Below are 57,671 nucleotides of genomic sequence, written 5' to 3'. Positions count from 1 at the left end.
ACGTGAACCATCTTGGTACCCGTATCAGCTTGCTGCATATGATTCGTCAGCGCTACCGAGTAAAACTCACCCACAGAGTTATCACCCACCAGCACGCAGCTAGGATACTTCCAGGTGATAGCCGAACCAGTTTCTACCTGTGTCCAAGAAATCTTAGAATTCACACCTTGACACAAACCGCGCTTGGTGACGAAGTTATAGATACCGCCTTTACCGTTTGCGTCTCCAGCGTACCAGTTCTGCACGGTGGAGTATTTAATTTCGGCGTTGTCGAGGGCGACGAGTTCTACGACAGCAGCATGTAGCTGGTTACTGTCGTACATTGGTGCAGTACAGCCTTCCAGGTAGGAGACATAGCTGTCGTCTTCAGCAACAATCAGTGTTCGCTCAAATTGTCCAGTTTCGCCATTGTTGATCCGGAAGTAAGTGGACAGTTCCATCGGGCATTTCACACCCTTGGGAATGTAAACGAAGGAACCATCGCTGAACACGGCGGAATTAAGCGCTGCAAAATAATTATCTGCTATTGGGACAACGCTACCCAAGTACTTGCGCACCAATTCTGGATATTCTTGTAAGGCTTCAGAAATGGAACAGAATATGACACCTTCTTTGAGGAGTTTTTCTTTGAAGGTGGTTCCGATAGAAACGCTATCGAAAATCGCATCCACGGCGACGTTTGACAGTCGCTTCTGTTCTGACAGGGGAAGTCCCAGCTTTTCAAAGGTTTCCAACAAAGCGGGATCAACTTCATCTAAGCTCTTAAGCTTTTCTTTCTTTTGTTTCGGCGCGGAGTAATAAATGATATTTTGGTAATCAATCACCGGATACTTAACGCTTGGCCAAGTTGGTTCTGCCATTTTTTGCCACTGGCGAAAAGCTCTCAAGCGAAAATCCAGCATGAACTCTGGCTCGTTTTTCTTGAGCGAGATAAGGCGGATGGTGTCCTCGTTTAGTCCACGCGCTATTGTGTCGGCTTCGATCTCCGTGATAAAGCCGTACTTGTATGGCTGGTTGACTAATGTTTTGACAGTGGAACTCATTGGTAGTTTTCTCTTGCGTTCACTATGTAGAATCTCTTTAAGGAAGGGAGACGGGCTTTTTTAACCGATTCCCATGTTTCGTCACCGAGTGGTTACGAGACTGCTAAAATAACTATATAGACTAAAACAACAACATTGTTGTTTAATGTATATTCATTTTAAGCTAGATTAACAACAACATTGTTGTCAAACTTATATTTTTCTGCAAATCAAATGAACTTTTGGGACGACGATGGAGACTACCCACCAGTCCTCAACAAAGCAAGATATTCTAGAATATCTTTTGAAACACTCACAGGCTACAGCTTTTGAGTTAGCGGAATCTCTCGATATTAGCCCCCAAGCAATTCGTCGCCATCTTAAAGATTTAGAGGGCGAGGAGTTGATTTCTTTCTCTGTGTCAGTGCAGGGGGGAATGGGGCGTCCACAGCATGTTTATCAATTGACTCGTAGTGGACGCGATCGCCTGCGTCCAGATGGTGCTGATGGTTATGGTCAATTTGCGGTTTCTCTATTGGACACATTAGCAGAAACGGTCGGACACGACCAAGTTAGTTCAATTTTACGCAAGCAATGGGAACGCAAAGCAGAAGAATATCGCGATCGCGTGGGAAACACTTCCCTCTCAGAAAGGGTGGCAATTTTGGTAAAACTGAGAAAAGCTGAGGGCTTTATGGCTGAGTGTCATCCTGTAGAATCGAGTGAGTCATCACAAGGCGACGGATTTATTTTAACCGAACACAATTGCGCTATTTCTAACGTTGCAGAATCTTTCCCCAGCATTTGCGGTCATGAATTAGAAATGTTTGCTACAGTTTTACCTGATTGTACAGTAGAACGTACTCACTGGATTATTAACGGCGAACATCGCTGCGGCTATTTAGTACAAGAGCGAAAAAACAAACTTTAAGTTTTTCCATTAAGTGAGTAGCCGCAACAAGTGAGCATTTTTATTAAGTCTAAACTAAAGATTATAGGTAGTTAGTTATCGGATTTACGAACCAGTGATTCCTAACCCGTTACAACCGCAACATTTGAGTAAAATTTAGGCAAATCTTAAACAAAAGTTATGGAGTTACCATCACCACAGTCAGCACCACAATTTATAACTCCAGAAGAGTTAACAAAAGTCGATGCTGCTTTGCTCTCCTCACCAGAGAAATTTTTAACTCGATTGACAATCTCATCTCTGAGGCTTTTGAAGCAAATCGCCCAAGAAAACGAAGTGAACATTGAAGATTTAACAGCCCAGCAGGTGATTGATTGGTTTGAAAAAGATGGAAAGATTCGGCGAGAGCAAGGAATTGAGGCAGCTTATTTAAAGTGGTAAGCTTAGAGCAGTTTTCAATTGGGTAGAATACAGCTTGGTTGTAGGGGCACAGCATGCTCATTGGTGTTAACTTAAGCTGAAACTCTTGTTATTACGTTACCGGGATGCTTTATTCTACTCATCCACAATTGTCGCTCTACCTCACCCCGGTTTTGTCTTGCGCCAAAACCGCCCCTCTCCTTACTAAGGAGAGGGGATGTGAAGCGTAGCTTTACGGGGGTGAGGTCAAACCAACGTGGAATTAAGGCTTAAACGTTAAGTTGACACGTATGAGCATGCTGTGCCCCTACCATCGCCCTTTGTAGTCTATGCAAATGAAAAGCGCTGTTAAGCGTTCCCTGCCAAAACTTGTTAACTTTATTTTAACGAGCTACTTATTTCTTCTTTAACACAGGAGTTAAATATTCTGGAATACCCTCTAGCTGAATAACGTTGCACCCAAGCTTATAAGCAAATTCAACGGATTCTCCAGCACCCAATACATTATAAAAAGCTGTTGCAAATTTAATTGCAGCTTGATCACCAATCTGCTTGTTCATTCCAATCACGTAGGGAATATGCTTAACAATCGCTTGGGCTTGAACTTCTGAGTAACAAGCGTTGAGAACAACGCACTCAATGTCAGAAGCAAATAACTCGAATAGTCTAGCCAAAGCTTGTGTATCTACTAATCGCACATTCCCGGTTTCATCCTCCAGCGCCAAACCATCATCACCTGTACCATGACCGCTAAAATGAACAATTTGTGGCTTAAAGTCCAATAACGATTGGTAAACTTCTTGAACACGCACAGCCGAACGCTGTTTTAGGTCAAATAATTCTCGTTTTTTTGCTCGTTGCAATGCAGCGTCAATTTCTCGCACCTCTTCACCTAATCGCAGGGGCAAACTGTTTTTTGGATTTGCTGCCAAAATTAAAATTGTTTTGACTGCAGAATTGTTGGCTTCTGTTTGTCCAACTTGGTTGTAGTTGGTAATATCACCACCGATTTGATGGGCATTCACTGAATCAGCGTTTACAAGACCTCCAGCGAATTGAGCGCCTTGTAAGTTGAATTTAGATTGTCTATTAGGAGTTTCTGGCATAGATTTACAAAAACTAGGGGGGTAAGGGGAGCCAGTGCCGTGGGCGGGTTCCCCGACTTGAGGCACCTGGCGTTGTAAGGGTGTAGGGGAAGGAAAATCCGCCTAACTAGTGCATAAGTTGATTTTGCTAGCAGCTAATTAAAGAAGGAAGGGCAGCAAATAAGTCTGATTCACATAATCAGATTTTTGTCAATGTGTAAGTCCTAATATAATACAGACAACCAACAACATTCAAACAAGCCATGCCGGAGTCAGAAAACCCCAAAGACCCTAAAAAAGTCTCTAATAATGACTTACGCAATTCCCAGTTTGCAGGTGGGTTTATCGATGCCCAGAACGTTAATGCTGGGCGTATAGGCGGCGATATTCGCAATAATTGGAATTTTTCCTTTGGACAAAGAGCTAGTAATGAATTACTGAATCCCAAAACCAGAAATCATATACGGCAAATACTGTTAAGACAAGTCAGCACTGAAGTTGAAAGCCGGATAAAAACCTCTCTCCATAATCGGATTTATATTGTCCAAGATACAGACCAAAATCCCTCTGAGATTGAATTACCTTGGGCAAGTCAAATAAAGGTGGGTTCCACACCAAAAATTCATTTAACAAATACCGAAATAATCGCAATCTATGATCAACCTGATATTGCAGGTAGATTATTGATTTTGGGGAATCCTGGTGTCGGAAAAACTACCATGCTTCTTAAGTTAGCTCAGGAACTAGTCAAGCGTACTAAAAATGACTCAGCACATCCGATTCCAGTGTTATTTAGTTTATCTTCCTGGAAAAATGATATCAACAGTATTAAAGATTGGTTAGTAGACCAGCTTAAACATAAATATGGGGTACGGAAAGATATTGGTAAACAGTTAGTAGAAAATCAAGAAATTCTACCACTTCTAGATGGGTTGGATGAATTAGCGGCAGAACGTCAAGAAAAGTGTGTTGACAAAATTAATGATTTTATAAACGCTGGATGGAGCAATCCTTTAGTTATTTCCAGTCGAATACAAGAGTATCAACGTTATAAAGCTTTGCTTCAACTAAATAATTCTTTGGAACTATGCCCTTTTACTCAAGAGCAAGTCAACCAATATTTACAAAACACAGATAATTTACAATTGTGTGACAGTATTAATCAGGATGAAGAGTTAAGCAAATTAGTTAAAACACCACTTTTATTAAATATTATTGTACTTTCTGCTCAAGAACTATCAATAGAAAAATGGCAGCAGTTAAAGTCTTCTCAGGAACGCCTAAGTTATCTATTTGAGGCTTACGTCAGCGGGATGCTGAAACGTAAATATAGAGGGACACAACCTGATCCAGAAAAGACTAAACGCTGGTTAAGCTGGTTGGCACAAAGGTTAAACGATGAAAGTGCAACTGAGTTTTTGATTGAAAGAATTCAACCGAGTTGGTTGAAAAAGAAAATTCAAAAATTTGTTTATAATTTGATTGCATGGGGACTTATAGGAGCGCTGATTACAGGGCTGATTAATGTGCTGATTAATGGGGTGATTACAGGGCTGATTGATGGGCTGATTTCCGGGCTGATTTTTGGGCTGATTTTTGGGCTGATTTATGGGCTGATTTCCGGGCTGATTTTTGGGCTGATTGGAGATCTAATAGAAAAGAAAATAGAAAAGATTAAATTAATTAATCATCTGATAATTTTTAGGTTAACAACTATAAAATTCATGATTTCCGGGCTGATTTATGGGCTGATTTATGGGCTGATTTATGGGCTGATTTCCGGGCTGATTTATGGGCTGATTTCCGGGCTGGTTTATGGGCTGATTTATGGGCTGATTTATAGGCTGATTGGAGATGAAATTCAAACAGTTGAGATTATAAAAATTTCTCTAAAAAAGTCTTCAATCGGGCTGATCTCCGGGCTGGTCTCCGGGCTGATTTTAGGGTTAATTTTAGGGCTGATACAAAGCATTCAGCAGTTGAGAGAAGGACTGATTTATGGGCTGATTTTAGGGCTGATTTTAGGGCTGATTTTAGGGCTGATTTTAGGGATTGATGGGCAACCAATTGAATACAAAACTATTCCTAATCAAGGAATTCGCCAATCAGTTATTAACACTGTTATTATATCAACCATCACTTTTTTATTGGCTACATTAATACTTATTCTAGGAATAAAAATATTCGGATGGAAGCTAGACTTAAGTTCTAGTTTAGTGTATGGATTAATTATTGGACTGCTTATTGCAATACCTAGAAGTGGAACACCAGCTATCAAACATTTTGTTTTACGCGTAATTCTCTGGGCTAATGGTTACGCTCCTTGGAATTATGCCAAGTTTCTTGACTACTGCACCAATCGCCTATTTCTACAACGAGTAGGGGGCGGCTATCGGTTTATGCATGATTTATTACGCCAGCACTTTGCCAATTACTCTGTTCCAAGGAATTTAGCACCTATTCAAGAAACTACAGTAGCAACTTCTGTTTTGATTCCAGATTATATTTCATGTACCAGTTGCGGTCATCATAATTCTACTAATTGCAAGTTTTGTACGCAGTGCGGAATGGGATTGAAGAAACTAGATATTTGAATTTTTAAGATGCGCAGGGGTGTAGGCAATACGGTTTGGTTAGCTTGTTCATGTCAGGAGATCCCCCCAACCCACGCCAGACGCTTCAAGTCGGCAGAGCCGCCCAACGCGCTGGCTCCCCTTAAAAAGGGGGGCTTTTAACTCAGATCTTGCACCAGTCGCATTACCCGCCTAGGGTTTAAACCCCAGGCTAATAGCTAAAGTCTTCGCGCATAAGACTGAGTAAGAATTTCAGTCCATTTCAATGGACTTGGGCTACTCGCTGTAGAAATTTATTTCTTGGCGGACGAGAATTATGGTGCAAGATCTGAGTTAACCCTCTTTTACCCCCTTTTGAAGGCGATCGCCGCAGGCGGGGGGATCTTATGCGCGTATTGGTTGCACTCGCTGCGGACATTTTACATTTAACTAAGTTGAACTACTTAACAAAAAAAAGCACCTAAATAAAGGTACTGTGTAAAGAAGGTTGAGACATTAATTTGTCTAAACAGGTTTTTAAAACAAGCTATGCAACGTAATGATTAGTACGTGGACTGCGAGTTCCAGTAGCAGCTCCAATCATTGAAGCGAGTAAACCTAACAAGGAACCAAAGACAAACCACCATAAACCGGAACGTACATTTGCTGCAATTTCTCTTGCCTGTTGAGCACTTACGTTAGGTGTGTTTTGCGGTATATTCGCACCACCTTGTTGCACCTGGTTAACCACAGCACCAGCATTAGAAGCAGCAACACCAAAAGCGCCGGATACTCCGCTTGCTAGTAACCAAGAGCCAACTGCTAATGTTGTTGCCCAAAGTATTGCACCGTTGAGAAGAGCTGTGTTGCGGTTCATCGGACCACAAGCACGAGCCATTACCCAACCACCAGTAAATAGCGAAATCAACAAACCAATAGTAGACCAAATACCAATATTACCTGTGACATCTGAAGCAATTGTTCTCGGTCTACCTGAACCTTCAACGGTACCTGCTCCGATCGCAGCAAAAATAGAACTTAAAACCAATTGAGTTGCTAGGGCAATCAACAAACCAGAAATGATAGGACCCCAACGAACACGGTCGTGATAATCAGCTCCTCTATCTACTACTGTATGCTCGGTAATGACTTGATCACCGGCTCGATTTGTATATGACATAGACTATTTATCCCTTACTACTCCAGTAAACTTTTTTTTAGCTATTTATGCTGATGGTTCAAATTAGACTACTTCTAAAAATCTTTTATCTCTATCACAAGAAATAATTAACAACTATATCTTTAGTCACATAACTATCATGATTTTCAATGATGTTTTTTTAAGTGCTCATACTTTGACAAAACGAAAAACTATAGAAAATCATTAACAGAAGTTTACAATCGTAATCAACATAACTTCATTATGTTTTCATTCTATCTCTAGTCATTTAATGGGAATGATAAATTAATGTCTTTCATCAAGTGGCAAATAGTTATGAGTGAACAGTTAACAGCCATCAGTTATCAGTGAACAGATTATAAGCAATAACTGATGACTGATAACAGCTAACGCAGCTTCACCGCAGTACCTGTAGCAGTAATAAGCATGAGAACACCTGATTGGTCAACATTGATTGTGCCAGTATCGACTTCAATACCAACAACAGCATCTGCCCCTAGACGTAATGCCCGTTGCTCTAATTCTTGTATAGCCTTGCGTTGACCTTCCTCAAAGAGGCGTTCGTAGCTACCTGTGCGCCCGCCAACAACATCCCGGATGCTAGCAAAAAAATCTCGTAAGAAATTACTACCGTAGACAACTTCCGCCGTCACGATGCCTAAATATGACTGAATGACGGCTCCTTGAATGACATCAGTGGTGGTTACAATCATAGATTTCCCTCAAAAAGGTAACTATCGGCTCAAATTCCTGCTTGGATTTTTAAACGTCGAAGCAGATACTTGGAAAGCAGATTTTATGAAAAAAACTGTTAATTTATTGTAATCTCAAAAAAAAAAGAAAATTATCGTAAAAATTTTGTAAATATAAACTTAGAGATCTTGTAAAATCAAAAAAATCTGTTTTAATAGACAATCAGCCACGGAGATTGTGGAAAAAAAGTTGCAGGAACTTTTAGGTAATTTACTGTGTACAAACGAACATCATTTATAGTAAGTGTTCTTTTAGTTGGGAGCTTTCTGGCAACAATCCCTTTGGTTGCTCAAGCTCAGGATGCATTACCACAACAACAAAGTAGCGAAGAGATAAAAGGACTTTTACAAGAAGGACGCAAGCTAGTAGATAGTGGTGATTATAATGGGGCGATCGCTCTTTATCAAAGAGCATCCACTCTGGAGCCAAAAAACGCTACGATTTATTCTGGCATTGGCTACCTCTACGCCCAACTAGGAAACTTTCCCTCATCACTACAAGCTTACCGTCGTGCTGTTGCCTTAAATCCAAACAATAGCGATTATCAGTATGCTTTGGGTTATGTCAGTGGTAATTTAGGAGACAATAAAGCAGCAAAGGACGCCTACCGGCGTGCAATTCAAAGTAATCGGAGTAACGTCAACGCTTACATAGGGTTAGCGACAGTTCTATTGCGTTTGGGAGAGAAAGACAATGTAAAATGGGCATACGAACAAGCTGTTAGCCTTGATCCCAAAAATCCCCAAGTTTATGAGTTGCGAGGTAACATCTTAATGAAGCAGGGTAAATCAAAAGATGCGATCGCAGCATTTCAACAAGCGAGGAGTTTATACCAAAAGCAAGGTAAACAGGACAGCGTAGTCAGGATAGAAGCCGTGCTACGAACTTTGAAAGGATAAAATTAGTCCAACTTGCGTCCGGTTAATTCAACAAAAATATCTTCCAAGTTAGAGGGACGAACCATCATGCCAGTTTTGTTTTCTTGTTGATTAAGATATGAGTTAGCATCTTCCAAAGTTGGGAAAAAAACATATTCCCAACGTTCTCCTACTTGCTTGACGACTAAGCCCTCACCATGAGTAGAGCGTAACTCTTGTAGAGTGCCAAGAGATATTAATTTTCCGCCATCCATAATGCCAATGCGGTCACATAAATACTCGACTTCATCCATATAATGAGTCGTAAGCAACATCGTCATCCCTTGCTTATTCAAATCCCGAATAATTTCCCAAAGACGTCGCCTTGTTTGAGGATCTAGTCCCACTGTTGGTTCATCTAGAAACAGAATTTGCGGTTGATGCAACAAAGCCCTTGCTATCTGTAGCCGCCGCTTCATACCTCCAGACAGAGTTTTTACTAAGCTATTACGTCTAGGTGCGAGTTCAACATACTCCAGCCATTGATCAATTAGGCGCTGTCGCCCAGGATTGGCAATGTGATGTAGCCTTGCGTGCAGCTCCATATTTTCCCATACTGTTAAATCTCCATCTACACTAATTGCTTGCAACACAACACCAAGACACTGTTTTGCTAGTATGGGTTGGCTGACGACATCATATCCAAAAACCTCTATCTGCCCCTGGGTTGGTTTTGTCAATGTGGTTAACATCCGAATTGTGGTAGATTTCCCTGCACCATTGGGACCTAGTAAACCAAACATATCTCCCGCATTGATAGTGAATGAGAGGTCATTCACCACAGGAATGTTATTGTAAGTTTTGTGGACGTTTTCTAAGTGAACAGCAACAGTCATGGGTAGCAACGCATCCGAAAATTTCATCACATATTGTGCCCATTGTGCCAGATGAAAACGCTTAAATTTGAAATTTACACTAAATATTTTTGCAACACAAAATAATCCCTTGCCTTTTATAGTATGATGGCAAGGGGATAACGAATCACCAGGATTTGACCAAACCACGTCAAACGAACCTGTAATCTATTTGTTACTTTTGCAAAAATTAGTTACAATTGTTTCAATTAGGAGTCTCATCCTCACCACAAGAACGACTCGTTTTTGGCAATATCTGTACAGGCTGAGAAGGTTCAAGTAACTTAAGATGGTTCGCATCGGATCTAGCCTCTACTTGAGCTATGATCTCTCTAAGTCGTTCATTCACGACAGCTGGTCGGCGCTCTCTTTTCATACGTTCCAATCCTAATACAGTAGCTGACCCAGATAACAATAAATAGTGGAAACCATCATTATATAGCAATTCAAAGTTGACTATATAATGTTGAACTTCTTTTTTAATATAAAAGCGCAGATGGAGACAGATAAACACAGGTAAACTATCTATGTCCATCTACTCCGGCATCCATCTGCGGTTAGAAATAACTTTAAAACTCCGCTAAAATCTTTTCGGCTTCCCGACACAGCACCTCGTGATACTGCCCGTTGCTTGCAAGCAAACCACCCCACTGATTCACATCACCAGTGTTATATTGCAACGGGGTGCCATCAAAATGAGTGAACTCACCACCAGCTTCTGTTAAGATGAGTTCTGGAGCAGCTATATCCCAATCTTTGGGAGCAGACTTACCAGAAAGAGAAATATAAATATCTGCTCGTTGTTCCACAATTGCAGCAATTTTGCCGCCCACACTGCCAACTGCTTTGTGATTTTGACATGGTAGGTGTTGCAGTAGGTAATTTAATCTTTCGTTACGGTGGCTACGACTGACAACTAAAGTTAAATCCTCAATGCGTTCTCGTGAGGATACTTGTAGTGGTAAAGTTTTGCGTTCGCGGGTTTCTACAAAAGCACCGCCTCCCTTTATGGCATAGTACAACTTTTCTGCTTCAGGTACTGCTACCACGGCGAGCACTGGGCGTGTTCCCTGCACTAATGCGATGTGGATAGCATATTCCCCAGTTTTTTCGATGAAGTCTCGTGTACCATCCAAAGGGTCAATTATCCATACCCATTCTTGCTGAACTTGTTCCCCTTGGTAAGTTTCTTCGCTAATGTAAGCAAAATTCTCTTTGCCTAAAGCAGCTTGTAGATTCTCCAGGATGTAATTATTGACATTGACATCTGCAATAGTGACAGGCTCATTCTGCTTGTATTGTACTTCTAGCTTGTCGTCAGTCTGGTGGTAATAAGAACTCAGTATATCTGTTGCTCCCCAACCCACGGAACGAGCTAGTTCTAAAATGTTTTCTAAGTCTTTCATTTATCGCCTTGTCCCCTTATCAAATAGAATGAGAAGCGCAAAACTCCCGTGCTTATAGCCGTAAAGATGTAGCGCTAACGGCAATTTTTCTTGCCCTCCGGGTTCAGCAGTTGCTACAAGTCGGCACTGTCCTCCCCAACGCACTGCTTCACCGCGACATCAAGTAATATTGTGATGCCTTTGCTCCTCAATATACTTTGGTATTGTATGGCTAGAAACATTGTGAATCTCCCGGTTTGTAGCTGGGTAGGGCGTTAAAGTTTGATTACTTTGTAACTGAATAAGTTGCACATCGCCTAAAAGTGACGCGAAGATGGAAAGGGGACACTACAAAGTGCAAGGATTTACTCTATGCAATACAAGACAGTCCAGCAGCACCAACGACTTGGTATCGAAGTGCTGCAAGGTTGCAATCTCATGCAACTTACAGATCAACAGGTACAGGAATTCAAAAAATCTCTTTGGGAACACGGTGTTATCGTCGTCAGACAGCAACATCTTACTGCATCACAGTTGAAGGAATTTGCCCAACAGACTTTTGGTTATTCAAGGCTTGGGCGTCAGCAGCCTAAACCCAATGATCCCGAAATCGATCCAAACTTACTTTCTCCAGGTGTACATATCTTAGGAAATCCCAAAGGACATACTCAGGAAATTGTGGGCAAGTTTGCTTGGCAATGGCATCATGACAAAGACCACCTTCCAAAAACGGAAGGACTGGATATGAATGCTCTGTATGTGGTGATGCTTTATGGAGTGGAAATACCTCAAGGAGTCGATGGACAACCTCACACGACTGAATTTCTCGACATGATAGAAGCATACAACAACTTTGAACCAGAACATCAGCGGCAATTAGAGTCAATGAATATGTATCATTTGTCGCCCGTCTTTAGTGAGTCTGAGAGTGATGTTCCTATGAAAGTGCATCCAATCGTATCAACCCACAAAGTGACTGGGCACAAAGGATTATATCTTGGCTCAGACACATCGATTCCTGTTGGTATGGAAGAGAAACGAGAGTCGGCAAAACAGTTTTGGCAAGAACTATTTGAGACTGTTCTGGATCGCACACCAGTTTTCGCTCATGTTTGGCAACCGGGCGATATTGTTTTTTGGGACAACTCGCAAGTTATGCACACAGGCACTCCCTACGATGCCACGCAGTATAAACGCGTCGCTTTACGCTTAGGAGTTGTGGACAACACTTATGTCTAGATACTGTCAATTGGCTTGTTATGCTCTAATCTCCGATTCGGTTTCCTAGAGTACTCTCGCTTTTTCAGCGATTGTAAAATCAGCACAGCAATCGACTACTAAGAATGCATCCAGCGGCGCGTGCCAAAAAATTGACAGGAAAATGAAGTCATATGAGCTGCTTGCTGCAACGCAGTGGTAAAACTTTCCTGTAAAATGTGATGACAAAAAGCACCGTGGAAAATATCTCCAGCCCCTAGTGTATCAACAGCTTGAACAGCAGGTACATCTATAACGCCAGCTTTTCCATCTTCGAGATATCGAATCGGTTTTTCTCCATGAGTGATGGCAATGTGACAAATACCAAATCCACTCAGATAAGCAAAAACCTCATCTTCAGTCTCGCAGTTGGGCGGATGAAAATTAGCAGAACAAATAGCGTAGTCTACAAAAGGTAAGACTTTCTCAAAGCCGTTTTTCCAACTACCACCATCGATAACAACTGGGATATTCCTCGCTTTAGCTATTTGGGCAATTTCACTTCCAACAGCCATTTGATGTCCATCTATTAAAACAATGTCAACGTGTTGTAAAATTTCTGGCCAAATAGATTCACGGTTTGCTTGAGTTTTGACAGCGTTTATGGAAACGACTGCGCGTTCACCAGTTGCTTGGGTGACAATAATAGAAGAAACTGGTGGCGCGTTTTGTGTGTTGGGATCAAGGTCAATTATTTCAACTTTATAATTTGCTAAATCTCCTTTTATCAACTGCGTCATTGGGTGACAACCTACTACGCCCAAGACTGTCGCTTGATTACCCAAATGACTGAAAGTAACAGCCGCGTTTGTTGCTGGACCACCTGCAGCAACAGTGTAGTCAGCAGCGACTATTTTCTGATTACTCTGAGGAGGAGATTGGGCAAGGTAAATCAAATCTAAAGTGACTAAACCGACAAATAACCCACTTTTTTTCATATAGTTCAACGAATCACAGGCAAGCCTGACAGCGCCATCGCTATTTCTTCAGCACTATATTCAGTATCGCGTAACAATCCTGCCTGATAATCCATGTACGCTTGCATATCGAAGTGACCGTGACCACACAAATTGAATAGGATGGTCTTACTCACTCCTTCTTCCTTGCAGCGTAGTGCTTCATCAATCGCACCCTTGACTGCATGATTAGCTTCAGGGGCAGGTAAAATACCTTCACTACGGGCAAAAGTTAAACCAGATGCAAAACAATCAAGTTGTGTGAAAGCTCTTGTTTCAATCAAACCCAAATCTACAACGTGACTGAGCAAAGGTGCCATACCATGATACCGCAACCCACCTGCATGAATGCCTTGGGGAACAAAGGTGCTGCCCAAAGTGTACATCTTGACAAGGGGAGTGAGATGTGCTGTATCGCCAAAGTCATATGTATATTTGCCCTTAGTTAAGGTTGGGCAAGCAGCCGGTTCAACTGCCACAAATTTGATATCACTTTGCTCACCGCGCAGCTTTGCACCCATGAAAGGAAAGGCAATACCAGCAAAATTACTACCGCCACCTGTACAACCCACGATAATATCAGGATAGTCACCTGCTTGCTCCAGTTGTGTCAGCGCTTCTTGACCGATGACAGTCTGATGATGTAGCACATGATTCAACACGCTACCTAATGAATATTTTGTCTGCTCATCTTGAACTGCCACTTCTACCGCTTCACTAATGGCGATCCCCAAACTGCCTGTGCTATCAGGATTTTCTTGGAGAATCTTTCGCCCTGCTTGTGTTTCATCACTGGGGCTAGCTATAACACGCGCACCAAAAGATTCCATAAAAGCGCGACGATATGGCTTTTGTCGATAGCTTACTTTTACCATGTAAACCACGACTTCTAAGCCAAAAAAAGCACCAGCAACTGCCAGCGAAGAACCCCATTGTCCTGCACCAGTTTCTGTTATCAGGCGCTTTACCCCTGCTTGCTTGTTGTAATAAGCCTGTGGAATCGCTGTATTGGGTTTGTGGCTACCAGCTGGACTGACACCTTCGTACTTATAGTAAATTTTAGCAGGGGTATCAAGAGCTTCCTCTAGGCGTCGGGCGCGGTAAAGTGGAGTTGGTCGCCACTGACGGTAAATTGATTGTACTTCCTCAGGAATTTCAATCCAGCGTTCAGTGGTAACCTCTTGGGAAATCAGCGCCGCTGGAAAAAGGGGTTCTAAGTCTTTTGCTGTTATTGGCTGATATGTACCAGGGTGTAACACTGGTGCCATCGGCGTGGGTAAATCAGCCTGGATATTGTACCAGGACTGTGGTATTTGGTTTTCGCTAAGCGTGTATTTGATCGTGTCCATTGCTCAAAAGTGACTACAATAAATTTTTCTTTCTATCGTACGCTTTTCGCTGGATAGAATACACACAATTAAAAATTGTCAGAAGCTCCACTCAACACACAAGATAATATTTATTCATGGATATAAAACCAGGAACACTTTACGTTGTCGGCACACCTATTGGTAACCTGGAAGATATGACATTCCGGGCAGTGAAAGTTTTGCAGACAGTGGATATCATTGCGGCGGAAGATACACGCCACACTGGTAGATTGTTACAACATTTTCAAGTGAGAACGCCACAGGTAAGTTACCATGAACACAACCGTAGTAGTCGGATTCCAGAGTTATTAGAGGAACTCAGTAACGGGAAAGCGATCGCTCTGGTGACTGATGCAGGTATACCAGGAATTTCTGATCCTGGATATGAACTCATTAAAGTTTCTGTTGAGGCTGGGATAACAGTTGTGCCAATTCCTGGTGCAAATGCAGCAATGACTGCATTAAGTGCAGCTGGATTACCAACGGATAAATTTGTTTTTGAAGGATTTTTACCAGTTAAAAGTCAACAGAGGCGATCGCACTTAGAATTCCTAGCAACAGAACCTCGCACACTCATTTTCTACGAGTCTCCCCACCGCCTACGCGAAACTTTGGAAGATTTAGCAGAAGTCTTTGGAAACACTCGCCAAATTGTCATCGCGCGGGAGTTAACTAAATTGTATGAGGAATTTTTGCGGGGAAGTATTGAATCAGCAATTCTTCATTACAGCCAACGCGAACCTCAAGGTGAATACACTTTGGTTGTGGGAGGAACACCACCTACTCAACCGCAACTTTCAGAAGAAGAACTCAAAGCAGAGTTGCAAAAGATCATGAGTCAGGGAATATCGCGATCGCAAGCCAGCCGTCAGTTAGCAAAAGAAATTTCCTTTCCCCGTCGTCAATTATATCAATTAGCTCTTTCTATCAAAATGCCCGATCAAGATAGTCATTAGTCATCAATCTTCTTCTTCGGTGATTCCCTCTACTTTTCCGGTTCTCCTACTTTTGTAAAGGGGAGTTTCGCTCCCGGTTGCAGTCGCACTACAATCAGAGTATTGTTCATGAGGAAGAAGAATGACCCAGGTGCTTTTAGGAGACAATGAAGGAATTGATTCGGCTTTGCGTCGATTTAAACGGCAAGTTTCCAAAGCTGGAATCTTAGCTGATGTCAAGTTTCACAAACACTTTGAAACACCATTAGAAAAACGTAAACGCAAGGCTGTAGCTGCAAGACGCAAGCGAAGTATGAGATAAACCGAATTGGAACTGACGTTGCTTGACTACGTTCACGCTTGTTAGAGAAGCTTAAATAGATTCGGTAGCCTTGATACAAAAATTAGACAAGATGAATCGTACCCCGGTAGGGGTACGATCTAATTATTTTTCAAAACTATAGAATACGCCAGGTGAGTTAGAGACTCATGTATTATTTGTAATATTTGAAGTCAAGAACAGTCGCACTCAGCCCAACAATTCTACTTCTTTTTGAAATAGGTGAGCTAAGCTCACCTCTTCCAGTACTGGGAATGTCAAAAATACACGACTAAGATTGCGAACTATCAAAAGAGCGGCTGTTACAAATATTCATTGCCTTTTCCACTCCCGAATTCAGGCTGAGTTCTACGCATTCGCCCACAAACTGTAGTACAACAGAAACCATCTGATTTTCAGCAGCAGAAAATCGTCCTAAGACATGAGAAACAGTACCATGTTCGTCGTTACTCGCTGCATTTTTTGGTTTACCAATACCAATACGTAAACGAGGAAAGTTTTGTGTCCCAAGGTGTGCGATCGCGCTTTTCATACCGTTATGTCCTCCAGCGGAACCAGATAAGCGCAGGCGAGTTTTTCCCAAAGGCAAATCCATATCATCATAAATAACTAAAACCAATTCAGGTTGCAGCTTATACCAGCTTGTCACGGCTTGCATTGCTTGTCCTGAAAGATTCATATAAGTCAGTGGCTTCAACAAACGGATTTTATCTCTATTTGGTGCAATTCCTTCGCCATATTCGCCTTGAAACTTGCGATTTTCTGCCAAGGGAATCTTCCAAGAACGAGATAGCGCGTCTACAGCAGCAAAACCAATATTGTGGCGTGTTTGATCATACTTGGGTTCTGGGTTCCCCAACCCGACAATTAGCTGGGGAATGACCAAAGTTTTTTTAGCAACAGCTTCTGTCATTTTGCCTTCTGTCTAGCTTTTTTGGGCAGAACTCGCAGTGTCTTGCTCCAACTTAGTTGCTTCTATTTGCTTAGTTTCTGGTTGAGTTGTTTGCTTGGTATCTAGTTCAGCAGTCGTTTTCACTGCTTCTTGCAACTCAACTGCTTCTTTTTGAAACTCGTTTTGAAACTCGCTAGAAGCTTGTTGAAAACCGCGAATTGCTTTTCCTAGACTGCGACCAACTTCTGGTAGCTTTTTCGGACCAAAGATTAACAGTGCTACCACAAAGATTAAAGCCATTTCCGGCAAACCGATACCAAATACATTCATATTTTTCTCCAGTCACATCAAAAACCGCATTGGAAACCCACATATGTAGTTTAATCAATAGTTACCGTCATTGCTGCGATCATAATTTTAGTTACTTAATGCTCCAACAGCCGACTTACTTATCAAAATCCGACTTGAGCCGACTTGAAGATCCGACTTTGCCGACTTTGGTGGCGGAGTCTGAGGCAGTAAGTTTAGATCAGAGCAACTAAAGTTCAAATTTCTGAAGTTCTCAAAACACCACCCACATCTATATTCCGGAAGAAAGAACACCATGACTTAACATGAACTTACTAGGAAATACTCTTGGTTTTAATCCAAAAAAGAACTGGGAACTTTTTTAAGAAAACAATACTAACTACGTATGAAGTTGTGCTAAATAAAGCTTCCATAATAAAGTTGTAAGAACTCACACAAGCAAAAATTATAGTATAATTTTTGCGGAGTTATACGGTAAGGTGCAAGAACTGAGCCTCTGACTAGCGGCGAAAGTCTGTGCTAGCAACAAATCAAAGAAACACATTTTTTTCACTTTATGAAAATCTTGCTATATAACAGTTAGAAAAGTTACAAAATAAAAATGCAACCGGGGTCAAGAAAATTTACTTATGGCAATTGAAAAAACATTAGTCGAAACTTCCTTGAAATACTATCTCATCGCTTTTGATGCTAAAGGCAAAGAACGCCAAAACAATGGAGAGTTCATCAGCCAAAAGGTAATAGAGATCTTATCTAGCGCAAGAAAGTCTAAAGAGCCAATCACAGATGTCTTTTTGATGAGCCACGGATGGCAAGGTGACATTCCTGCAGCAAAAAACCAGTACGACAAATGGATTGCAGCTATGGCTAAAAACCAGGCTGATATTCAAAAAATGCAACAGTTGCGACCAGGATTTCGCCCCTTGTTGATTGGTCTACATTGGCCTAGTAAGCCTTGGGGAGATGAAGATCTCAATGCAGTGTCTCTAGACAAAACAATTGTGTCGTTTGACACTACAGATACTTCTCAAGAAGAATTAATCAATCAGTATGCTCAGAGCATTGCTGATACTGAAGCGGCAAGAGAAGCGCTCAGAACAATTTTTACAGCAGCGGGAGAATATGACGTTGCACCCGATACATTACCATCAGAGGTGCGTGAAGCCTACGAGGTTTTGATTAAGGAAGCATCTTTGAGTAGTGAAGGAGAAGATGCAGATGCATGGAGCGAAAACGAATCATTAAATCTAGATCCTGAAAGTATATATGAAGCTACCCTTGCAGAAGAAAACGAAGATGTCAGCTTCGGAATTGGGGATAGTGTGAAATCAGCCACAGATGCATTTTTGAACATTCCGAGATTGTTATCTTTCTGGAAGATGAAAGACCTCGCTCGGAAAATCGGTCAAACCACTGGTTTCAATTTGTTAAACAGACTTCAACAACTGACAGATAATACTGTAAGATTTCATCTGATGGGGCACAGTTTTGGATGTATTTTTGTCTCAGCTACCGTTGCAGGTACCAAAGACAATAACAAATTAGTCCGTCCAGTTAATTCTCTTGTCTTAATACAAGGTGCTCTATCACTGTGGTCTTTCTGCTCAAATGTCCCTTTTAGAAACAATCTTCCTGGTTACTTCCGCTCCATTATTACTGATGGTAAAGTTGCAGGGCCGATTGTTACTACCCAATCTGAGCATGATAAGGCTGTCAAGAATGCCTATCCTATGGCGGGAACACTCGGAATATTTAGGGAGCAAGATATAGACTTTGACCCTAATAGTGAGAGTACCCAGAAGGAATATCCCGGCGTAGGTGGCATTGGTTGTTATGGGATTCAGGGTGATGGTTTGGAAATTATTAACGATCCAAAAGGTATGCTACCCCTGGAACAATCCTACAATTTTCAATCAGGTAAAATTTACAACTTAGAAAGTAGTAAATATATTGTTGTCCCTCCGAGTCTACTAGATCTTTTCATAGGTGCTCACAACGCCATTGATAAACCGGAAGTCGCTCATGCAGTGTGGTCGGCAGCCTTTGGCAGTTAATGAAACAGTGTCTGTAAGTTGGAAATATAAGGATACACATAATATGAGCGTAGAACAGCTAACACAAGAGCTGTATTTCAATGGAATTGACGGTGCCTCAGGAGAGTATTTGCTACCTCCTTTGACACCTGAACAGGTTTCTAAGATTGCTCAAGGTGAAGAGTTTGACCCTGTAGAAATTAGTGAACTCAAGAAAAAGGATCTGCACGTCAAAGGTTTAGAACCTGATTTTGCACCGATAGAAGGAGTAGATCCTAAAGACCTCGCACAGACAGGTTGGGGAGTTATCTTCACCTATAATGCCGACCCAGCAATCAAAGAAGCGCTCAAAGAACTGTTAGAACATAGGCAAAGGCAAGCGACGAAAAATCACGAGAACTATTATCAGGAATACACTGGCCCCAAGGGTTATCGTCCTGGTGAGTCGAAAAATCAATTTTTGGCGCGTCATGGAGTCGGTCCTGGCCCTGCTGATCCAGAGAAAATGCCTTATTATCTGCTGATCGTTGGTGACCCAGAAAGCATTCCTTATCGTTTCCAGTATCAACTCGACGTACAGTATGCAGTGGGTCGAATTTACTTCGATACGCCGCAAGAATATGCTCAGTATGCTCGTAGTGTCGTCCAGGCTGAAACTGGTAATTTAAACCTGCCTCGCCGCGCTACCTTTTTCGGCGTCCGTACTCAGGGTGACGCAGCTACTGAACTCAGTGCTGAAAAATTGATTCAGCCTTTAGCTGATTGGATGGTGAGTTCCCAAAAACAGAATAATTGGACAGTAGAAACCTTACTAGCAGAAGAAGCCACAAAGGCGCGGTTGAGCAAATTGTTAGGAGGAGAGGAAACACCTGCTGTATTGTTCACTGCTAGTCATGGCATGGGTTTTCCTCATGGGGATGAAAGGCAACTACGTCATCAGGGCGCTTTACTTTGTCAGGACTGGCCCGGTAAAGCCCAGTGGGGCAATAAACCAATTCCCGAAGAATTTTACTTTTCTGCGGACGATATCGGTAACGATGCTCGTTTGCTAGGTCTAATTGCTTTTCACTTTGCTTGTTATGGTGCTGGTACGCCCCGTTTTGATGAATTTGGCCATAGAAAAAACTCAACGCAGAGGTTAGAAATTGCTCCCCATGCTTTTGTTGCTCCTCTACCCCGACGACTCCTCAGTCACCCCAATGGAGGTGCTTTGGCAGTCATCGGCCACGTAGAACGCGCTTGGGGTTGCTCTTTCGTCTGGGAAAAAACTGGTAAACAGTTAGCAGTTTTTCAAAGTACTCTAAAGCGACTGCTAGAAGGTCATCCTGTGGGGTCAGCTGTCGAGTATTTCAACGAACGCTATGCTGAACTTTCGTCTGATTTGAGTACAGAATTAGAAGAAATTAAGTATGGTGCGATCGCCAATCCAATAAATTTGTCTGGAATGTGGACAGCCAATAACGATGCTCGCAGTTATGCCATTATTGGCGACCCCGCAGTTAGGCTAGTTGTGGGTGATAGTTCCACAGGCGATCGCCCAGTAATAGAGACAATCAATTTACCGACTGCGCCTGCAACGCCTCAGACAGCCGATGCAAGCGCTATCCAGCAAGCCCAGACGAACTTGATTCAAGCACTAGAACAGTTTGTCAACACAGCCCAGCAAGCTTCAGATGACGATAAAGCAAAACTTCAGGCTGCGCTTTTAGCTATAACTAGTCTACGTGAAAGTCTGAATAAATTGAATTTAATTGATACCAATTCTCCATGATAGCTTGCCCGTAAAGTGCCAGAGATACGCCCAATTATATGAGGAACGAACCGCAAAGGACGCAAAGGACACAAAGAAAGAAAGAAAGAAGAAGTAAGAAAATTTGGCACAGCCTCACAAAGAAATAGTATGTGATATCAAATCCGTTTGTATCGGAATGATTTCTCCTTTCTCTCTGCCTCTGCGTTCTCTGCGCCTCTGCGGTTTTTTAATTATTCAGATTCAACCGGAAACGATATGAATTGGGGATCGAAAATTGAAAGATTTTATCACTAAATCTGTTTTCCAGTCCCCAGTCCTCAATAGCAAGTTAGCATTTACCAGTATTAAAGAGAACTCATGAACACTTTCGAGATTACCATCCAACGCAAATCAGGAGATAGCTGGCCAATTGTCGTAGAACACACTCAACCAGGCGTTCTTTTACCATTGCGGTTGGAAGGTAATCTCTGTTTGAGTGCTGAAGATTTGCAGCATTTGACTAGTCTTCAAGGGCAAGTACGAGATTACGGTACATTCTTGGGTAAAGCGCTGTTACGAGACGAAGTGCGTGATGGATTTATCCGGGCACTGAGTCAGAATCAGCAAACAGTGCGGGTGTTACTGTTTATTGAAGCTATTGATAAACAACTGCGAACTTTACGTTGGGAAAGACTATGTGCTCCCATTGATGGCGAATGGCAAATCTTAGCACTTAACCAAAGAGTGCCTTTCTCTTTTTATATTCCTGCGATTACCGACCGACTGTTTCCTGCCATCGGGCGGCGAGATTTAAAGGCGCTGGTACTAGTGGCTAGTCCCTTGGATTCTCGTAGGTATAAATTAGATACATTTGATGTGGAAGCTACTGTCAAGAGCGTGCGCGTAGCTTTGGGTGATATTCCTACCGATGTGTTAGCAACAGTTGACGGTGCTATTGGCTTACCTACCCTAGATGAACTTTGCGCTCAACTAACCGATCGCACAAAGCAGTATACAATGCTGCATTTTGTTAGCCACGGTAAAGTCATGGATGATGGTGAAACCCTCCTCTACTGGTCAAAAGATGATAATACAGTTGAGGTGGTGACAGCCACAAAGTTAATAGAAAGAGTTCGCCAGTTACGAGGTGCTAGAGGGCTACCTCATTTTACTTTTCTCTGTACTTGTGAGAGTGCCAGCCCAGAAGCAGAAGGAGCATTAGGGGGATTAGGGCAGCGATTGGTGCGAGATTTGGGGATGCCTGCGGTGGTGGCGATGACGGAGAAAGTCACTATCAAGACGGCTCAGGCACTAACAGAGAAATTTTACTACCAATTGAGACAATCGGGGGAAGTAGACTCAGCATTGCATGAGGCGACAGCAACTCTTGCAGAACGTGGCGATGTGACTGTACCGGCACTGTTCAGCCGTTTGGGAGGACGACCCTTATTTAGCGACCAGCTTGACCGAAAACTGACCAACGCGGAAATTCAGTATGGTTTAGAACGGCTTGTGCAGTTGTTACCAGAGCGATCGCCTGTCCTCGAAAAGAAGTTTGCACAGCTAGAGGGGCAGCTCAAAAATACCCTGGGAGCAGATGCCACAGCTTTGAGCAAAGAAGTCCTCAAAGAACGAGAACAAACTTTAGAAGAAGTTAACAACCTCTGTGAGGAAATCGTTGACCTCAACTTCAACGCTTTGGCATTAGGTCAGCAACCACCAATCTATGATTCTCGTTGCCCGTTTCTCGGTCTGTATCCTTTCCGAGTCGAAAACCGCGAATTTTTCTTTGGGCGAGAAGAATTAATTGCCCAACTGCAACAAAAGCTCACTGAACACAACTTTTTAGCCGTATTAGGCGGTTCTGGCAGTGGTAAGTCATCGTTGGTGTTAGCAGGCTTGATCCCGTTGCTACAGGAAAAACAGACTGGTTTGGTCTCAGTATACATGACACCGAGTAGTAACCCGATCGAACAACTGGAAACTAGTCTGTCCGAAGTCATAGCACAATCTGCAATATTAGTCATCGACCAATTTGAGGAATTGTTTACCCTCTGTACTGATGAAGCCGAGAGGGTGAGTTTCATCGAAAAATTGTTAAGCCTGATTCCACACCAAAAAGTCGTCATTACTATGCGGGCAGACTTTTGGGGCGAATGTGCGCCCTATCGCAATTTGAAAGATTTGATGGAAGCGAGGCAAAAACTAATTGGTCCGATGGATGCTGCCCAATTGCGCAAAGCGATGGAAATGCAAGCTGCGAAGGTAGGGTTACGGTTTGAAGCAGGCTTGAGCAACTTGATTCTGGATAATGTGCAAGGTGAACCAGGAGCAATGCCACTACTGCAACATGCATTGCTGGAGATGTGGAAGCACCGACATGGTAGATGGTTGCGGACTGTGGAGTATGAGGCTATTGGTGGTGTGAATAAGGCGATCGCTCAAACTGCCGATGATGTTTACAATAGTTTGTCACCCGCAGAACAAGACCAAGTTAAGAATATTTTCATCCGCTTGACACGTTTGGATGAAAATGCATTACAAGGAGAGAAACGTCGTGACACCCGACAGCGAGTTTGGTTAGATGAACTGGTACCTGCGGGTGGTGATTTGGCAACTACTAAGCGGTTGGTGCAGCGGTTGGCGGGTGAAGGGGCGCGATTAGTAGTTACAAGTGTAGACGGATCGACAAATCGTGAAGAGGTGGAGATAGCACATGAAGCCTTAATCCGCCACTGGCCGAGGTTGCTGCAGTGGTTAGATGATAATCGAATAAACTTACAACTACGCAAAAATATACGTGATGCAGCTTTGGATTGGGAAAAGCAGCAAAAAAGCGAGGATTATTTGACGCATGATGAAGGAGGAAGATTAAAAGAAGCTCAGGAGTTAGCGAAAAATACGAGTTTTCTAAACAAGTTAGAGACTGAGTATGTGACTGCTTGTACAGAAAAAAGCGATCGCCAAGAAAGAGAAAAAGAAGCCCGTCGCCGTCGCGAAATCAGGACAGCTTGGGGAATAGCTGGCGGATCATTAATCGCTTTAATTCTGACTGCTGGCTTGGGAATTCTTTCTTTCCATCGCAAACAACAAGCGGAAATAACTCAAGCCAATGTTCTAGTTCGATCTTCCTCGTCACTGTTTGATTCTCATAAAGAATTGGATGCTCTGATCCAACAGATTAAGGCAGGAAAGATTTTGAAAGAACACAAAGTAAGCGAGCCTTTGCTTGTAACAACGTTGCAAAAAGCAGTTTATGGAGTCAAAGAGCGCAATCGCTTGACTAGTCATAAGGATACGGTGAATAAGGTCGTCTTCAGTCCCAACGGCGAAACCATTGCCACTGCAAGTTCTGACAAAACGGTCAAACTTTGGAATCTTCAAGGTAAGGAACTGCACACCCTCATTGGGCATCAGGGTTTTGTCAATGATGTCGTCTTCAGCCCTGACGGCGAAACCATTGCCACTGCAAGTTTTGATAAAACGGTCAAACTTTGGAATCTTCAAGGTAAAGAACAGCAAACCCTTACTGGGCATAAGCTAGGTGTCAATAGCATTGTCTTCAGCCCCGACGGCAAAACCCTTGCCACAGCAAGTTCCGACAACACCGTCAAACTTTGGAACCGCGAAAGTAAGCAACCGGGTACCCTCCCGCATGAGGCTAGCGTCACTAGGGGTGTCTTCAGCAAGGAACCGCGTACCCTCCCGCATGAGGATCAAGTCACTAAAGTTGTCTTCAGCCCCGACCACGGCAAAAGCATTGTCACTGTTAGTAGTCAGAAGAGCAAAATCGTCACATTTTGGAACCTTACAGATAATCAGTCAAAGATAGACCTCTCTGGGGATGAGGGTACTATGGTCAATGATGTCGTCTTCAGCTCTGACGGGAAAACCCTTGCCATTTCTGGTGAAAACAACAAGGTCAAACTCTGGAACGTTGAGAACCTTGAAAGTAAGGAACAACAGATCCTTCCCGGAAAGAAAGTCGTCTTCAGCCGCAACGGCAAAACCCTTGCCACTGCTAATGACGACACGGTAACACTCTGGAACTTAGAGGAGAAGAAACCGCAGACCCTTCTTGGAACGAAAGTCGTCTTCAGCGCTGATGATAAAACTCTTGCCACTACAAGTTCCGACAACACCGTCAAACTTTGGAACCGCAAACGTGAGCAAGTGGGCACCCTCATTGGGCATCAGGATGTTGTCAGTAGCGTTGTCTTCAGCCCTGACGGCAAAACCATTGCCACTGCAAGTTTGGACAAAACGGTCAAACTTTGGAACCAGGAAGGTAAAGAACGGAAAACCCTTACTGGGCATCAGGATGTTGTCAATGATGTCGTCTTCAGCCCCGACGGCAAAATCCTTGCTAGTGCTAGTCTTGACAAAACGATCAAACTTTGGAACCTTGAAACTAACGAACCGCCGCGTACCCTCTCTGGGCATAGTAGCGATGTTTTTAGCGTCGTCTTCAGCCCCGACGGCAAAACCCTTGCCACTGCTAGTCTTGACAACACAGCCAAACTCTGGAACCTCAAAGGTGAGCTACTGCACACCCTCTCTCTTTCTGAGTATGATCACAAAGGACCCCGTAGCGTCGTCTTCAGCCACGACGGCAAAACCCTTGCCACTGTTGCAGGTTTTAGCATTATTCTGCGGGATTTCGATTTAGATACGCTAATGAGCAGTGCTTGTGATTCGGTGGGGGATTATCTGAAGTATAGCAAAGAGGTAGAAGACAGCGATCGCCACCTTTGCGATGGTATTGGAACAGCCCACTAACAACTGACAAAAAAACCCGGACGAAAGCCGGGTGTGGAGTAACACAGTGTTATCCAGGTTTTTGGACTAGGAACATTATTTAACGCCCAAAGCCCGCCAGTCAACCAAAACATCTTGGATCGTGAAGGACTTGTTATAGAGTTGCAGAATAATCAACAGAAACACGAAAAATAGCAAAATAAAAACAGCCATCACGGGGGTAGTACCCCAACCTGGAGTCACTTTACCATACTCAGAGTTTAAAGGTTTGAGGATATCTCCCAATTGCGTCCTTTGTGCCATAGTTCACCTAAGATGAGTTGCCAAAGCATTTTTTAATCTTCTGTAATATTCTATAGGAATAGGACACATAATCGATACTTGTCATGGAACCCGCAATAGTTCTTAGTATTTCTGTCGGCGCTGTTGTGATCTTCATTACGGCGTTCTCCATCTACACCTCTTTTGGCCCTCCTGGTAAGGAATTGAGCGATCCCTTTGAAGATCACGAAGATTAGATTTCATGGGTTTGTGATTGTGTTTTACACAATCACAAACCCCTCAGCTAACCCTAAAGCTGCTAATTTTCCAGGGTTGAATCGTAAAGATTTGTTGCCCAGATGAGAATTCGGGTGTGGGCAAAGAGTGCTCTAATAAGTCCACTGACTCTCCCAGAGTCAACCCTAAATCACTTTGCAACTGCAAATCGGCTGTCTGTCCGTGACATTCGTAACATCGGAGAATCCATTGTTTTGGGTTGTCTTCTGCTTGCTTAAACGCCATTAATATTAAGTTCTCAGCCGACAAATCTAAGAAGCTACCAACTGGTGGTAAAGACTTGTTGTTCTGGTGATGCTTAGAACTCAACATCATTACTTCCATTGGTAGATGCAATTCATAACCGTGTCTGACTGTATGGGCTGATTCCCAGCTACCAGCATGAGGATACAAAGCATAAGTAAATTCATGAAATCCTTTGTCTGCTTCCTCGTCAGGCCAATTTGGACTGCGTAACAGACTTAAGCGTAATTGATTGGATTGGCTGTCGTACCCATACTTACAATCGTTTAACAGACTAACACCGTATGTATGATCGTTGTTAACGGTGGCGGGAGTTGTCAAATCTGCCCAACGTAAAGCCGGGACTTCCCATTTCGCCTTTTCTGCTGGAGTTTCGGGTTTGGTCGGACGGCGAATCGTCCCACAAGGAATTTCATAAGTGGCAAAGTCTGCCTCTAGATTCAAAGGAAAAGCAGCTTTCATCAAACAGTTACGTTCCTGCCAGTTCACAGTCGTGACGATTTTCAAGATTGGCGAACGCCCTTGTAATATGTAATCACAGCAAAACTCTGATTCACCCAGCTGGCGCACCACACGCAGACGAGTTTGCACAAGTCCTGTTTCGAGCCACTCAATAGATTTTAGCTGCGTTGGTGGTAAGGGATGCTCAGAATAATTAGGGTCAATATTCCAAGCATCCCAATATTGACCACTATCTTGGAAAGCTTGTAATTGATTTCCAGCACAACTGAGAACTTCTCTATCATTAACTTTGTCAAAAAGAATCGACAAATGACCAGTTTCTTCGTCAACAGTTACCCGCAAAAACTCATTTTCAAAACTCAATCTTTTTCGCTCAAAATGTTCTTGCTTTCGCAAACTTGAATTGGTATCATCAGACTGGGTTATGTTATAGCCTTTTTTAGGCAGTTGAGGACAAAGCCAAAAAACGCGATAGCCAACAGAGGGGACATCGGTTGCTATAAACAGCAGCTTTGAGTCGTTGCTCAGTTGGGAAGGCAAAAGTTCTCCTTCAAGATTATAAACGCAAGCACAAGAGTGAGGTAATGGTAGCTCAACAGCGACAACCGAAGAGCGCTGCCAATTCAGGGAGTTATAGACGAAAATTGGTACAGCATCGGGTTGGGGCGGCTCGCTTAAGTTTATTTGGGATGCAAGATCACTCAAAGACTCCTGCAATATCTCATTGCCAACTTTCTCCACCTCCTGCCAAGTTGGAAGCGCATCCGCATAAACTTGATTAATCGAAGAACCAGGCAGAATATCGTGAAACTGATTAAATAAGACCTTTTTCCACGCCGCTTCTAGTTCAGCTTTCGGATATGTCACCCCAGAGCTAATTGTTGCCAAAGCCGCAAACAGTTCTGCTTGGTACAATAATCCTTCACAACGACGATTCCAACGTTTTTGGTCAGCGTGGGTGGTATAACAGCCGCGATGGAATTCTAGATAAAGTTCGTCCTCCCAAGTGGGGAAGGAGGGAGGGGAAGCAGGGGAGGCTGGGGGAGAATTATTTTCTTGTCTATTCTTGATTTGCTGTAGATAATTTTCGGCAGTCGTAAATTCTAGCTTCGGGAACAAAGAAGATTTTTGCCAACGCTGGGCAGTTTCTAACATATCACGAGTGGGACCGCCACCGTGGTCACCCACGCCAGGAAGCCAAAGGGCGTCAGAAAGACCTGTTTGAGTTTGCCATTCACACGCGTAGGATGCCATTTTAACAGGATCGATACCTTCACCAACAAGGGCAGACATATAGCTAAAGACTTCACTACCGTCAGGCGATCGCCACCAAAAAGCACCATAATCAAACTTCGTCGTATCATTCCAGCGCAACTTCTGAGTCACGAAATACTCAACACCAGCACTTGCGAAAAACTGCGGCAAAGTTGCACAAAAACCGAAACTATCTGGTACCCATACAACAGAAGAAAGCTTGCCAAACTTCTCCAACACATAACGCTGACCATACAACAACTGACGAACAATAGATTCACCTGCAATTAAATTCAGTTCCGGTTCAACCCAAAAACCTCCCACAACTTCCCAACGCCCAGCTTTTACCGCTTCTTGAATCGCATCAAACAAATCCGGGCGATGCTCTTCAATCCAAGCATAAAGCACCGGCGAAGAATGACAAAAAATCAACTCTGGAAAATCTTGCTGAAGTTTAAGAACCGACTCAAAAGTACTTTGTGCAGCCTTCCAAGTTTCACTCACAGGCCAAAGCCATGCCAAGTCAAGATGAGCATGACCTAATAAGTAAATTTTTGAATCAAGATTTTGAATCTTCGATTCCAGCAACCTCTGACGAAGAGCAAAAAGTAATTTCTCAAACTCTTTCTTATCTTCCTTGGCGTCCTTCGCGTCTTGGTGAGTCCAGCCCCCGTCTTGGCGGCTTCCGTCACGTTCGCGTAGCGTCTGCGCAGGAGTTTGGGGGATTGGCGACCCGAAGGGCAACAGGATACATTGTATGAAATGTCACAAAACAACCTGATTAATGTTTCGCCTTATACTTGTAAGTTTTCCCACCCGCCTGAGGTGAAAATAAGGAGTGAAGCGCGTTTGCGCCGCGCCCCCTAGGGGCGCTTTGTACCGTAGGCTGGGAGGGAAGGAGGGCTACTTGATTGTGAATTAAAAACAGCAGAGTGCTGTTGTATTGGACTCAAGGCAGAATTTTTCAAACTGAGAAACTGTACCAAACTCAATCGTAAGGGTTCTTGACTGATAGCGTTGACGTAATTGGCACTCAAGTAGCGACGGTAACTTGGTTGATTAGCAACGTAGGTTTCAAAGAAGGGAAGACTCAAAGCCCTGACATATCGCTGTGCTAATGCAGGACTCGGACCAATCACCTGTTCGGGAACGGGTACACCAGAACTTTGTGATTCTCCAATTGTTGAGAAGTGGGTAGCACCATTAATTAAGACTAAATATTTATTTAGGGTGGTTAACCAGGTGAAGGGTTCAATTTGTTCTGGAAATGCTGGAGCTATTGTATCGGCAGTGCCAGCCATAATCATTATAGGAATTTTAATTTGGCTGATACTGTCTTGCCCCATAATAGTGCTGTCAATCGGGTTAATGGCGATCGCCGCTTTAACTCGTGAATCAGATAAGTTATATGTACTAGATTGTGGTAAACTCACAGCCAAGCACTGAAGTAACAGTGAAAGATTAGCCTTATCTGGTGAACTTGGGCAGTTTTTTTCTAGTTGCTTAAAATTAATTGGTGCTCCTGCTAATGCTAAAGCTGTGTAACCACCAAAGGATTGACCGACTACGCCGACTTGTTCCAAATTCAAGCGCCCTTTGTATGCAGGGTCGGTTTGAGATAGGTTCGTCAGTTGATTCAACAAATACTTTACATCCAAAGGGCGGTCAATAAATTCTCTTGGACTTGTGACTTCCGCCGCCCTACCTGATAATAAAGCTTGCAACTGTTTGGCATCACTACCGGGATGTTCTGGAACAGCAACGACAAACCCATAAGAAGCAAGGTTTTGAGCAAGGTAAGCATAACTGCTACGATCAGAACCAAGTCCGTGGGAGATGACAATAACTGGACGAAAGCCAGATACATCTGGTAGATAAATGTCAGCAGGAAAAATGCGATTACGAGATGTGTCGTTGAGCGTAATAGTCCGCTTCTGCCAACGATATTTTCCTGATCGTGGCAGATCTGTGAGTGAAATCTTATCTGAAGTAGAGGCATTTGCTGTATCCGACGACTGCTTGTTGATCAGTGCGATGGCCTGTTGAGTCTGATTGACTATATTTTGGAATGCCTCTGCTATTTGCAAACCGCGAGCTAAATTTATCGAAATCGTTCTTGAGGGAAACCTGCGTAGTATATTTAATAAAGTGAAATTTTTTGGATCGGCGGCTGCAAGAATCAGTGCTCCTCGAATTGCATAGAACCCGTTAATGTGAGATTCTTGCTGTACGACTTCTCCGAAATCTGCTAACACTCTTTCGCCGATCGGTGTATAAAGAAACTGCGAAACCTGTACAGCATTTAGGGGAATGGGAGTCAGCAACAATTGCGGCAGTTGCTTTAGTTGCTCTTTACCTGCATACTCAACATACACAGCTAGGTCATCATCTATTTTACCTGTCTTGGCATAGGTTTCTAGAGAATCAATCGAAATAGAGCGAGACACAGCACCATAGGAAAGAGTCAACCGCTCTGCACTTAAGCTAGGACGAGCGGTTAGAGTAGGAATTAACCCAATACTGAGAATCCCCAAGGCGATTTGTCGCAAAATGGATTGCTTGCTGATCAAACGAGTATGAGGACGCAACCGGGTAACTTTGGGGATAGGAGGCGAAATCGGCGAGCAATTCATGAATATCACCAAGCGCTTCTTTAGCAATTTTACTAAATTAAGCTTATGCTGCTTATCAATACTATCGTTGGGAATATTCTTTTGTTAACCACAAATGTTCTCTGTGGTCATTCAATTTTGGATTTTAGATTTTAGATTTTAGATTTTAGATGAATCGCACAGACAGATCCGAGGCTTGGGAATTTTGAATTTTGGATTGGTTCCACAGTCACAAAGGAAATTTCTTTGCTTGTGAAACCACTACAGCAGGATATAGCCGTTGCCAGGTAGATTAGGACATGAACTCATGAAAAATATGGACATTACGAGACTTTCAAACTTCTTGACAAGGTAAGTATTTCTTCCCTGTTGCCTGTTCCCTGTTAAGCGTTCCCTGTTCCCTACCTTTACGAGTCAATTCACCAAATCAAACCGGATTCCTATACATTTACACCTTTGGGATACTCCCGTTTTTTATGAGAATAGCATATATAATTTTGGCGCATAAATATCCAGAACAATTAGTACGTCTTATTTCTAAACTAAACACAGATGACGTTTCATTTTTTATACATATAGATCAAAAAACAGAGCAGAAAATTTATCATCAGATAGTGACTCAACTCAAGGATTTTCCAAATGTCTCTTTCATAAAGAGATACCATTTAGGATGGGGAGGTTTTGATATTATCAGAGCTAGTCTTGAAGGAATAAAATCAATAGTTGAAACGGGTAAGTACTTCGATTATGTTATATATTTCTCAGGTCAAGACTATTTGATCAAGTCAAATGAACAGATTAAAAAGTTTTTCCAACAGAATAATGGTAAAGAATTTATAGAGTATTTTCCATTACCTTGTAGTATATGGTACAAGGGAGGCTTAACAAGATTAGAATCTTGGTATATTCGTTGGAAAGATAAGGAGTTTTTTATTCCGCAAAAGCGTGAGTTTAAATCTCCTATTAACTCTTTGTTATATTCATTGTTGATTTTGCTTTTACCGAAAAGACCTAAATTGCCTGAAGGATTTGCTCTTTATGGAGGATCAGCATTTTGGTGCTTAACAGGAGAATCTACAAAATGGATAAATAATTTTGTTAAGCAAAACCCCAAGTTTGTTAATAGTTTTAATTACACTTATTGTCCAGATGAATTGTTTTACCAGATTTTAATTGCAAATTCCCCTTTTAAGGAAAAAATTATTAACACTAGCTTGACCTATCTAGAGTGGCCGAAGGATGATTCCCTTCACCCCAAAATTTTAGAAAAAAAGGATTTTGAGAAAATTAGGGAATCAGAAAAATTATTTGCTAGGAAGTTTGATCTGACTATAGATGCAAATATATTAGACATGATTGATAAAAGAATATTAAGCGAATCTGAAAAAATCAAATAAATTTGTAATTCTGGTCGCATCAGGATAAATGATTAATGTTCCCGAGCAACATGAGACATTTGTTCTAGAAGCCCCATATCCAAATTTTAGGAAAAGAGTTTTCATGCTTTTAGAAGCGGGTGAAAAATAGTGCGAATGCTATATTAAAGGCAAAGCTATGTGCTGACGTTTTGAGGAAAAGGCAATGACGACAACACTATCTGCGCCTCATTCTATTGAGTCCTTGCTAGGCAAAGAAGCAGAAGACTTGCTCACCTATAAGGCAAAAGTTTCTAAGGATTTACTACATTTGCCAGGACCAGATTTTGTGGATCGAGTTTGGTTGAACAGCGATCGCAACCCCCAAGTTTTGCGTAATCTCCAAACACTATACTCCACAGGACGACTGGGAAATACTGGCTACCTCTCTATTCTGCCAGTAGACCAGGGGATTGAACACTCAGCCGGTGCGTCATTTGCACCCAATCCCATCTACTTTGATCCAGAAAATATTCTTAAGCTGGCAATAGCAGCAGGCTGCAACGCTGTTGCGACCACATTGGGAGTTTTAGGTTCAGTTTCACGCAAATATGCTCACAAGATTCCCTTTATAGTCAAACTCAACCACAACGAACTGCTAACTTTCCCCAATCAATCTGACCAAGTTTTGTTTGCTTCAGTTGAACAAGCTTGGAATTTGGGTGCAGTTGCTGTGGGTGCGACTATTTATTTTGGATCGGAAAACTCCACCCGCCAAATTCAGGAAATTAGCCAAGCCTTCAAACGCGCTCATGATTTGGGGATGGTGACGATTCTTTGGTGCTATCTGCGGAACAACGCTTTCAAGCAAGACAAAGATTATCACCTCGCGGCTGATCTGACAGGACAAGCGAATCATCTGGGTGTGACAATTGAAGCTGACATTATTAAACAAAAGTTGCCTGAAAATAACAACGGCTACGGAGCAGTAGCCAAGGCGACTGGTAAGAGTTACGGTAAAACCAATGAGCGGGTTTACACAGATTTGACAACCGACCACCCAATCGATTTAACTCGTTATCAGGTACTCAACTGTTATTGTGGACGTGCAGGACTGATTAACTCTGGTGGCGCGTCTGGAAAAAATGACTTTGCAGAAGCTGTTCGGACTGCGGTGATTAACAAACGCGCTGGTGGAACAGGATTAATTTCTGGACGCAAAACATTCCAACGTCCGTTTGAGGAAGGAGTGAAATTGTTTCACGCGATTCAGGATGTTTATCTGTCTGATGCGGTGGCGATCGCCTAGGGCAGAGCTACGCTTAACGCCTAGGGTAGAACTACGCTTAACGCCTAAACGACTCTCAGACGAACGTGTCCGCCTGCGATTCAAATCGCAGGCTAATAGCCAAAGTCCTCTCAAGAGGACTAAATGCTTTAGGTGTAAAATATGCGGGTAGCGTGTAGTTTCTCAAAAATTTGCTCGTAACAAAGCGCAGCGTGGAGATGATGACTAAGCAATTGAGAATGTGAAATGTAAAAAACTTGACAAGCATAGATGATACATTCTATGTTTGAGGGAGTGTGTTGAAACTCATCGACACCACTCCCCCGATCCTTGAAAACCTCATAATTCCGTTGAGTGGTGTCGATTGCTCTTGTAGTAAGGGTTTCAGCCTACAAGATGAGGATTTTATTGCAAATCATCTTGCCCTTATTGACAATTAAAAAAGTGGTGTCGATTTGGCGTCTGAAATCCGCTCCCACTAAGGCTCCCTGAGCGAACTCTTTGCATAACCTCTTCCCCTAACGGGGATGGAAACAAACCAGCAAATGCTCTTTGGTAAGCTTTTGCGATTTCCTTTGCATAACCTCTTCCCCTAACGGGGATGAAATACTAAATCTTTGTACCAAATTCCGAATTATTGAATGAGCGAGAAAATTTTCGATGGGAAAACTAAATCTGAGGCTTAAACACCTTGCGATTTCTGGTTCCTACAGTTAGTTGCTCAAGAATTCCCAAGTCATCCCCCACACTTGATAATGCCGCTTAAGTTGGCAGGGATGCTGGGATTTTTCTATTTGTGGGGGTTGGTCGTTGAGTAGAAACTTACGTAGATAATAAAGTAAAAAAACACATTTACTCTCTGTATCCACCATCCACAGTTCATCCTAGAGATAACAAACAGCCGATCTGCCGAACGCGAGTGCGTGCGCTTTGCGCTTAGGCAGCAGCGCCTCGCGATCGCCCCATAAATTTTATTCTTTCAACAAAGGAATTGTTAAGAGACAAATATTAATAGAACTTCTGAGATATTGTAAAGTAAGTCAGAAGTTTGCCAAACGAGTGACATGAAGCTGGCGCAACGAGTAAGTCAAGTAGCACCTTCTATAACTTTAGCTATTGCAGCCAAGGCTAAGGCAATGAAGGCAGAAGGAATTGATGTTTGTAGTTTTAGCGCTGGAGAACCGGACTTTGATAGTCCAGCGCACGTCAAAGCTGCTGCACAGAAAGCTTTGGACGAAGGTAAAACCAAGTATGGACCTGCATCTGGGGAACCAAAGTTAAGGGAAGCCATTGCTCGCAAGTTAAAAACTGACAATGGTCTTGATTACAAAGCAGAAAATGTTATTGTCACCAACGGTGGGAAACATTCTCTGTTTAACTTAATACTGGCGCTGATTGAACCTGGAGATGAAGTTATCATCCCCGCGCCCTACTGGTTAAGTTATCCGGAAATGGTGACGCTTGCTGGTGGAGTCTCTGTGATTGTCCCCACAGATGTTTCTACAGGTTACAAAATTACACCAGAACAGTTGCGTAAGTCGATTACGCCCAAGACAAAGCTTTTTATCCTCAACTCGCCATCTAACCCGACTGGTATGGTTTACACACCAGAGGAAATTCAGGCGATCGCCCAAATTATTGTTGAGACTGACATTCTTGTCGTTTCCGACGAAATTTATGAGAAGATTCTCTACGATGGTGTCAAACAGGTCAGCATTGGTTCGCTAGGACCAGAGATTTTTGAGCGAACTATTATCAGCAATGGGTTTGCCAAAGCTTACTCCATGACAGGATGGCGCATCGGATATTTGGCAGGACCTATTGATTTGATTAAAGCAACAATTACTATCCAAAGCCATAGTGTGTCGAATGTTTGTACCTTTGCTCAATATGGGGCGATCGCAGCTTTGGAAGGTTCGCAAGATTGCGTCGAAGAAATGCTACAAGCTTTCGCCAAACGACGAGAAGTCATGTATGAAAGACTTAACGCTATTCCTGGGCTAACTTGTCCAAAACCAGACGGCGCTTTCTACTTATTTCCCGACATTAGCAAAACAGGGCTAAAATCTCTGGATTTTTCTAACAGGTTGCTAGAAAAAGAGCAAGTAGCAGTTATTCCTGGAATCGCCTTTGCTGGTGATGACAATATTCGCCTTTCCTACGCCACCGATATGGCAACAATTGAAAAGGGAATGGATAGATTTGAAAAATTTGTCAAATCACTTATTTAGTCATTAGTCAACGCCCTAAGTCCTTACGGACACGCTGCGCGAACGGGCAGGGTGTAAGGGGGTAAGGGTGTAGGGGTGTAGGGGAACCCCATGAATAAAACGCGCAGCGCCGTTCGCTTTAGTGGCGGTTTGGGCTTGAAACTTCCCTTTCTTTTCTTTCCAATATTAAAATAAGGGGCTTGCGTCCTTGTTGGTTCCGGCGGCGTGGCAACAAAGAAAATTTTCTCTTCCCCTTAGACCCTTACACCCCCATACACGCCAGATACCTACGGAGGGAGACCCTCATCAAGTACTGGCTCCCCTACACCCCTTTCTTGGTCATTAGTCAACTGTTGACTAACGCAACAAGCCCATTTCTTTCAAACCTTGGCGCAGTCGTTTCGCCTCTTGCGGATTTTGCTGTTCTTCGTGAAGGGCGATCGCTTTTTGAAAACTCACAAGACTATCTTTTACATAGCCAAGTTTCAGCAGCAATACCCCCAAGTTTTGGTACGCATCAGCATATTTAGGACTTAACTCAATTGCTTTTTGATAAGCTAAGATAGCATCTTTGAATAAACTCATTTCCTTTAGCGTCATTCCGAGATTGTAATATCCTGGGACGAAACTGGAGTCAATCTTGATTGTTGCTTCGTAAGCAGTTTTAGCACCATTGAAATCTCCAGTTGCTTTGAGTAAGTTACCAAGATTGTTGTATGCTCCTAATTTAAGAATTGGGTAGATAGGCAATTTCACTGCAGCATCATAGTGGGCGATCGCATTTTTATAATTTTGCAAACGAGAGTAAGCAATACCAAGATGATAGTAGAGTTCGTATAAAGTCTCGTACTCCTCCTCACAATTCGCAACTCCCTGCGCCAACAACTTGATACCTTCTACTATTTTCCCGATTTTTACATAAAGCCCCCCCAACTTACTACAAACATAAGGATCATTAGGATGAGAAGCAAGAAAACCTTCCATCGCTGCTTGTGCTTTGGTAAATTTATCTTGTTGAGCTATGGCATTTTTTTGGTATCCTGTGTGTGAAATAGCAACCCCTTCCAAATAGCCAACTTGCAAACCTGGTTCCTGAGTTAAAATTTCAGACACGCTATCATCCACTAACCCATGGTAAGGGCGAGAAAAGCGGATATCTGGATGATTGCGGAACAGGCGCGAAACCAGCGAGTAAGGAGATTGTTCTGCTTCTACCTCATGGCGCAGAAGGTTGATCAGGAGGTATTCTTCCCTTCGTATCGCCTGCTTCAACTGCGGTACAATTTTCTGGGTGAGAGTTTCATCTGCATCTAAGACAAGAATCCAATCACCTGTGACGTATTTTAAAGCTTCATTGCGAGCAGCACTAAAGTCATTACACCATTCAAAATGATGCACTTTCGCACCAAATTTTTGAGCAATTTGTGGAGTGCTGTCTGTAGAACCTGTATCTAATACTACCATTTCATCGACGACATTTTTCACACTGCCAAGACATTTAGACAGCGTTGCTTCTTCGTTTTTGACAATCATGCACAGGCTTAGTTTCATAGGTAACTCGTCTACTTTTTTAAATATTGTGTAAATATGAGTAACTTTAATTGTGTGCCGAAAGCTTTATCAAATGTGATAAGAACTTCTTCAACACATGGTGACTTTAATGATAGGTCAAACACTAGGTAGACGCTATAGCCGAATGGCATTAAGACCGTTTCACTTTAAAATTGATACGAAGCGTGGGATGAGTGCCCGATTTAGGTAAATGAGGGTTAGAAGTATAAACGGAACTCTAGAAAAGTAATCCTAAAGACACAAAGGGCGATACTTCCTTGGAAAGACGTAATCACACTACTACGTTCTTAGGATTTTAAGGGTTAAAAGCTCACAGTCCACGCAAACCATCTGGTATCGAAAGACTTGCAAGTCATAGCAAACAAGCGTGGAGTCATCATATAGGAGTTTCGACGGTTATGAAGAACAGTTCCTTAATTCGACCTCTGGCTGTCGTAACGGGTGCCTCTAACGGTATCGGCTACGAACTTGCCAAACAGTTTGCCCAAAATGGCTTTGATTTGATCATCACAGCTACTGGCTCAAGCATTGACGAAGCTGCTCAAGCTTTGGTTGGACTAGGTGTCAAAGTCGAGACGGTGCAGTCCGATCTTGCCACCTATGACGGGGTTGAGACGCTCTACAACAAGATTAAGGCAGCGAACCGACCAGTGGATGCGATCGCGATCAACGCAGGTGTTGGTGTTGGCGGTGACTTTGCCCGCGAAACCGATCTACAGGACGAACTCAATCTGATCAATCTGAACGTCGTATCGACTGTCCATCTCGCTAAGCGGGTGGTGAAAGACATGGTTACTCGCGGTAAGGGTCGCATCCTCTTTACTTCCTCGATCGCCGCTTTGATGCCTGGACCGTTCGAGGCAGTCTACGCAGCCTCCAAGGCGTTTGTCCACTCCTTTTCCCAGGGACTGCGCAGCGAACTGAAGGACACGGGCGTCACCGTCACCGTCCTCATGCCCGGACCGACCAATACCAACTTCTTCCAGCGCGCGGATATGAACGATACCAAGGCGGGCGTGAGTCAAAAGGACGACGCAGCCGAAGTCGCCAAGCAGGGTTTTGAAGCTTTGATGGCGGGCAAGGATGAGGTCATCGCAGGCTCACTCCAAACCAAGATTCTGGGCACCGTGAGCAAAATCTTGCCTGATACCGTCAGTGCCGAACTGCACCGCACGCTTACTGAGCCGGGGTCAGCTAACAAGTAATACTGATTCAAAAAGCGATAGCTTCCACGCGGACACCATATCCAAAAGTTTTGCTTCTTTAACAGGACTTACGCAAACAAACCCGGTTTCTACCAAAAATCCTCTGTTTCGTAACCAAATACGAACGAAGAAACCTGGTTTCTGGCAGATGGTGCGTAAGTTCTATTTAAGAAAGTTGCAGTCAAGTTAACGACTGCATTAATGATACATTTCTAAACTGAATCTTAAATCTGTAAGGTTTGTTAACAAAATACCGCAATATTTGAAAGTGGTGCTATCACAAACAAAAGCGAGTGAAACAAAAATCCAATACTCCTAGATTACCCCTACCACAACCACTTGTGGCTGTAGAAGCTGGTACGTTTACCGAATTTACAGTTACTCAACGGATGCCTAGTATTGCCCGTAGAGTTATCGCTGAAAATAAGTTTCCAGCCAATATTAATGCCAGCTTAGAGAAACTAGCCAGTGAACTGCCATCGGGATATTTGCCAACTCTTGTAGATGATACTAGTTCAGATTTTGCAGATTGGTCTAGATATTTAGAACCATATAAAGAACAGCGTTGGATAGATATTCCCTGGTTTTTCGCGGAAACTTATTTTTATAGATATCTTCTACAAATTACCAACTACTTTCGTGCTGGTGAGTGGCAAGGTGTAGATCCATTTGAGTTGCAAAAACGTCAAGGTTTAGAAACATCCCTTGACTCAATCGTTGCTTTATGCACTCAAGTGAATGGATGGTTGAATGTATCAGAGCAAGAAAATCAATCAAGGCAAACAGCTTTGATAACATTATTATATTTTGGTTTGTGGGGAAATCGAGTTGACCTTAGTTTGTGGTCAGCATTTGAAAGCGATCGCAGTCGTTTTGATATTCAAAATCAACAATCTCACATATTAGTAGATGATGCACTCAAAGTCACAGAATTGCTATTCACTAACAATTCCGGAGGTGTTGACTTTGTTGTAGATAATGCTGGCTTTGAACTTGTCTGTGATTTGTGTTTGGTAGATTATCTTTTAGGTAGTGGTGTCGCGAGCCTTGTGAGATTGCATTTAAAGTCTCACCCAACATTCGTCTCTGATGCCATGATAAAAGATGTGCATCAAACAACAGAATTTTTATTAGCCTCAAGCAATCCAGAAGTGACATCCTTTGCTCAAAGACTACAAGAATATATTGCATCAGAGCAGTTAGTTTTGTCTGACGATTATTTTTGGACATCACCTTTAGCTTTTTGGGAAATACCTGAGTCTCTAAAAAATGAGTTATCTCATTCCAATTTGATAGTTATTAAAGGAGATGCAAATTATCGAAGATTGTTAGGAGATAGACATTGGGATTTTACGACGAAAATCTCAGATATCGTCTGTTACTTACCCGTCCCAATGGTAGTCCTACGTACTTTGAAATCGGAAGTTGCAGCAGGTATTAAACCGGAAGTTTTGGAGGAAGTGGAAAAGTCAGACTCTGCTTGGTTAACGAATGGACAATGGGGAGTTGTTCAGTTGGTGGATAATAATTAAAGGAGTTTAGAACTAAAACTAAACAGGAGGAATGGAGTGAGTATTAACCTTGACCTACCAGAAGAGCTGGAGAATGAACTTTGCATTGAAGCTTCTGAGCTAAACTTACCCTTGTCGGAATACATTCTCCGGATTCTGTCTACTAGACAAGTTCTAGCTAATCCGCCTAAGACCGGAGCAGAGCTTGTTGCTTATTGGCAGAGTGAAGGCATCATCAATTCACGACCTGACATCACTGATAGTCAAGCATACGCCCGCCAGCTGCGTCATGAGGCTCAAATGCGATCAAAATTATAGGTAGAGTTGATGTACCTGTTAGACACTGATGTTCTGATCGATATTCAGCGTGGTCATGCTCCTGCAATAGCTTGGTTTGCGAACCTACCAGAGGTGCCCAGTGTTCCCGGCTTTGTGGTTATGGAGCTCATTCAAGATGCTCGCAATATGCAACAAGTTCGTAATGCCCTCAAGCTCGTTGCTCCATTGCCTGTGGTTTGGGCTACTGAAGCTGATTGCGCTCGTGCTCTGTCAGATTTTACAACCTATCACTTGTCAAATAGTTTGGGATTGCTTGATGCTTTGATTGCTGCCTGTGCAGTTGGACGAGGTGCAACACTCTGCACCTTCAATGTGAAACATTATCGGATTGTGCCTGGTTTAATGACAGCACAGCCCTACACGCGTTGAGGTAGTCTCACACCGCAGTGCAACGAACGAATCCTATCGCAACTGAAACTCATCAAACTTCACAACTTTTGAATCTGGCTGACTTGTATCAAAACGATAACTGCTGACTGTAGCCATACCCGTATCAAAATTGCTGAAAGCTGTCATATCATTACTAGCAATATACGGTATGGGTTTACCATCTTTACCGGGTAATGGAGCGATCGTTGGTAAAACTGGTTCTAACCCATTGGGATCCCCAAGTGCAGCATAATCCTTTTTGTCACCTGATGGAACTGATCGCTTATCGCCACTCAAGAAAGCACCGTAAGTATTGCCAACATTTGATGTTTCTAAAAAGTGCATTCCCGACTGACTAAGAAAACGGTTCCAGATATGCGAGTGCCCATAGAATACCATCTGTACTTTAGCTGCTTCAAGTAAGGGAATCACATCGCGAATCAAATAATCTGATTTTTTGGGGTATTTGTAACGTACCGTTTTAACATTGCGATTCGCATCACGTTCAATAATCTGCACGGGATTAGTATAAGCAGGAACAATATTGTCGCCTAAAGAATGAGGTGGATGATGAAACATCACGACTTTATATTTTGCTTGTTTAAACTCAGGACTGTTGAGTTCTTTTTCTAACCAGTTGTACTGCTTGCTTCCTTTGGCAATTGGTTCAAAAATAACTTGTCCATAACCCCAATTTTCGGGATTTTGCAAATCTTTATCTCTTTCCCGATACTTCCCCCTCGCTTCTGCATCCATATTGGGAGTCCGCCACATATTCGTCGCATATAGAACGACTAGACGCACATCACCAAAACTGACTGCATAATAACTTTCTCCACCTTCTTTACTCTCAGGTAAAGTGAAAATTTCTTCGTAAGTATCAGTATTATAAGAATTATCTTTCAGCGATTTTTCCCCATACAACTTCATCGCAACTGGACGCGGAAACGCATCATTAAATTCATCGCCTAAACTTCCACCCTTGCCAAAGCGTCCCATCACTTCATGATTACCAATACTGGTAAACATTGGGGCATGTTGAATAATTTCTCCACCAAGAAAAGATGTCTTTTTTCCATTCACATCTCTTTCAAACTTGGCACGACCTTGTAAACAAGGGAAGAAAGCACCACCTCCATTATCATCAAACCATTCTGAGGCACGATCTGCAATATTCACTGTATCTCCTGCTAACCAAACTGCATCCACTTTACCAACAGTTTCCACGACCTTTTGCAGATTTGCTGCTATCATTGGTTTCAATTGATGATCAGAAGTTAGGAGAATTTTTAATGGTGTTCCGGGAGTTGGGGTAGGTGCAAGCGTGAAAGTATTGCTGCTAATACTCTTACCATCTTCTCGTACACTCGTGACACGATAAGACACTCGTTTAAGCCCAGTTAAGCCAACGACTTGGGCCTCATGTCGCCAAATATCACGTGAGACTGGTTGCTTGTAAACTTGTCCATTTTCCTTTTGGTTTCCTACTTTTGATTCTTGATCTTCTCGTGTACGGCTGAGTTTAGTCGTATTCGCTACGGCTGTTTGCTGGAGATTGTCGCCATATGCAACATTATGTTTGGAACCAGCAAACTCAGTAAACCACAGAACTCGCACTGAAGATTGCGTGGGGAGTTGTAGAAATGGATCTGTGAGCAATTGGGGTGCTGATGAAAAGGCTTTTTGCCCAGAAAAGCAACCGTATACTACGCTAAGGCAGATAACTAGTATAAATAAGGCAGCTAGTATTTTGCGCTTTGTGAGATATCTGAGCATTGCGAGTGTTCCAGAACGTCAGTGCATCTCAGTTGTATCTAAAAAAACACAAACAGCTACAAAATAAAGTTGCACTGTTCCGGATTATGGTTTCAATACTCGCATTTAGATAATCTCTTACTCGACAACAAGGCAATTTCTTACTGCCTTGGAGATGAACCTGGGGAGACGGGTGAAGCTGGGGAGACAGGTGAAGCTGGGGAGACGGATGAACCTGGGGAGACGGATTGAGTTCCCTGTTGTGGATCTCGTACCACCCACTGACACAGTTTTTGATTAGGTTGGTTGTAATTAATTGCCATTGTGAAAGTGCGCTCTTGGGCGCGGTTCTCGCGGAAATTTACAACAGCCTGAGTATAGTTTCCTCCTGCAAGTGCAGTCCATTGCAATCCATTACGCGCATAAGGCTGATCAGGAGCGAAGCGCACTTCATATCTGACTTGCTCTGGCGAGTCACCAGGGCGGACAAACTGCAAATCCTGAACAATGTCCGCCGTCTGTTCCAGAACATCCCTGGAGGTAAAGCTACAACTGTTAGGAGTGTCTCCTTTTACTAACACCAAATAGGGACGATCAAAGGTAGACTCTACTTGTTGGGCTTGCGTTCTTTGGTTGGGGAAGAGGATCAAGGCAATAGGCAGTATCAGGAAAATAGCTTTTCTCATAGTTCAAAATCCAACTCTAAAGCCAGGTAGTGAGTAGCAGCACTTGGTTTTAAGTCATTTATCTTCATTCAGTTACAGATGAAGAAATTCATGCATCAATCAAATATTGTGGTAATTCTTCTGGGCGTTAAGCGTAGCTCTGCCGTAGGCAATCGCAATTGTAAATAGCATAAATCCTGCCGTTTTACTAAACGTCTACCATAGGAACAAATTCACTTGCTCTACAGACAGAGTTTTAAATTAACGAAATCTATGATCTTCAATACATCTTGTTAGGACTTATACATTGACACATTAGATAAAACGCCCATTCATTCTCTAGTCAGGCGATACTTAGCTCTAGGAGCCTAACCATTGGCGATCGCCCGTATATGTCCAGAGGGTTTTTCTCCAGAAAACCCTCTCCCTGAGCGTTCGCGTAGCGTGTCCGCAGGACTCAGATCAGGGCAAGATGCTGAAGGCATCTTGGGGCATAGGGCAGGCGAAGCCATCGCTAACCAGTAGAGATATTGAAAGACGGAGAATACTTACGTGTCAGGGTAAACGGGTTCGGATCTACACCTCGTTCCTTTTTTTTAGATTACACATAATAGAATCCTCCGCCTTAAAACCTTTGTAATATAAGAATTTAACCAGAAATTCGTGCCATTGCTCTAAACAGTAACGTGTCGCTTTTCGGTTAAACCCATAGCAATTCCTTTCTCGTAGTAAGCAGCTTCATTGATGAATATTGGATACACAGTTGATTCTCCTTCATAAACAATCTCTTTACCATCAAAGGTTAAAAACATTGGATCGCCAGGATTAAGAGGTTCATAATCCCGAAACTGAAGTTGTGGGTGAATCATTGCCTGAATTTCTCCCAAATCATTTCTGGGATAGTCGATATCCTTCACATATTCATAAAGTGTGAGCGTGCTATTGGTCTGTGAAATTGAACCTTGATTATATGCTTCTAAATAGTCCAAAATTGTCTCAACAAGTTTTTCTGTTTTCTGAAATAACTCTGCATTCAAGACTGCCTGAGCTACAGGACCAACTTCAATAGCAAAACCGAATTCACTGATTGATTGGAGGCAGCGACTTTCAATTAGTGGTGCCCAACAAACCTTCACTTCTGGATGAGTTAAACTGAGATGGGCAGCTAATTGTAGATTGAACGGATGGAGAAAGTTGTCTAACAAGATGCTTAGTCCCATATTTGAAGTTGTTGAGTGCAAATCCAAAATGATATCTACCGGAGATTTGCCTTTGCCTCCCAGCATTTGGTTAATGTCTTTTGCCCTGATTTCTTCATAACTGGAAAGCGTCGGATTTTCCAGATCTTGAATTTTGAAGCAACGATTCAAGTCCTTATCAATGTAACGCCTTGCTACCTCAAAAGCTTTGGGGTTGCCAAAAAAGGTTAAAGTTTCAAAGCTATCTCGCTGAATGAGATGGGGATATTGCTCAAACTTTTTAATTAAGTATGCACCTGTGAATTCATTTCCGTGGGTACCACCAACCAGCACTACCTTATTTATTCGATTCATAATATTGCCCCTTCTAGATCAGAGATATCTTTTTTCAGACTAAACTATAGCAGTCCTAAATCATAAGCCCTGCGGGCACGCTGCGCGTTCGCCTTTGGCGTGCGCTTTGCGCTTACGTAAGATTTTCTCCTCTGTTTCTTGGCGTCCTTGGCGTCTTGTTGCTAATCGATAAATTCTCACAACTCATATAGGATTGCTATATATGTCAAAGATATAGTAGTTCCAGTCATGATAGAACTCCGACATCTACGGTACTTTATCGCCGTTGCTGAAGAATTGAACTTTAGCCATGCTGCTAGACGCTAGCCCATACAGCCAGGGTTTGCATTTACCACAACCATATAAAAAAGAAAAAGTTAGGACTTACGCACTTTACAAATAGGCGCTTTGTGTGTGAAAGCCCCAGACATCAAATCTGTAAGCCATCTGCTGGCATTTTTTCCCATATATACTCTAACTGCATAATTTGATGAATCTGACCGCTATAAAAAAGAAGATACGAAGGTAAGCTCTTAATCGCAAACTTCCGTTCAGTAAACAGGTATAACTCAACGCACATAATCAGACTTTAGTCAATGGGTAAGTCCTAAAAATAATAAATCTTACATTGTAAATGTATGTTATGCTCGATTTACATTTCTTCATATGTTAAAAATGAGCAGAGCTACTCTGACGCAAATGCTTAAGATTGGTTAATAAAAATAACAGTAAAGAAATAAAAGGAAATAAATCTTATGGTGAACACAGTAGAAAATCAGCCACCCCATCACGTAGTCATTGTCGGTGGTGGATTCGGAGGATTATATGCAGCCAAAGCACTCTCGCGTGCTGATGTCCATGTGACTCTCATTGATAAACGTAATTTTCACTTATTTCAACCGCTTTTATACCAAGTCGCTACTGGTGCGATATCTCCCGCTGATATTTCCTCTCCCCTGCGTTCTGTACTGAATAAGAGCAAAAATACGAAAGTGCTGTTGGCAGAGGTGAATAATATCGATCCTCAAGCACAAAAAGTTTTCATGGGTGGGGAAGCAATACATTATGATTCTTTAATCCTGGCGACGGGTGCAAAGCATTCCTATTTTGGCAAGGATCAGTGGGAAGAATTTGCTCCCGGTTTAAAAACTGTGGAAGATGCGATAGAAATGCGTCACCGCATCTTCATGGCGTTTGAAGCCGCAGAAAAGGAAACTGATCCTGAAAAACGTCGTGCTTGGTTAACTTTTGTGATTGTTGGTGGTGGTCCTACTGGTGTGGAATTAGCAGGTGCGATCGCAGAACTAGCTTATCACACCATGAAAGAGGACTTCCGCAATATCGACACTTCCGAAGCGCAAGTTTTACTCCTAGAAGGTTTGGATCGGGTTCTCCCACCGTTTGCACCACAGTTATCAAAACAAGCAGAAACATCACTAAGCCGCTTGGGTGTTACTGTACAGCCAAAAACAATGGTTACGAACATAGAAGGTGATGTTGTCAGCCTCAAACAAGGTGAAGAGGTGACGCAGATTCATGCCAAGACAGTATTATGGGCAGCAGGTGTGAAAGCTTCGCCTCTGGGAAAAATGCTCGCAGAAAGTACAGGTGTTGAGTGCGATCGCGCTGGACGAGTTATTGTTGAACCTGATTTGAGTCTTAAAGAACACTCCAATATATTTGTCATTGGAGACTTAGCAAATTTTGCTCATCAAAACGGCAAACCCCTACCTGGTGTTGCACCTGTAGCCATGCAAGAAGGACAGTACGTTGCCTCACTGATCAAACAACGGCTCAAAGGTAAAACCTTACCACAATTTCGTTATTTTGATTGGGGTAGTTTAGCGGTTATTGGACAAAACTCTGCCGTTGTAGACTTAGGGTTTTTCAAATTTACAGGCTTCTTGGCGTGGCTATTTTGGCTGTTTATTCACATCTACTTCTTAATTGAGTTTGACAACAAGCTGGTAGTCATGATTCAGTGGGGCTGGAACTATTTCACCCGCAAGCGTGGCGCAAGATTGATTACAGGTAAGGAAGTTTTGGAAAACGCGAAAGCTGGAGATAGTAACGGTTATTACACACCTGAGAATGGTAGACAAACGGTTAATCTATAAAAGTTTTTATACTCAGATCTTGCAGCAGTATCAACAACGAGGCTCTGCCTCGACATCTCGTTCCCAGGCTCAGCCTGGGAACGAGGGTTGGGAGGCTCCGCCTCCTGATACCAAGTTGCAATCAAAAGTTTTTATACTCTTAAGATGCACATTCCCAAACCCTGAATTATGAATTATACCAGGTTCGGTTAATTAGTTATGATTTGGGCAATGTCTGAACCCCACCCCTCAATCCCCTCCCCTTAGTAAGGGGAGGGGAGGTTTTGGCGTTAGACAAAACCGGGGTGGGGTTCACCAAGGATTTATAAGCAATTAACCGAACCTGATATTACTCTTTTGTGCCTTGCAATCGCAAAAAATGCATCCCTCCTGATTCATCCCAAGCAACAACTCTCACTCCATCGGGCGCAACAGCACAGCGATAGATTGGACTTTCCCCTGCGAAACTTGCAATTACTTCCCCAGTTTGCCAATTCGAGACTTTGAGGGTCTTGTCATGGAAAGCATAAATCACGTACTTGCCATCAGCAGTCAGGGTGAGTGCACTTACCGAGTTACTATGACCTGCTAGAGTACACAGTTGTTCTCCTGTTTGCAAATCCCAGACTTTGAGGGTGTAGTCAAAGGAAACAAAAATCACGTACTTGCCATCTGGGGTGAGGGCAACTGCACTTACCCAGTCACTATGACCTTCTAGGGTAAGCAATTGTTCTCCTGTTTGCAAATCCCAGACTTTGAGGGTGTAGTCAGAGGAAGCAGAAATCACGTACTTGCCATCTGGGGTTAGGGCAACTGCTTTTACCGAGTTACTATGACCTGCTAGGGTACGCAATTGTTCTCCTGTTTGCCAATCCCAGACTTTAAGGGTGTAGTCAGAGGAAGCAGAAATCACGTACTTGCAATCTGGGGTGAGAGCAACTGCATTTACCGAGTTACTATGACCTGCTAGGGTACGCAATTGTTCTCCGGTTTGCCAATTCCAGACTTTGAGGGTGTTGTCAAAGGAAGCAGAAATCACGTACTTGCAATCTGGGGTGAGGGCAACTGCACTTACCCTGTCACTATGACCTGCTAGGGTACGCAATTGTTCTCCTGTTTGCCAATCCCAGACTTTGAGGGTGTAGTCATAGCAAGCAGAAATCACGTACTTGCCATCTGGGGTGAGGGCAACTGCATTTACCCTGTCACTATGACCTGCTAGGGTACGCAATTCTTGTCCTGTTTGCCAATCCCAGACTTTGAGGGTGTTGTCAGCGGAAGCAGAAATCACGTACTTGCCATCAGCAGTCAGGGTGAGTGCAATTACCGAGTTACTATGACCTGCCAAAGTACGTACTAAAGGCCCGCCAGGAGGAGTCAAGCTTGCTATTTGCGGAAGTAAACAACGAGTTTTGCATTGCTGCGCTTGGGTTAACAATCTTTGAATTTCTGTGTTTTTAAAACCCAGCAACCGCCCTAATAATTGCCCCGGCAATTGCTGTTTATCTTGATTTAAAATATGTCCCGACAGTTGCAATGCACCTTGAATTAACTGTAAATTCTCATCTTTAGGCAAAAAATCATAATCTGCTAGCAAAGCATTAATATTGATATTCTCCAACTTCGCCTGCAACCAGCGAAAATCACACAGCAGTTGTTGTAATTCCGTTTCCCTTCCCCCAGCCTGCAAGTGATAGGCTAAATTTTGCCAGATATAGCCGTCATTTGGTAAACTATGCCACCCTGAGGGGTATTTTTCGCTGTAAGCATTCAATAGGCGACTGTGTAATTCTGACAAATTTGACACTGCACCCCGCAAGTAAAGGTATTGCAAGTCATGCAGTTCTACTTGACGTTCAGGAGATTTTCCTGTAGTACGGAGTAAGGCTTTGCGCTCTAGATTAGTCAGGATTTGACGAGCATTACGTTCCTTTAATCTGTTGCTATGCGTCCAAATTTTGACAATAACGGCTTCCGGTACAGGTGTATCATCTGGGAAAACTGCTAGTTCCAAATAGTTTTGTGCTTCTTGTGGTGGCAGTGCATCAATGCTAATTTTAATTGATTTCAAGATGCTGCCATAATCATGCTCAATAGACTCTAACTCAGCTTCTTTTAGTGCGTCTAACAAATCTTCCCAAGATGTACCGTCCCTTACCATTGCACCAGTTAGGGACAGTGCCAATGGCAAATACCCACATTCTCGTGCTACCTCTTTTGCTGTCGTCGGAAACTCCTCTCGTTGATTTACCCAATTTGCCAAAAGTGCTAACGCCTGTGGTTCATCTAAAACCCCAAGCGGATGTTCTTTTCCTTCCAACCCCGTAACTATCGCTGCATCACGGGTGGTAACTAACATTTGACAGCGTTCTTCTAACACATCAAACGCCTTAGCATCATCCAAACGCCAAATATCATCCAAAATCAGTAAGCAAGCTTTATCTGCAAACAACTCCTGCAACCGTGCTTTCGCCAATCCAATCTCGGTAAAAGCCGTTTGCTTATCGCCCAACGCCTGGGCAAGATAGGATTGCCAAGTTAAAATCTGGGGCGTTTGTCCAACTGTTATCCAAAACACCCCATCAGAAAAAGCTTTTCTGACTTCTTCATCCCGTGCCAGGGCTGTAGCTAAGACTGTTTTGCCAATTCCGCCCATTCCTTGCACACCAACCTGTCTCGATCTGCCAGTGACAACCACTTGTTGATTTGTCTGGGCTAGCACTTTTCCTTTCAGTGCTTCGAGTTCGTTAAGGCGCAGCAAATAGTTTGTTGGTAGTAGCGGCACGCCGCTTAGCTTAGCGAGTGGCACTTGTTTGTTCTGGTCAACTGTCTCGGTGGCATCAGGCGGCAGTTGACCGTTTACTTTTTTAGACTCTCAACGGCTCGACGAATACCCTGAACCACATCCAAAAACGCGTCATCCTTGTTGCTCCAACGGGTAATCGGCTTACCGTCTTTCGGGAGCGCTTGCAGCTTACTAAAGGGGGCACCTTTCCAGTCCACAGGTCTAAGAATGATAGGAATCACTCGTGCTTCTTCAGCCTCATGCCGCCGCATCGCTTCTAGCATTTCTTTTTCGTAGCAAAACTTTGACGCCATAAAGGAGCTACTGATCAACAGCAAGATGACGTGAGCCGATTCCAAATGAGTCTTAATCTGAGCATCCCACTCTGCTCCTGCCTCAATATCTCCATCATACCATGCGTTAATTATGCCCTGTTGCTTTAGGTTAGAGAGATGGTCGTCGAGTATGCCTCGCAATCGTCGCTCTTTATGAGAGTAGGAGATAAAAACTTCGATAGGTTCGCTCATCTGCTTGGCGCTTACGTCTGTTAAGGTTTGCTGCCAAAATCAAAATCTTTTGGGGTTTGATGGTCATTGCTGACCTTGGGAGTAGCTATATTTTAACTATAGCAGGGTACATAATCGTGTTAAATTGCCGTTAATGTTTATTTCGGGATTGTTGTTTGATCCAAAACCATAGAAAAACCCCCACTTTTTTGAGTGAGAGCAGAAAACTATTTATCTTGTTAGTCCCATTGCCAAATGGGCGCTGCTTTTATTTTGGAGACGTTTAGTGTTAATGGTATTAAAAAGCTGCCACAGCTGCCTCAGCTACAGCTTGATCCTGTTCACCGCTACCACCACTTACTCCGACTGCACCAACTATCTGCCCATCGCGTTGAAGTGGTATACCCCCGGCAAAGATCATGATTCGTCCTCCGTTTGAGACGTGAATACCATAATACTGTTCTCCTGGTTGAGCACTTTGGGCAAGGGATTTGGTAGAGAGATTAAACGCACGAGCAGTAAATGCTTTGTTGATCGAGATATCGATACTTCCGATCCACGCACCATCCATACGAATGTGAGCAACAAGATTCCCGCCAGCATCAACGACTGCAAGATTCATTGGTTGTCCGATTGCATTCGCCTTCGCTTCTCCAGCCGCTAGTATTCGTCGTGCATCATCTAAAGATACAGAATGTTTGTCATTCGTCATGGTAATTCATTCAATTGTAGAAATCTATGCGATAAAGAATATCATCATGCACGAGCAGATTGGGAAAACTCAATTTAAACGTACGTGTTGCGGTGATCGTTGTCTTTCTAAAAACTTTTCGTTCGCTTGTTTTACTCTGGAAATCCAACCTTTGTATGAATTCAAAATTTCTGAGTAGGGAATGGTTGTTTCAGAGAGAAGTTGTAACAATGAGGGGGAAAAGTATCTGGGAAAGAGTTGATGCATAAATTGAGCAGTTCGCAGTCTTATAAATAACTCTAAAAACAGCAATTTACTGGATAATGGAAAGGTGTAATCACTTAGCTCAACTAGTGCATGAGCATCTGGTTTTCGACGTAGGGTAAATTGCTTGAGTACCTCCCCAATATCATTAGGATATTCATCTAATAACTTATCAAAGAAAGCAACATCTTCAAGGGAAGCATTACAGCCTTGACCCAAAGAAGGAGAGGTAGCATGAGCAGCATCACCAATTAGTAAAACGCTATCACCATGATGGTAGCGATTACAACGAATCGTCAAAATAGTTGAAATGGGACGATTGAGAAATGCTTCGACTTCCGACTCTGGTAAAAGCTCAGCAATTTCTGGTAAGTATTCACGAAAGAATTGCCATACTTGTTCTTTTGTAGAAAAATTGACGATGGGGTTGTTCTCGCGAGGAAAGTTAACAGTTCCATTTATCAAGCCATCTATATCATGCACCAAGGTAGCAAAAATTCCATCGCTACTTCTCCAAGTATGGATATAACCTGCTTTCAATGATGCTGCACTCTCAGCAGGTAGAAAAATGGATTTGTAAGCAGAGGGAACGTATTTTTTTTCTAACTCGAATTGGTTAGTTGAGAGAAACTGCTCTCTAACTCGCGATCGCGCTCCATCTGCACCAATTAATAAGTCATAACCAACAGTAACTTCTCCTGTAGGATTGACTGCTGTATTTTCAAAGGTGACTGTTTTTGCTTCAAAATCAACTTGCTTACATTGATGGTCAAAATGAATTTTGAGGCGATCGCTATTATACTGTTGAGTCAACATTTTCAACAGTGTGACCACCAATCGCCTGCGATCCAGAATCAGAATCGGTTTTTTCCTTGGAAGGAACTGCGTTTTGCCTTTTTTTTGGTGAACGAGTGAGCCAGTACTTTCCAAGCTTACTGCCTTAATGGCTGCGAGAATCCCTTCAACTTTGCTCAGTGCCGTCATTCCGCGTTGATTGAGGACAAGAGGAAAGGTTCTAGCGGAGGAAAATGGAACTGTTTGTGGATCACTGCGACGCTCATAGATCTCAACATTATACTGTTCATCCCGACGTAGCAAATAGTGAGCTAGAAGAACTCCACTCGGGCCTGCACCTACAATTACAACTCGTTTGATCATATTAACATCTAGCGTCTTAGTTCAGATTCGCGCCCCTAAAATCCGTCTCTCGAATATCTACATAACTAAAGTTTGCCCCTGCAAGGTTTTGACCTTTAAAAGAACGACCATCTGATTTTGACAGCAGTTGTCTTAAGACATCCCTAAGCTGTAGACTGAAGATTTATGATTGTTTACCACTGTAGCGCAATATGCTGTAACAGCCAGAACAATCTCAATAAGTAGCACTGACTCAATAAAATCACCAATGCGCTATACAGCAAGGCTTTCACCAAAGCTGATAAAAATGTGCTTTTTTCATGAACCGTATTGATATATTAAGAGTCTAAAACAAACAAATGAAAGCGCTAGCCTCTTGTTTTACATCTATTGTCGGCACAGAAAATGCTGTCTGTTGGGAAGATGTACCAGTCAGTCAGCAAAAATCTATATTACAGGCGATCTCTGACGAGAAGCCGCTAGCCCCTAAGGGGGCGCTGCGCAAACGCGTCAACGCTTCCCCAACTCCTCCCGGTTGTATCGTCTACCCTCACACCACAGAACAGCTAGCGCAAGTCATCACACAAGCACACCGTAACAAGTGGCGCGTTTTGCCATGCGGTAGTGGCAGTAAACTGAACTGGGGTGGGTTAGTCAAAGATGTTGACGTTGTAGTCAGCACAGAACGCCTGAATCAACTCATTGAACACGCCGTTGGTGATTTAACGGTGACAGTCGAAGCGGGAATTAAGTTTTCTCATCTCCAAGAAATGTTGGCAAACTCTGGGCAATTTCTCGCTGTTGACCCCATAACACAAGATACAGCAACCATTGGCGGTATTGTTGCTACCGCTGATACAGGTTCCTTACGGCAACGCTATGGTACTGTACGAGACCAACTCTTGGGAATTACCTTTGTACGTGCTGATGGACAAATCGCCAAAGCTGGCGGGAGAGTGGTGAAAAATGTTGCTGGATACGACTTGATGAAGTTGTTTACTGGGTCCTTTGGCACATTAGGGGTCATTAGTCAAGTGACGTTTCGTGTTTATCCTATGCACGAGATATCCCAGACGGTGGTGCTGACTGGTGATCCAAAGGCTATATCTCAAAGTGCTGGCGTCCTCAGAGGTTCTGCGTTGACACCAACCCAAGCTGATTTGCTATCAACAAAACTGGTGTCTGGCTTGGGATTAGGTGAAGGATTGGGATTAGTTGCTCGCTTTCAAAGTATAGCTGAGAGTGTCAAGGAACAGTCAAACCGACTTTTGGAAGTCGGGGAACAACTTGGGTTAAAAGGAACGATATATTCAGCGGCGGATGAAGCTGATTTATGGCGCATATTGCGAGAACAAATAGATTCTTCTGTTAATGAGTCGGCAATAACTTGCAAAATAGGAGTGTTACCGACTTCTGCTGTTGAAGTTTTGACTCAAGCAGATGTGGGTTGGATTCACATCGCTAGTGGTTTGGGGGTGTTGCGGTTTGAGAGTGACAACCAGATTGATCAGCTGTTGGGGATACGAAGTCTTTGTCAAGCCAATCGGGGTTTCCTCACTATTTTGGAAGCACCAGTGGAGGTTAAGCAACAGTTGGATGTATGGGGCTACACTGGTAATGCTGAGGAGTTGATGCGTCGGATAAAAGAGCAGTTTGATAAGGAATGTATTTTAAGTCCGGGTCGTTTTGTGGGTGGGATTTAGGATAAATAAACCGCAAAGACGCAAAGGACGCAAAGAAAGAGGGGAGAAGAAGAGATAATATGCAGGTTTCTCAAGGTTCTGAGAGTAAGAAGGCTAGTTTGGAGAATTTGACTGGTTTTGATGGAAATCATCCGCCAAATCCAAAGTTGATTGATACTTGTGTTCATTGTGGGTTTTGTCTCTCGACTTGTCCTAGTTATCGGGTGATTGGGAAGGAGATGGATTCTCCACGGGGACGCATCTATCTTATGGATGGGATCAATGAGGGTGAGATTCCTCTGAATAAGGCAACAGTAGAACATTTTGATAGTTGTTTGGGGTGTCTTGCTTGTGTGACGACTTGTCCTTCTGGTGTGCAATATGACAAATTGATTTCTGCAACTCGTCACCAAGTTGAACGGAATTACCCGCGTAGTTTGCCAGATAAGTTGTTTCGTCAACTGATATTTTCTCTGTTTCCTAATCCTGATGTTTTAAGGGTTCTGCTGGATCCATTGTTTTTTTATCAAAAGTTGGGTTTGCACAAATTGGTGCGTGGAACTCAGTTGTTGAAGCTTGTGTCTCCTCGCTTAGCCGCGATGGAATCAATTCTGCCAGAAGTTACTTTGAAATCTTTTCAAGATAATTTGCCAGATATTATTCCAGCACAGGGTAAGAAACGTTATCGAGTTGGGGTGATTTTGGGATGTGTGCAAAGGTTATTTTTCTCGCCAGTCAATGAAGCGACTGTAAGGGTTTTAACGGCGAATGGCTGTGAAGTTGTGATTCCCAAAACTCAAGGATGTTGTGCGGCGCTTCCCGAACATCAAGGACAAACAGAACAAGCCAAAGCTTTAGCAAGGCAGATGATTGATAGTTTTGCAAATACTGGTGTAGATTTTGTAATTATCAATGCTGCTGGTTGCGGTCATACATTAAAAGAGTACGGTCATATTTTAGGAGATGATCCAGAGTATCGCGAAAAAGCGAAAGCATTCGCGGCGAAGGTTAGAGATGCGCAAGAGTTTTTGGTTAGTGTTGGTTTAACAGCAAAATTATCACCACTTACAAATCAACCCTTGAGTTTGGTTTATCAAGATGCATGTCATTTGTTGCACGGACAAAAGATTAGCTTGCAACCGCGTCAGTAGTTGCGAGAAATTCCAGGCGTGAAGTTGCGCGAACCAGTTGATGCAGCTATATGTTGTGGTAGTGCGGGAATTTACAATCTACTTCAACCAGAGGTGGCCGAGGAGTTGGGTAGACAAAAAGTTGAGAATTTGCTGAATACTGGTGCTGATTTAATTACTTCTGCCAATCCGGGTTGTACTTTGCAAATTCGCAAGCATTTACAGTTGGAGGGGAAACAGATTTCTATCATGCACCCAATGGAGTTGTTGGACTATTCAATCAGGGGTGTGAAGTTGAAAGTTTAAAAAAAAGCTACAGGCTTGAAGCCTGTGGCTTTTTGTAAAGAGCTATACCTGCGCGGCTTTAGCCGCGAAAGGCACCCTGTCATCTAGTTATAGGTTTCAGTTCAGCAAGCATATGCAGTAAGTTGCTAGATAAGCAGACCTCTGTGGTTTAATTGTACCGACCTTACTTAAGTGAGGCTCTGGTGGAAATACGTCTTGGTATACAGCATAATAGAGGCGTCAGTCGTCTTTCATCCCCTCGCGCTCATCGTAGGGGTTCTCATCTTCCCACTTGAAGGCTGATAGAACAAAGAAATAGAGCCATCCAGATGAGTTTTGGTCTGACCAAGTTTTCATGAATTCTATAAGCTGTTTGTAAAGAAAGCTTAAATTTTTGGGATGCTTTAGTGCTACTCCATAGCGCCATGTCAGATTGTGCCTTTGAATACTTAATTTTAACCTTATAATTTACCTATTGTTCATACTTTGTTAATCATATGAGCGCACAATAATATCATAAAACTTACCCAACTTATATTGTCTGATTTTAAATTTGTATAGCTACAGAAAACTCTTAGAACAATAAACAAACAACAGTAGTTTGATGATTGACTTTTATAACTAGCGATCGCACAATATAACAATTCTGGCTTTTTTAAAATAAAAATCAACGGTGCATCATTGTCGGTATAAATTATTTTGTTTGTGTTCCTAGTTAATCACATCACAGGAAATTGGGGGCTGAAGTGCCGCATTCACACAAGGATACGGCTTAAATTCAAAATTCATTATTGATAATTTAAAATTGATTTTTAAATTTGAATTATGAATTCTAGTTGCGAACCATTTTGCCCCATACCCACAAGGGGATATGTCTCCTCGCCGCTGATCGTGGAAGCCTTCAATAGCTAGCATTCGTGTCCAACAGTTAACTAATCAACATTTAACAACATTGGTGGTTGAAATTACTTAACTAGAGCTATGAGTATACCCAAGCCAGTACCTTCCACATATCTTCATGAAGGATAGTATCTCCATGAATCCAGTAGTGTATATTACTATGTCTCTTCGAGATTTAACTAGCTACACAACAAGAAGAAAGTACGTACTAAGTAAATTTTTGTCTAGTAAGTACTTTCCTTGAAACAAAATTAACTGATTTCCTTTCAAATAAGCTAGAACTTTCATTCAAATAGTGTAATTTTACTTACACATAGATGAAGATTTGGCAGACATTGTTAGTTCCTGAAATACCCCCTTGATGAAAGTTTTGAGCGTAGCGTACATTAAAATTCCACCACTGAAACTCCTTCACTATTGACCCATTGAATATGGTTTTTATTAACTTCGCTAACGGTATCCATTGCTAATCACTCGCCAACACTTTATGAATATCATTGTTCGTTTGCTTGGCGCATTTGCTATTTTGCTTCCTACATATGCTGCTGTATCTTCTTTTGCAGTAGCGCAGGAGAGTCCTACTATTCTCCAACCGGGAACAATGCAGAAGCCTCCAACTTCTCCCCTGCCGGGAACAACCCCGAAAACTCCGACTACTCCCCTGCCGGGAACAACTCCGAAAACTCCGACTACTCCCCTGCCGGGAACAATCCAAAAAACTCCGACTACTCCCCTGCCGGGAACAACCCCGAAAACTCCGACTAATCCCCTGCCGGGAACAATCCAGAAGACTCCGACTACTCCCCAGTCGGGAACAACCCAGAAGGTTTGCTCTTTTGATGCAGTAGATAATTTGCTACCTCCACCAACAGGTGAGCAAAATCGTTCTCCGCTTTCCTACCTGGCACAACAAGGTTTTACACCGAAGTTAGACGGTTCTTGGGTGTGCTACGTCAGAGATAACCAGAAACAGGATCTTTATTACACCCTTTTTAAAGTTCAGCAAGTTAACGGAAAGCTAATAGCCAGTTCTTTCTTGAATAACAGCAATTTAATTGAGGGGCAAGACACTCGCACTGTGGACTTGTTTTTGCTCCTGGTTAACAATCATACGAAGACAAATCAGGGGAACCGTCAGAGTATACAAAGGTATTTTGAATCTTTCATTTCTTTAGTGAAACAAGGGAAAATTCCACCCTCAGCACGTGGATATCTTTTTGACCAACCAAATCGAGGTTTTATCATATACAACACCGTCACAGGAGGAGACCTTAAGGGTACAGCAATCACGATTAACATCAACTCGCCTCAGAATTTAGGTTCCCCCCCAGCCTCTTAATTTTCAATAAACACGCTTAACGCTTAACACCCAAGAAGGGGATGGTGTTTCTTTCATATATTGCTAGCGGTGAGACCAGCGCTGCGGAAGGGTTTCCAACGTCGGCTGTGCCGACTTGTAGCATGTGGCGTGAGACCCCAAGACGAGCCACTGCTGCAGGAGGGGAGCCAGTCCGTTCCGGGGGTTCCCCCCGTTGTAGGACCTGGCGTTCTCCCTCCGTAGGTGACTGGCGTCGCCAAGAGCGCCAAGAATTCGTAGAGTGTGCG

Annotated in this window: 45 protein-coding genes and 3 pseudogenes (1 of these 48 running past the window's edge); 23 read left to right on the top strand and 25 right to left on the bottom strand. The window is 42.9% G+C overall.

Features of this window, described 5'->3' with window-relative positions:
* A protein-coding gene (gene sufB / locus AC5590_RS05850; RefSeq protein WP_169263331.1) for a Fe-S cluster assembly protein SufB crosses the window boundary here: on the bottom strand, window positions 1-1,043 show its 5' portion. It extends 397 nt beyond the left edge of the window; the window shows 1,043 of its 1,440 coding nt (coding positions 1-1,043); its start codon is at window positions 1,041-1,043; the stop codon falls past the left edge of the window.
* A gap of 232 nt (window positions 1,044-1,275) precedes the next feature.
* Here sufB and sufR point away from each other — a divergent pair, with 232 nt between their 5' ends.
* On the top strand, window positions 1,276-1,953 hold the full coding sequence (gene sufR, locus AC5590_RS05845; RefSeq protein WP_169263330.1) for an iron-sulfur cluster biosynthesis transcriptional regulator SufR: 678 nt from the start codon (window positions 1,276-1,278) through the stop codon (window positions 1,951-1,953).
* 159 nt (window positions 1,954-2,112) lie between these two features.
* On the top strand, window positions 2,113-2,373 hold the full coding sequence (locus tag AC5590_RS05840) for an NDH complex assembly factor CRR9 (protein WP_169263329.1): 261 nt from the start codon (window positions 2,113-2,115) through the stop codon (window positions 2,371-2,373).
* 374 nt (window positions 2,374-2,747) lie between these two features.
* Here AC5590_RS05840 and AC5590_RS05835 read toward each other — a convergent pair whose 3' ends face one another.
* The gene (locus AC5590_RS05835) at window positions 2,748-3,458 is read right to left on the bottom strand and encodes a CHAT domain-containing protein (protein ID WP_248277135.1); all 711 of its coding nucleotides are present in this window, start codon (window positions 3,456-3,458) and stop codon (window positions 2,748-2,750) included.
* A gap of 242 nt (window positions 3,459-3,700) precedes the next feature.
* On the opposite strand from AC5590_RS05835, the gene AC5590_RS05830 reads away from it, so the two are divergent.
* Window positions 3,701-6,031 carry an NACHT domain-containing protein gene (locus tag AC5590_RS05830; RefSeq protein WP_282453042.1) on the top strand — a complete coding sequence of 777 codons (2,331 nt, stop codon included), beginning with the start codon at window positions 3,701-3,703 and terminating at the stop codon, window positions 6,029-6,031.
* Between the two features lie 505 nt (window positions 6,032-6,536).
* Here the strand turns inward: AC5590_RS05830 and AC5590_RS05825 are convergent.
* The gene (locus tag AC5590_RS05825; protein ID WP_169263328.1) at window positions 6,537-7,169 is read right to left on the bottom strand and encodes a hypothetical protein; all 633 of its coding nucleotides are present in this window, start codon (window positions 7,167-7,169) and stop codon (window positions 6,537-6,539) included.
* Between the two features lie 386 nt (window positions 7,170-7,555).
* Window positions 7,556-7,882 (bottom strand): YbjQ family protein, encoded by a 327-nt coding sequence (locus tag AC5590_RS05820; RefSeq protein WP_169263327.1) that lies wholly within the window; start codon window positions 7,880-7,882, stop codon window positions 7,556-7,558.
* A 255-nt stretch (window positions 7,883-8,137) separates the two neighbouring features.
* Between AC5590_RS05820 and AC5590_RS05815 the strand changes: the two genes are divergently transcribed.
* Complete coding sequence (locus AC5590_RS05815; protein ID WP_171977717.1) at window positions 8,138-8,821, top strand: tetratricopeptide repeat protein; 684 nt, start codon at window positions 8,138-8,140, stop codon at window positions 8,819-8,821.
* Between the two features lie 2 nt (window positions 8,822-8,823).
* Here the strand turns inward: AC5590_RS05815 and AC5590_RS05810 are convergent, their stop codons facing one another.
* The 3 genes from AC5590_RS05810 to AC5590_RS05800 all read right to left on the bottom strand — a co-directional run bounded on the left by AC5590_RS05810 (window position 8,824) and on the right by AC5590_RS05800 (window position 11,099).
* Window positions 8,824-9,675 carry an ABC transporter ATP-binding protein gene (locus AC5590_RS05810; protein WP_169263366.1) on the bottom strand — a complete coding sequence of 284 codons (852 nt, stop codon included), beginning with the start codon at window positions 9,673-9,675 and terminating at the stop codon, window positions 8,824-8,826.
* A 223-nt stretch (window positions 9,676-9,898) separates the two neighbouring features.
* Entirely contained in the window at window positions 9,899-10,069 is a 171-nt protein-coding gene (locus AC5590_RS05805; RefSeq protein ID WP_169263326.1) for a hypothetical protein, read from the bottom strand.
* Window positions 10,070-10,262: 193 nt separating this feature from the next.
* Window positions 10,263-11,099, bottom strand: coding sequence for a 3'(2'),5'-bisphosphate nucleotidase CysQ family protein (locus AC5590_RS05800; protein WP_169263325.1), 837 nt, complete (start codon window positions 11,097-11,099; stop codon window positions 10,263-10,265).
* A 351-nt stretch (window positions 11,100-11,450) separates the two neighbouring features.
* Here AC5590_RS05800 and AC5590_RS05795 point away from each other — a divergent pair, with 351 nt between their 5' ends.
* Window positions 11,451-12,317, top strand: a complete 867-nt coding sequence (locus AC5590_RS05795; RefSeq protein ID WP_169263324.1) for a TauD/TfdA dioxygenase family protein — start codon at window positions 11,451-11,453, stop codon at window positions 12,315-12,317.
* Window positions 12,318-12,415: 98 nt separating this feature from the next.
* On the opposite strand, the gene AC5590_RS05790 is transcribed toward AC5590_RS05795, so the two are convergent.
* Both AC5590_RS05790 and AC5590_RS05785 read right to left on the bottom strand, forming a co-directional pair.
* Window positions 12,416-13,273, bottom strand: a complete 858-nt coding sequence (locus tag AC5590_RS05790) for a sugar kinase (protein WP_169263323.1) — start codon at window positions 13,271-13,273, stop codon at window positions 12,416-12,418.
* A gap of 5 nt (window positions 13,274-13,278) precedes the next feature.
* Window positions 13,279-14,640, bottom strand: coding sequence for a TrpB-like pyridoxal phosphate-dependent enzyme (locus AC5590_RS05785; RefSeq protein WP_169263322.1), 1,362 nt, complete (start codon window positions 14,638-14,640; stop codon window positions 13,279-13,281).
* Window positions 14,641-14,756: 116 nt separating this feature from the next.
* Between AC5590_RS05785 and rsmI the strand changes: the two genes are divergently transcribed.
* On the top strand, window positions 14,757-15,617 hold the full coding sequence (gene rsmI / locus AC5590_RS05780; RefSeq protein ID WP_169263321.1) for a 16S rRNA (cytidine(1402)-2'-O)-methyltransferase: 861 nt from the start codon (window positions 14,757-14,759) through the stop codon (window positions 15,615-15,617).
* Between the two features lie 121 nt (window positions 15,618-15,738).
* Window positions 15,739-15,918, top strand: coding sequence for a 30S ribosomal protein S21 (gene rpsU / locus AC5590_RS05775; protein WP_169263320.1), 180 nt, complete (start codon window positions 15,739-15,741; stop codon window positions 15,916-15,918).
* 289 nt (window positions 15,919-16,207) lie between these two features.
* On the opposite strand, the gene pth is transcribed toward rpsU, so the two are convergent.
* Both pth and AC5590_RS05765 read right to left on the bottom strand, forming a co-directional pair.
* Complete coding sequence (pth, locus tag AC5590_RS05770; protein WP_169263319.1) at window positions 16,208-16,849, bottom strand: aminoacyl-tRNA hydrolase; 642 nt, start codon at window positions 16,847-16,849, stop codon at window positions 16,208-16,210.
* Between the two features lie 12 nt (window positions 16,850-16,861).
* On the bottom strand, window positions 16,862-17,158 hold the full coding sequence (locus tag AC5590_RS05765; RefSeq protein WP_169263318.1) for a TatA/E family twin arginine-targeting protein translocase: 297 nt from the start codon (window positions 17,156-17,158) through the stop codon (window positions 16,862-16,864).
* A gap of 608 nt (window positions 17,159-17,766) precedes the next feature.
* Here AC5590_RS05765 and AC5590_RS05760 point away from each other — a divergent pair.
* The 3 genes from AC5590_RS05760 to AC5590_RS05750 all read left to right on the top strand — a co-directional run bounded on the left by AC5590_RS05760 (window position 17,767) and on the right by AC5590_RS05750 (window position 25,681).
* The gene (locus AC5590_RS05760) at window positions 17,767-19,191 is read left to right on the top strand and encodes a hypothetical protein (protein ID WP_169263317.1); all 1,425 of its coding nucleotides are present in this window, start codon (window positions 17,767-17,769) and stop codon (window positions 19,189-19,191) included.
* 43 nt (window positions 19,192-19,234) lie between these two features.
* Entirely contained in the window at window positions 19,235-20,941 is a 1,707-nt protein-coding gene (locus AC5590_RS05755; RefSeq protein ID WP_169263316.1) for a C25 family cysteine peptidase, read from the top strand.
* 339 nt (window positions 20,942-21,280) lie between these two features.
* Window positions 21,281-25,681 carry an nSTAND1 domain-containing NTPase gene (locus tag AC5590_RS05750; RefSeq protein WP_169263315.1) on the top strand — a complete coding sequence of 1,467 codons (4,401 nt, stop codon included), beginning with the start codon at window positions 21,281-21,283 and terminating at the stop codon, window positions 25,679-25,681.
* A gap of 75 nt (window positions 25,682-25,756) precedes the next feature.
* Here the strand turns inward: AC5590_RS05750 and psbH are convergent, their stop codons facing one another.
* On the bottom strand, window positions 25,757-25,963 hold the full coding sequence (gene psbH, locus AC5590_RS05745; protein WP_169263314.1) for a photosystem II reaction center phosphoprotein PsbH: 207 nt from the start codon (window positions 25,961-25,963) through the stop codon (window positions 25,757-25,759).
* 83 nt (window positions 25,964-26,046) lie between these two features.
* Between psbH and psbN the strand changes: the two genes are divergently transcribed.
* Window positions 26,047-26,178, top strand: coding sequence for a photosystem II reaction center protein PsbN (psbN, locus tag AC5590_RS05740; RefSeq protein ID WP_169263313.1), 132 nt, complete (start codon window positions 26,047-26,049; stop codon window positions 26,176-26,178).
* 43 nt (window positions 26,179-26,221) lie between these two features.
* Here the strand turns inward: psbN and AC5590_RS05735 are convergent, their stop codons facing one another.
* Window positions 26,222-28,921, bottom strand: coding sequence for an alpha-mannosidase (locus AC5590_RS05735; RefSeq protein ID WP_248277134.1), 2,700 nt, complete (start codon window positions 28,919-28,921; stop codon window positions 26,222-26,224).
* A gap of 119 nt (window positions 28,922-29,040) precedes the next feature.
* A complete protein-coding gene (locus AC5590_RS05730; protein WP_169263312.1) occupies window positions 29,041-30,810 on the bottom strand; it encodes an alpha/beta hydrolase in 1,770 nt (589 codons plus the stop codon).
* Window positions 30,811-31,265: 455 nt separating this feature from the next.
* Between AC5590_RS05730 and AC5590_RS05725 the strand changes: the two genes are divergently transcribed.
* From AC5590_RS05725 to AC5590_RS05715, 3 genes are all read left to right on the top strand, one after another.
* Window positions 31,266-32,186: a beta-1,6-N-acetylglucosaminyltransferase gene (locus tag AC5590_RS05725; RefSeq protein WP_169263311.1), complete on the top strand. Its 921-nt coding sequence runs from the start codon at window positions 31,266-31,268 to the stop codon at window positions 32,184-32,186.
* A gap of 184 nt (window positions 32,187-32,370) precedes the next feature.
* Window positions 32,371-33,453 (top strand): class I fructose-bisphosphate aldolase, encoded by a 1,083-nt coding sequence (locus tag AC5590_RS05720; RefSeq protein ID WP_169263310.1) that lies wholly within the window; start codon window positions 32,371-32,373, stop codon window positions 33,451-33,453.
* A 1,043-nt stretch (window positions 33,454-34,496) separates the two neighbouring features.
* Window positions 34,497-35,663, top strand: coding sequence for a pyridoxal phosphate-dependent aminotransferase (locus AC5590_RS05715; RefSeq protein ID WP_169263309.1), 1,167 nt, complete (start codon window positions 34,497-34,499; stop codon window positions 35,661-35,663).
* Between the two features lie 336 nt (window positions 35,664-35,999).
* On the opposite strand, the gene AC5590_RS05710 is transcribed toward AC5590_RS05715, so the two are convergent.
* Entirely contained in the window at window positions 36,000-37,175 is a 1,176-nt protein-coding gene (locus AC5590_RS05710; protein ID WP_169263364.1) for a glycosyltransferase, read from the bottom strand.
* Between the two features lie 437 nt (window positions 37,176-37,612).
* Here AC5590_RS05710 and AC5590_RS05705 point away from each other — a divergent pair, with 437 nt between their 5' ends.
* The 4 genes from AC5590_RS05705 to AC5590_RS05690 all read left to right on the top strand — a co-directional run bounded on the left by AC5590_RS05705 (window position 37,613) and on the right by AC5590_RS05690 (window position 40,638).
* Window positions 37,613-38,419, top strand: a complete 807-nt coding sequence (locus tag AC5590_RS05705) for an SDR family NAD(P)-dependent oxidoreductase (protein WP_169263308.1) — start codon at window positions 37,613-37,615, stop codon at window positions 38,417-38,419.
* Window positions 38,420-38,712: 293 nt separating this feature from the next.
* Window positions 38,713-39,951, top strand: a complete 1,239-nt coding sequence (locus AC5590_RS05700; protein WP_169263307.1) for an ARMT1-like domain-containing protein — start codon at window positions 38,713-38,715, stop codon at window positions 39,949-39,951.
* 36 nt (window positions 39,952-39,987) lie between these two features.
* On the top strand, window positions 39,988-40,248 hold the full coding sequence (locus tag AC5590_RS05695) for a hypothetical protein (RefSeq protein ID WP_169263306.1): 261 nt from the start codon (window positions 39,988-39,990) through the stop codon (window positions 40,246-40,248).
* A gap of 9 nt (window positions 40,249-40,257) precedes the next feature.
* Window positions 40,258-40,638, top strand: coding sequence for a PIN domain-containing protein (locus AC5590_RS05690; RefSeq protein WP_169263305.1), 381 nt, complete (start codon window positions 40,258-40,260; stop codon window positions 40,636-40,638).
* Window positions 40,639-40,671: 33 nt separating this feature from the next.
* Here AC5590_RS05690 and AC5590_RS05685 read toward each other — a convergent pair whose 3' ends face one another.
* The 4 genes from AC5590_RS05685 to AC5590_RS05670 form a co-directional block, all read right to left on the bottom strand.
* Window positions 40,672-42,414, bottom strand: coding sequence for a metallophosphoesterase family protein (locus AC5590_RS05685; protein ID WP_169263304.1), 1,743 nt, complete (start codon window positions 42,412-42,414; stop codon window positions 40,672-40,674).
* 140 nt (window positions 42,415-42,554) lie between these two features.
* Complete coding sequence (locus AC5590_RS05680; protein WP_248277133.1) at window positions 42,555-43,079, bottom strand: hypothetical protein; 525 nt, start codon at window positions 43,077-43,079, stop codon at window positions 42,555-42,557.
* Window positions 43,080-43,426: 347 nt separating this feature from the next.
* Entirely contained in the window at window positions 43,427-43,570 is a 144-nt protein-coding gene (locus AC5590_RS05675) for a hypothetical protein (protein ID WP_169263303.1), read from the bottom strand.
* A gap of 162 nt (window positions 43,571-43,732) precedes the next feature.
* Window positions 43,733-44,611 carry an aspartoacylase gene (locus AC5590_RS05670; RefSeq protein ID WP_169263302.1) on the bottom strand — a complete coding sequence of 293 codons (879 nt, stop codon included), beginning with the start codon at window positions 44,609-44,611 and terminating at the stop codon, window positions 43,733-43,735.
* 231 nt (window positions 44,612-44,842) lie between these two features.
* Between AC5590_RS05670 and AC5590_RS05665 the strand changes: the two are divergent.
* Window positions 44,843-44,914, top strand: a pseudogene (locus AC5590_RS05665) (LysR family transcriptional regulator); the annotation flags it as partial.
* 431 nt (window positions 44,915-45,345) lie between these two features.
* Window positions 45,346-46,707 (top strand): NAD(P)/FAD-dependent oxidoreductase, encoded by a 1,362-nt coding sequence (locus tag AC5590_RS05660; RefSeq protein WP_169263301.1) that lies wholly within the window; start codon window positions 45,346-45,348, stop codon window positions 46,705-46,707.
* 328 nt (window positions 46,708-47,035) lie between these two features.
* Here AC5590_RS05660 and AC5590_RS05655 read toward each other — a convergent pair whose 3' ends face one another.
* From AC5590_RS05655 to AC5590_RS05635, 5 genes and pseudogenes are all read right to left on the bottom strand, one after another.
* Complete coding sequence (locus AC5590_RS05655) at window positions 47,036-49,495, bottom strand: NB-ARC domain-containing protein (protein ID WP_169263300.1); 2,460 nt, start codon at window positions 49,493-49,495, stop codon at window positions 47,036-47,038.
* 50 nt (window positions 49,496-49,545) lie between these two features.
* Window positions 49,546-49,998: a toll/interleukin-1 receptor domain-containing protein gene (locus AC5590_RS05650; protein WP_169263299.1), complete on the bottom strand. Its 453-nt coding sequence runs from the start codon at window positions 49,996-49,998 to the stop codon at window positions 49,546-49,548.
* Window positions 49,999-50,275: 277 nt separating this feature from the next.
* Window positions 50,276-50,689, bottom strand: a complete 414-nt coding sequence (locus tag AC5590_RS05645) for a GlcG/HbpS family heme-binding protein (protein WP_169263298.1) — start codon at window positions 50,687-50,689, stop codon at window positions 50,276-50,278.
* Window positions 50,690-50,758: 69 nt separating this feature from the next.
* Entirely contained in the window at window positions 50,759-52,090 is a 1,332-nt protein-coding gene (locus AC5590_RS05640) for an FAD-dependent oxidoreductase (protein WP_169263297.1), read from the bottom strand.
* A 22-nt stretch (window positions 52,091-52,112) separates the two neighbouring features.
* Window positions 52,113-52,217 (bottom strand): annotated as a pseudogene (locus AC5590_RS05635) (pentapeptide repeat-containing protein); the annotation flags it as partial.
* A gap of 211 nt (window positions 52,218-52,428) precedes the next feature.
* Here AC5590_RS05635 and AC5590_RS05630 point away from each other — a divergent pair.
* The 3 genes and pseudogenes from AC5590_RS05630 (at window position 52,429) to AC5590_RS05620 (ending at window position 57,405) form a co-directional block, all read left to right on the top strand.
* Window positions 52,429-53,772, top strand: a complete 1,344-nt coding sequence (locus AC5590_RS05630; RefSeq protein WP_169263296.1) for an FAD-binding oxidoreductase — start codon at window positions 52,429-52,431, stop codon at window positions 53,770-53,772.
* 59 nt (window positions 53,773-53,831) lie between these two features.
* A pseudogene (locus tag AC5590_RS05625) lies at window positions 53,832-55,187 on the top strand ((Fe-S)-binding protein).
* A gap of 1,366 nt (window positions 55,188-56,553) precedes the next feature.
* Window positions 56,554-57,405 (top strand): hypothetical protein, encoded by an 852-nt coding sequence (locus AC5590_RS05620; RefSeq protein WP_248277132.1) that lies wholly within the window; start codon window positions 56,554-56,556, stop codon window positions 57,403-57,405.
* A gap of 16 nt (window positions 57,406-57,421) precedes the next feature.
* On the opposite strand, the gene AC5590_RS05615 is transcribed toward AC5590_RS05620, so the two are convergent.
* On the bottom strand, window positions 57,422-57,671 hold a 250-nt coding region (locus AC5590_RS05615), incomplete at its 5' end, for a hypothetical protein (protein ID WP_169263295.1).

It is taken from the genome of Brasilonema octagenarum UFV-OR1 (assembly GCF_963888615.1).
GTDB lineage: Bacteria > Cyanobacteriota > Cyanobacteriia > Cyanobacteriales > Nostocaceae > Brasilonema > Brasilonema sennae.
Note: the sequence above shows the minus strand (reverse complement) of the source record. Positions and strands in the feature narration are given on the sequence as shown.

Coding starts and splice junctions, on each gene's coding strand:
- sufR (WP_169263330.1), top strand. CDS start 1,276: ATGGAGACTACCCACCAGTCCTCAACAAAGCAAGATATTCTAGAATAT.
- AC5590_RS05840 (WP_169263329.1), top strand. CDS start 2,113: ATGGAGTTACCATCACCACAGTCAGCACCACAATTTATAACTCCAGAA.
- AC5590_RS05835 (WP_248277135.1), bottom strand. CDS start 3,458: ATGCCAGAAACTCCTAATAGACAATCTAAATTCAACTTACAAGGCGCT.
- AC5590_RS05830 (WP_282453042.1), top strand. CDS start 3,701: ATGCCGGAGTCAGAAAACCCCAAAGACCCTAAAAAAGTCTCTAATAAT.
- AC5590_RS05825 (WP_169263328.1), bottom strand. CDS start 7,169: ATGTCATATACAAATCGAGCCGGTGATCAAGTCATTACCGAGCATACA.
- AC5590_RS05820 (WP_169263327.1), bottom strand. CDS start 7,882: ATGATTGTAACCACCACTGATGTCATTCAAGGAGCCGTCATTCAGTCA.
- AC5590_RS05810 (WP_169263366.1), bottom strand. CDS start 9,675: ATGACTGTTGCTGTTCACTTAGAAAACGTCCACAAAACTTACAATAAC.
- AC5590_RS05805 (WP_169263326.1), bottom strand. CDS start 10,069: ATGAAAAGAGAGCGCCGACCAGCTGTCGTGAATGAACGACTTAGAGAG.
- AC5590_RS05800 (WP_169263325.1), bottom strand. CDS start 11,099: ATGAAAGACTTAGAAAACATTTTAGAACTAGCTCGTTCCGTGGGTTGG.
- AC5590_RS05795 (WP_169263324.1), top strand. CDS start 11,451: ATGCAATACAAGACAGTCCAGCAGCACCAACGACTTGGTATCGAAGTG.
- AC5590_RS05790 (WP_169263323.1), bottom strand. CDS start 13,273: ATGAAAAAAAGTGGGTTATTTGTCGGTTTAGTCACTTTAGATTTGATT.
- AC5590_RS05785 (WP_169263322.1), bottom strand. CDS start 14,640: ATGGACACGATCAAATACACGCTTAGCGAAAACCAAATACCACAGTCC.
- rsmI (WP_169263321.1), top strand. CDS start 14,757: ATGGATATAAAACCAGGAACACTTTACGTTGTCGGCACACCTATTGGT.
- rpsU (WP_169263320.1), top strand. CDS start 15,739: ATGACCCAGGTGCTTTTAGGAGACAATGAAGGAATTGATTCGGCTTTG.
- pth (WP_169263319.1), bottom strand. CDS start 16,849: ATGACAGAAGCTGTTGCTAAAAAAACTTTGGTCATTCCCCAGCTAATT.
- AC5590_RS05765 (WP_169263318.1), bottom strand. CDS start 17,158: ATGAATGTATTTGGTATCGGTTTGCCGGAAATGGCTTTAATCTTTGTG.
- AC5590_RS05760 (WP_169263317.1), top strand. CDS start 17,767: ATGGCAATTGAAAAAACATTAGTCGAAACTTCCTTGAAATACTATCTC.
- AC5590_RS05755 (WP_169263316.1), top strand. CDS start 19,235: ATGAGCGTAGAACAGCTAACACAAGAGCTGTATTTCAATGGAATTGAC.
- AC5590_RS05750 (WP_169263315.1), top strand. CDS start 21,281: ATGAACACTTTCGAGATTACCATCCAACGCAAATCAGGAGATAGCTGG.
- psbH (WP_169263314.1), bottom strand. CDS start 25,963: ATGGCACAAAGGACGCAATTGGGAGATATCCTCAAACCTTTAAACTCT.
- psbN (WP_169263313.1), top strand. CDS start 26,047: ATGGAACCCGCAATAGTTCTTAGTATTTCTGTCGGCGCTGTTGTGATC.
- AC5590_RS05730 (WP_169263312.1), bottom strand. CDS start 30,810: ATGAATTGCTCGCCGATTTCGCCTCCTATCCCCAAAGTTACCCGGTTG.
- AC5590_RS05725 (WP_169263311.1), top strand. CDS start 31,266: ATGAGAATAGCATATATAATTTTGGCGCATAAATATCCAGAACAATTA.
- AC5590_RS05720 (WP_169263310.1), top strand. CDS start 32,371: ATGACGACAACACTATCTGCGCCTCATTCTATTGAGTCCTTGCTAGGC.
- AC5590_RS05715 (WP_169263309.1), top strand. CDS start 34,497: ATGAAGCTGGCGCAACGAGTAAGTCAAGTAGCACCTTCTATAACTTTA.
- AC5590_RS05710 (WP_169263364.1), bottom strand. CDS start 37,175: ATGATTGTCAAAAACGAAGAAGCAACGCTGTCTAAATGTCTTGGCAGT.
- AC5590_RS05705 (WP_169263308.1), top strand. CDS start 37,613: ATGAAGAACAGTTCCTTAATTCGACCTCTGGCTGTCGTAACGGGTGCC.
- AC5590_RS05690 (WP_169263305.1), top strand. CDS start 40,258: ATGTACCTGTTAGACACTGATGTTCTGATCGATATTCAGCGTGGTCAT.
- AC5590_RS05685 (WP_169263304.1), bottom strand. CDS start 42,414: ATGCTCAGATATCTCACAAAGCGCAAAATACTAGCTGCCTTATTTATA.
- AC5590_RS05680 (WP_248277133.1), bottom strand. CDS start 43,079: ATGAGAAAAGCTATTTTCCTGATACTGCCTATTGCCTTGATCCTCTTC.
- AC5590_RS05675 (WP_169263303.1), bottom strand. CDS start 43,570: ATGGCTTCGCCTGCCCTATGCCCCAAGATGCCTTCAGCATCTTGCCCT.
- AC5590_RS05670 (WP_169263302.1), bottom strand. CDS start 44,611: ATGAATCGAATAAATAAGGTAGTGCTGGTTGGTGGTACCCACGGAAAT.
- AC5590_RS05660 (WP_169263301.1), top strand. CDS start 45,346: ATGGTGAACACAGTAGAAAATCAGCCACCCCATCACGTAGTCATTGTC.
- AC5590_RS05650 (WP_169263299.1), bottom strand. CDS start 49,998: ATGAGCGAACCTATCGAAGTTTTTATCTCCTACTCTCATAAAGAGCGA.
- AC5590_RS05645 (WP_169263298.1), bottom strand. CDS start 50,689: ATGACGAATGACAAACATTCTGTATCTTTAGATGATGCACGACGAATA.
- AC5590_RS05640 (WP_169263297.1), bottom strand. CDS start 52,090: ATGATCAAACGAGTTGTAATTGTAGGTGCAGGCCCGAGTGGAGTTCTT.
- AC5590_RS05630 (WP_169263296.1), top strand. CDS start 52,429: ATGAAAGCGCTAGCCTCTTGTTTTACATCTATTGTCGGCACAGAAAAT.
- AC5590_RS05620 (WP_248277132.1), top strand. CDS start 56,554: ATGAATATCATTGTTCGTTTGCTTGGCGCATTTGCTATTTTGCTTCCT.